The sequence below is a fragment of the Pseudomonas sp. BB438 genome, assembly GCF_057180225.1.
Genome location: NZ_CM170001.1, coordinates 1561541 through 1616603, shown reverse-complemented (window position 1 = coordinate 1616603; position 55063 = coordinate 1561541). Strand labels below are relative to the sequence as shown.

Below are 55063 nucleotides of genomic sequence, written 5' to 3'. Positions count from 1 at the left end.
CGCCAATGTGCAGCGCCCCCGCCATGGCGCTGAGCGCCGCCGCAATCATCAATGCCAGGTTGTAGTCCTGTCCCACGGTCGGCTCCCTCCTGGAGTTCGGCTCTTTGCAGTGGCTGCATCCTACCGTCGGCGCGAACGATTCACGACACTCGACCACCGGCTGCACGAATCTTCCAGACAGCCCGCCTGCGCACGGTATGCTGGCCGACCGGGCAAGCGGTACGGAGGCGGCCCATGCACAAAGACAACTGGATCGACCTGCTGCAGGATGCCGACACCGGCATCCAGAGCCTGCGCGCGCATTTCAAGGGCCACGCCTACGACCCGCATTGGCACGACAGCTACCTGATCGGCTTCACCGAGTCCGGCGTGCAGCAGTTCCGCAGCCGCAACCAGCGCCACGTCAGCACTGCCGGCAAGGTGTTCTTCCTCGAGCCCGGCGATATCCACGACGGCGACGCGCCCACCGCGGGCGGTTTCACCTACCGCACCCTGTATCTCGACGCGCCCTGGCTGGAGCGGGAAATCGCCACGCTGTTCGAAGAAGCGCCGGGTAATTGCCAACTGGCCGTACCCGAGCTGCTGATCGACGATCCGCAGTTGGCGCGGCGTATCGACAACGCCTTCCAGGCGATACACGGCCATGACCTGAAGATCGTCCGCCAGACTGTCATCGACGACCTGCTCGACGGCATGACCCGCCACCTGCACTGGCGCCAGCGCGGTGCCACAACGGCGCACCTGCCACTGGCGGCGCAGCGCGCGCGGGATTTCCTGCACGCCAACCTGACTGCCGACATCGGCCTCGACGACCTGGCCAAGGCCTGCGGCTGCGACCGCTTCCGCCTGACCCGCGCGTTCAAGCAGGCGTTCGGCCTGCCGCCCCACGCCTACCTGATCCAGTTGCGCCTGGCCCGTGCACGCCAGTTGCTGGGGCGCGGATTCGCACCGGCCGATATCGCCGCCGACCTCGGCTTCGCCGATCAGAGCCACCTCGGCCGCTGGTTCCGCCGCGCCTACGGCGTGACGCCCGCCTACTACCGCAAGCGCTGCTCAAAGCTTCCAGACTGAGCCCCTCGAGGTGGCGATGATGAGCTCCCATCGATTCACCGGAGTTCCCGCCATGCACCTCGCGCAGCTCGGCCAATGGCTGCCCTTCATCCTCTTCGCCTTCGTCGCCTCGATCACGCCGGGGCCGACCAACCTGCTGATCTTCAGCAACAGCGCCCGCTTCGGCTGGGGCGCCGCGCTGCCGATCATGTTCGGCGGCTGCGCGGCCGCGGCAGCCCTGGTGCTGGCCGTCGGCAGCGGCCTGGGCGAAGTGCTGGCCAGCCTGCCGCGCCTACAGCAGGCGATGAGCGCCGCCGGCGTGCTCTGGCTGAGCTGGCTGGCCTGGCAGATCTTCCGCAGCCCGCCGGCGAACCTTGCGCGCGATACCGACGGCGCGCGCCTGGGGGCGCTCGGCGCTGCCGTGCTGCAACTGGTCAACCCCAAGACCTGGATGATGGCGCTGGCGGTGATCAGCGTGTACGCCGGGCACGGTGTGGATCGGCTGGACCGCGTGCAGTTGCTGTCGCTGCTGTTCTTCCTCGTGTCGATCCCCTGCACGGCGGTCTGGGCCGGGCTGGGCATCGGCAGCCAGCGCCTGTTGTCGTCCCGGCAGATGCAGCGACTCAACCAGTTGATGGCGATCCTGCTGCTGGTATCGGCCTGGGCCGGAGCGCTGCTCTGAGCGACCACTGACAAACGACCCGTGGCACTGGCAGAATCCGCGGCAACCACACCAGGAGGCTGGCGCCGTGGACTCCCTGTATTTCTCGCCGATGTTGCTCGGCCTCAACCTGATGCTCGCCAGCGCCATCGCCTGTACCGGTCTCTGGTACTTCGCCCGCCCCTATCGCGGCCCCGGCCTCTGGATGGGCGGCGCCTGGACGCTGATCCTCGGCATCCTGCTGTTCATGGGCTTCATGGCCAGTGGCAGCAAGCTGCTGAACATCGCCGGCAATGCCACCCAACTGGCTGGCGAGGCGCTCCTGCTGCTGGGCATCCATCGCTTCCTCGGGCTGCCCCCGCCGTGGTGGACGGTCCCCGCCAGTGCGACCGCCATGACCCTGGCGCTCAGCTGGCACTGGTGGGTGGCGCCCATCAACTCCGAGTACCTGATCGCCATCTACGCCACGATTGGCGGTCTGCTGCCGGTTCAGGCCAGCCTGGTCCTGCTGAGGGCCACCGGTGAACGCGAGCTGCGTGGGGTACGCCGCTTTGTCGCCGCAGCACTCGGCGCATATGCCCTGGTCACCCTGGCGCGCGCCATCATCGGCCTTCACGACGGACTGAACGGTATCGAACACGCCGACGTCACCCGTTCCTTCAGCTACCTGCTGCCCTATAACTTCGGCGTGCCGCTGTGGGTCATCGCCCTGGTCGGCATGGCACTGATGACCATGCGCCGCATTCTCGCCGACAGCCAGCGCCACGCCATCGAGGCGGCGGCCAGCGCCGAACGCTTCGAGCGCCTGATGCAGGTCGCCAATGCCGGCATGCTGGTACTGCGGGACGGCAAGGTGATGGACGCCAATCCGATGCTCGAACGCATGCTGCACTGGCCCCGTGAGCGACTCCTCGGCCAGGATTTCAGCGAGCTCTTCGTCCGCGAGGCGCGGGCAGACCTGCATGACCTGCTCACGGACGCGGACGGCAAGCCCCACGACATCCTCGCCATGCGCGACGATGGCAGCACCTTCGCCGCCGAACTGAGCATCGAGCGCCTGGCCGGCGGCCAGCAAGTGGCGGAAATTCGCGATGTCAGCCACCACAAGGCACTGGAAAACCAGCTTCGCCAGTTGGCCACGCTCGATCCGCTGACCAGCGCGCTCAACCGTCGCGCCTTTCAGGCCCAGGCCGAGCGCGAGCTGGCCCGCAGCGCGCGCTACGGCTCGCCGCTGAGCCTGGCGGTGCTCGATCTCGACCACTTCAAGCGCATCAACGACCAGTACGGCCACGCCGCCGGTGACCGCGTGCTCTGCCAGTTCAGTGAACTCTGTCGGCGGCAGGCCCGCAGCACCGACCTGTTCGCGCGCTTCGGCGGCGAAGAGTTCGTGTTCCTGCTGCCCAGCACCGACGCCGAGGCCGCCCGGCACTTTCTCGATCGACTGCGTGAGAGCCTGCAGGACCTCCGTCTGGATATCGAAGGTGGCGAACTGCGGGTCAGCGTCAGCATCGGGCTGGTGTCGGGCGGCGGTACCTGGGAGCTCCAGACCTTGCTCGAGCGCGCCGACCAGGCGCTCTACCGGGCCAAGGCCAAGGGTCGCAATCGGCTGGAAAGTGCCGAGCTCTGATCAGCGCAGCAGGGTCACAGGAGCCGGGCTGTCGGAGCCAGGGCGTCAGAGAATGCCGTCGCGCCGCAGGTACTCGCGCAGGTGCTCGATGAACGCATGGATCTTGCGCGTCGCCCGACGGTTGCTCGGGTAGACCGCCAGGATCTGCGCGCCGAAGGTATCGGGTTCGAAGAAGTAGTCGTCCAGCACCGTCACCAGCCGTCCGCTGCGCAAGTGCTCCAGCACGCTCCAGTGCGGGCAGGGCAACAGGCCGTGGCCGGCGAGGCAGGCGGTGAGCAGCACGGCCTGGTTATCGCTGTTCAAGCGGCCGTTGCGCGGCGTGGAATAGCGCTCGCCCTCCACGTCGAACCACCAGCGATCATCCAGCGCCGGGTGGCGGTAGACCAGGCAATCATGCTCAATGATCTCGCGGGGATGCCGCGGGGTGCCGCGCCGCGCCAGATAGGCCGGGCTGGCGCACATGATCAGGCGGCTCTCGGCCAGCGGCTGGGCGATCAACCCCGGCAGGTCGCTGTTGCCCATGCGCAGGGCGAGGTCGTAGCGGCCGTCGAGCAGGTCGACATAGCTGTCGGAAAGGTCCACCTGCAGGCGCACGTCCGGGTGCAGGTCGAGGAATTCGGCGCAAGCCTGGTCGAGGAACACCGGGCCGACGATCAGCGGTCCGGTGACGCGCAGCACGCCGCGCAGGCTGTGCTGCAGCTGGGCGATTTCCTCGGTGGTCTCGCGTATCCGCGCCAGCACCTCGCGGGCACCGTCCAGATAGAGCTGGCCGGCTTCGGTGAGTGACATGCTGCGCGTGGTGCGCTCGAACAGGCGCGCGCCGACTTCGATTTCCAGCTGGCCGACAGCCTTGGTCACCGCCGAGGGCGTCTTGCCCAACTGCTCGGCGGCGCGGCTGAAACTGCCGGTCTCGGCACTGGCGACGAACATCGCCAGGCTGCTGAATCGGTCCATCGTCATTCGTGCCAATCCTTCACAAGTGTTATGCCTGACGGCGACTTCCGCGCGATCCGGTCCGCCAGTAGCCTGCGCCGCAGACCAACAATAATCCACCGAAAAGCAGAGGGAAGTCATGCACGGCATGCTCAAGGGCGCGCTGGCGCTCGCCATCGCACTGGGTACTTTTGAAGCTCAGGCACAGAACGCGGACCTGATCCTGTACAACGCCAAGGTCTTCACCGCCGAGCCTGGCCAACCGCTGCAGCAGGCCGTGGCGGTCGCTGGCGGCAAGGTGCTGCAGGTGGGCTCCAACGAGGACATCCGCAAGCTCGCCGGCACCGGCAGCAAGCAGGTGGACCTGGGCGGCAAGGTGCTGATGCCCGGCTTCATCGACAGCCACTCGCACTCCATCTTCGGCGGCCTGGAGCTGATCTCCGCCAGCCTGCTCGACGAGCAGATGGACCTCGATGCCTTCGAGAAACGCCTGAAGCAGGACCGCGACAGCGGCAAGGCCAAGGTGCACGACACCGTGGTCATGAACGGCATGAACTCGACCTACTGGTCCCAGGCCGACGGCCTGGCCAAACGCTTCAACCAGGGCGAGTGGAAGGACACGCCGGTGGTCCTGATCGGCAGCGACCACCACACCGCCTGGGCCAACGCCGCCATGCTCAAACGCGCTGGACTGGACGCCAGGCGCCTGCGCAGCCTGAGCTCGCTGGAGCAGCAGAACGTTGCGCACGACAAGGACTTCAATCCCACCGGTTTCCTGGTCGACTCCGGTTTCGACCTCGTGGCCGCCGCCATGCCGGTTCCGGACGCCGCCACCATGGACCGCGCCGGCGTGGCGGCGGTGACGTACAACAACAGCCTCGGCATCACCGCCTGGATGGACCCGGCCGCGAACGGCACACCCGGCGAGGCGCTGTTCGCCATCAAGCCGACCGAGAAGACCGTCGGCGTGCTGCCGGTCTACCGTGACCTGGCCCGCGATGGCCAGCTCAGCGCCCACGTCGCCGCGCTGCAGGTGGTCAACCCGAAAAGTACGCCGGCCGATCTGGACGTCATCGAGAAGGTCCGCCAGCAGTTCCAGGGCATCCCCAACCTGACGCTGCCAGGCATCAAGGTCTTCGCCGACGGCGTGATCGAGTTCCCGGCGCAGTCCGCCGCACTGCTGGAGGACTACAAGAACAGCCACAAGCCGGGCGAGCTGCTGATCGATCCGAAGCACTTCGGCGAGCTGGTCAGCGCCGCCGATGCCCGCGGCTGGCTGGTGCACGTGCACGCCATCGGTGACCGCGCCGTGCGCGAATCGCTCAACGGCTTTGCCCAGGCGCGCAAGGACCGGCAGAGCGGCGTGACCCACTCGATCACCCACCTGCAACTGGTCAACCCCAAGGACTTCCCGCGCTTCAAGGCACTCGACGTGATCGCCTCGATGCAGCTCGACTGGGCCACCGCCGAGCCCTACACCGTGGAACTGGTGAAGCCCTATATCGCCGACGAGGCCTACCGCTACATGTACCCGGCCAAGTCGCTGCTGGACAACGGCGCCACCATCGCCGGCGCCAGCGACTGGCCGGTGTCCACCCCCGACCCGCTGAAGGCCATCTACCAGGCCGTCACGCGCCAGGGCGAGGAAGGCGTGCTCAACGCCGCCGAGCGCGTGGATCGCCAGACCATGTTCTACGCCTACACCCGCAACGCTGCGCAGACCATCGGCCTGGGCGACAAGATCGGCACCCTGGCGCCCGGCAAGGTGGCCGACATGGTCGTGCTCGACCGTGACGTGTTCACCGTGCCCGACCAGCAACTGGACGAAGCCCGCGTGCTCCACACCCTGTTCGAAGGCCGCGAAGTCTACCGCGCCGAAGACCAGCCGGCTCTCTGAGCCGGGCTCCTGCGCCGGGGCCTGAACACTCCCGGCGCCTTGCCCGCCAGCGCTCCCCTTGCCGTCACTTCCCGGGTTGAACGGGAGGGTCGGCGCTGTGCGGGATTTTTCATCTGCCCACAGACAATCACAACAAAGGGAACCCCGTATGAACCGCCCGCAATGGCTTGTCGGCGCACTGCTCGCCTGTGCCCCGCTGACGTCCGCCCTGGCCATCGAGCTGAACCAGGACTTCGCCCTGCAGATCGACGCCAGCCTGCTCAGCGACTACCGCACCCGCGGCATCTCGCAAACCCAGAACGACCCCGCCGCCCAGCTCGGCCTGACCCTGCAGCACAGTTCCGGCGCCTACCTGGGCGTGTGGACCTCCAACGTCGACTTCGGCGGCGGCCTGAAGACCCGCCAGGAAACCGACTACTACGCCGGCTGGTACTGGCAGGCCAACGACGACATCGCCCTGGACGTGGGCTACATCAGGTACGCCTACCCCAAGGAAGCCCAGTTCAACCAGAGCGACACCTACGCCATCCTTCACGCCTATGGCTTCGAAGTCGGGGCCTACTACGGCAACGACTACCCGACCTACTTCGGCGAAGACCAGGCCAACCTCTACACCTACCTGGCCTACAACGCCGAGCTGCCGGCCGAGCTCAAGCTGCGCGTGCGCTACGGCCGCAACGACGCCAAGGACCCGCTCTACCTCTCCGGCAGCGGCGATACCCGCGATACCTACCATGAGTGGGAAGCCAAGCTCAGCCACGAACTGCTGGGGCTCGACTGGGCAGTGAGCTACATCGACACCGACCTGTCGCAGAACGAATGCCGTACGCAGTTCGGCTTCGGCGACGTCTGCACGGCGACCGTGGTCGCCAGCGTGAGCAAGACCTTCTAACGCGGACGGACGGGGCGCGGTTCGCGCGCGCCCCGCTCGCCCAGCAGGGCGATGGCGCACAGCGCCAGGGCGGCCACGTTGGTGGACACCGGATTGAAGGCCCCCCGCAGCAGCTCAGGGACGAAGAGCGCCACATCCACCAGCAGGGCCAGCAGGGAGAAGGCCGCCAGCCACAACGGCCAGCGGCTGCGGCGCAGCAGGAGGATGCACAGCGCCAGGACGATCTCGGCGGCACCGGCAACCTGGGCCACGCGCAGGGTCGACAGAGGCCAGTCGTGGGCCTCGATCATGCGGACTTCCTCAGGGCTGAGGAACAGCAGCTTGGGCACCAGCCCGTGGTAGAAGAACACCACTGCCAACCCCAGTCGCGCGATGGCCGCACTAGTCATTGCCAAGGAAGCGACCACGATACTGCGGGGACGGCACCAGGCAGATGTCCTCGCGACCGAACAGGCGATAGCGATTGAGTGCGACGCGGTCATAGAACCAGTCGCGCAACGGACGCGGAACCAGCCAGAGCACCCGCAGCCAGTTCCACGGCGCCGGCAACTGGCCGATCACCCGCAGAAACGCATCGCTGCGCTCGAAGCCTTCACGGCCATCGACGTAGAGCATGGTGTCGAAGTACTCGGTCGGCAGGCCGAACCAGTCGAGAATCGCCTGGCCCTCGGCCGATTGCACGCTGCACAGCTTCACCCGGCCCTCACGGTCATGCTGCAGGAGGAAGCGGCTCCAGCCATTGCACAGCCGGCAGGTACCGTCGAACAACACGACCTTGTCGTCTGGCTGCATGTGGGGGGGCAGAGCCATGGCGTCGTCTCCAGCAGCCTGGTGACGCAACTGTGCCCGCCGCTTGTGACAAGTCATCGACTCACCCATTGGCCAATGAAAACAACCGGTATTCCACCCAACCCGGCCCCAGCCGCCCCTCGCCCACCGCCAGTTGATGGTTGAGCCAGCGGTAGCGATCGTCACCGACCTCGAAGCGCGGCTGGATCATGAAGTAGGTATCGCCGAACTCGGTACTGTCCCCCCGCGAGACCGCATGGATGATCTTCGGGTTGGCCACGAGAAGACCGTTGTGTTGCATCAGGATACGCGCGCCGTCGTCGGTACGCAGCACCAGGCGTACATCCAGATGCCAACTGCCATCACTGTCCACCAGGATCCAGTCACCGCCACCGGGCAGCACCTCGCCGCTCAGACGCTGGCCCTTGAACGTCCCGCCACCCGCCGCCGAGATGAGCCGCTGCCCCTGCGGCACGCGGCCGATCTCCAGCGGTACGCTGGCTTTCACGTTCATCTCCATCAACGGCTCGAGCTTCATCGCAGCGCTCCTGCGCAAGGTCGTCGTAGACGCATCAGTAAAGCAGCCGCCTGCCGGCGCGGCCATTTTCCGCCTGGGTCTGCGGGCCGAAGCGATAGCGCAACAGTCGGCCCAGGCGGCGCATCGCCGGGATTGCCAGGGTGATCTCGTAGAGCAGGCGCATGCCCAGGGACAACCGGGCGATCTGCGCACGGTCATAGGCGGCGATCGCATCGATGAACTGCAGCGCCGGTACTCGCCGTTCCAGCACCTGCGGCTCGTCGATTCCCCAATGCAGCACGGCACCGGTGCGGCGGATCATCGGGTTCCACTGCAGCAGGCGGATGCCCAGGCGGCTGTAGCCGTCGAACACCAACTCGCCCTCGCCGAACCGCGCGGTCAGCGCTTCCAGCAGGCGGAATACGTCGCCGGTTTCCACGTAGGGCAGCACGCCTTCGGCGATCATCAACACCGGCCGACCGGTCGGCACGCTTCGCCACCAGCCCGGCGCCGTCAGAGAGCTGGCCAGCAGATGGCAGTTCTCGCGCGGTGGATAAAGGCGCTCGCGCAGCGCGATCACCTCCGGAAAATCCACCTCGAACCACTGCACGGTGGACGGCGGGTCGATGCGAAAGACCCGGCTGTCCAGCCCGCACCCCATCTGCAGGACCACGCAGGTCGGGTACCGAGCGAGGAAATCGCGCACCCACTCGTCGAACAACCAGGCGCGCAGGGCGAGTCCCACCTGCTCGGCGCGGCCGATGTGCAGGCGGGCGAAGTCATAGTCGATCTGCTCCACGGCCTGGCGCGAGAAACGGTCGCGCAACAGGCTGTCGGGTAGCTCGCTCTCCTTCGCCTTGGCGTAGAGGGTGATCAGCAGGGTTTCCGGCGTGCCCTTGAGCTCGACCTTGTGCATGGCGATCTCCCATGGCTGAAGCACTCCATGTAACGCCCGCTCCGGCTGTAACTCAAGCCTTACAAAAAAGCCGCCGACGGGAATACTTCAGGGCTGTCGGAGAACCACTCGTTCTAAGGGAAACGCCTGACGGCATGCCCATTGGACAGCCTTTCACCGAGCATCTAGCGTCAGTATCAGCCCCGCCAGAGCAGTTCCCCCGCAGTCTCATCCAGGGAAGGCAGACCCAGGGTCGGAACGCCTCCGATTGCAGCCGAGCACTGGCAATTCGCGCCCCCCGCGCACCGCAGTTCCTTTCCTCCCGTCGCCACGACTGTTCAGCATCGCCCGACGCACGCTGTGCTGCGCCTGGGCTGGATAGCGGCCGACCGGGGCGTCCGGCCGCCTCAGGCAAGACTGGAGGAATTCAGCATGGCAAGCGGACAGGAACTCTACGAGCTCGCCGCCAGCAAGAACGGCCAGAAGTACGTCAACCTGCTGGTACCCAAGGACAACCCCAACTGGAACGGCCCGTGGGACTGCGCGGAGTTCGTCTCCTGGGTCGTCTACCAGAAGACCGGCAAGCTCTACGGGTGTGTGAACGACCAGGGCAACCCGGCGACCACCGAGGCGTACTCCGGCGCCTGGGTCACCGACGCGAAGAACGGCACCCTGCTGCCCAGCGATGAACGCGATGCCATGGTCACTGCCGGGGTGATCCTCATCCGCAAGCCCCCCATGCCGGGCACCATGGGGCACGTGGCGATCAGCGACGGCGCCGGCAAGACCATGGAAGCCGCCGGCACCAACCTGGGCGTGCGCGCCGGCAACGTCAGCGGGCGGGTCTGGGACTATGTCTGCCGGATTCCCGGCATCACCTACTCCAGCAGCGCCGCCACGCCTCGGCTGAAGGCACAGCCCTTGGTCATCCGGCTGGAAGAGCCGAATGTGAAGAACGCCAAGGTCAAGGAAATCCAGAAGCGCCTGAAGGAACTCGGTATCGATCCCGGAAAGATCGATGGCGAATACGGCCCGCATACCGTGGCCGCCGTGATTGCGTTCCAGAGCACCCACCGCCTGGTAGCCGACGGCGTCGTCGGTCCTGCCACCGCACGCGCCCTGCAGATCGACTGGTCGTAAGGAGACCGCCATGGCCAAGATGAAAGCGCCGTTCTTCCCCATCATCTACGTTCGCGGTTACGCCATGACGCGCGGCGAAATGGACGAGACCACCGCCGATCCGTTCTGCGGCTTCAACCTGGGTTCCACGGTGATGCGTGCAGTCCCCGAACGCGACCGACCTCCCCGCAAGTTTGTCTTCGAGTCACCCGTGGTGCGCCTGGGCAGCGACTTCGGCTACAGCGACGTCTACGAAGATGGCTACGACATCCTCGACCCGGAGTGGAGCGATCTGGCGGCGGGCAATGCCCTGACGTCGACCTCGATCATCATCTACCGCTACTACGACCCGGCGTCCACCCTGCTGGGCATCGGCAAGACGCCGACCATGGAGCAGTTCGGCCAGGGCCTGAGCGACCTCATTCTGAAAGTGCGCGACCTGATCTGCGGCAACCTCGCCAACGGCGTGAAACCTGCGGACTTCCGCTGCTACCTGGTGGCCCACTCCATGGGCGGCCTGGTCTGCCGGACCTTCCTGCAAAACCCCACGTGCGGCTCGGATGACGCGCGCCGCGCCGTGGACAAGTTCTTCACCTATGCCACCCCGCACAACGGGATCGACGTGGCGGGGATCAACGTACCGTCGATCCTTTCGCTCAACGACATCGACAACTTCAACCGCAGCACCCGCATGCCGCAGTACCTGAACCTGCCCAAGAGCCTGGGGCGCGTCGACGTGTTGCAGGAATCCATCCTGTCCTCGCGCAAGGTCTTCTGCATGGTCGGCACCAATCGCAGCGACTACGAAGTCGCCGCGGGCCTGTCACGCACCTTCGTCGGCAACGGCAGCGATGGTCTGGTGCGCATCGAGAACGCCACCCTCAGCGGCCTGGAGGCCGGCAACAAAGTGGGTGCCGAGGCTGGCAAGGCCTTCGCCTACCGCTCGCACTCGGGGTTCTTCGGCATCGTCAACAGCGAAGAGGGATACCAGAACCTCACACGTTTCCTGTTCGGCGACGTGCGGGTCGACATCTGGCTGGACATCACCGACCTCCGCCTGCCCGGGACGGTGATCGATGCGGCCGGCGACAAGCCGGTCAACGCGCTGTACCAGATCGAACTGCTGGCCTCGCCACGCGGCAAGCTGTGGTACCTGTCGCGGCGAACCTGCGAGGAGGACTCCGCCGCGTGCGTCACCCACCAGGGCTGGAAAACGAACAACACGCTCTACCTGTCCAGCGTATTCCTCGCCAACTACGCGCGGGTCAACCCCAAGCGCCGCACCCTGGCCTACAGCATGACGCTGGGGGTACGCGTACCCGACTATGAGATCGAGAAGCGCCTGTGGCCCAACGAACACTACGAGGGCAGCTACCTGTTCCGCGATACCGTGATCATCGAGTTGCAGCCGCCGCGCACGCCAACTGAAAAGTGGAAGATCAGCTATGCCTGGCAGGCCACCGGCGTGAACACCAATGGCAGTGAACTGACCGCCGAGCAGATCGATGGCGGCAGCGTGGAGGTCACCCTCCCCATCGACAGCGACCTCAACCATAACCCGCGCAATGCGGCGATCACTGGCAACCTGCGCTTCGTCGTCAGCAGTTGGAACAAGGGCGCCGACTGGGGCTAGCGGCAGCGGCGCAACGGCGCTCAGTCGGACAGGGCGCCGCTGTGCAGGTAATACAGCTTGTTGACGATCTGCCACCCGTTGCCGAGGCGCAGCAGGGACAGGTAGTCGGTGAAGTGCATACCGAGGAACTCGTCGGTGACCTTGGCCACGGCGCTGTCGCCGGTGATGTCCAGGGATTTCAGTTCCCAGGACGGCGGCGCGCCATCGGAGGGCGGCGCCTCCGCCTTGATCGCACCGATGAACTCGTCCAGCGAGGCCCACTCCAGCGCGCCATGGTAATTGCCGATGATCTTGCAGGACGGGTGGAAGGCCAGGCGCAGACGCGACTCATCGCCGAAGGTCATGCCCTCGACGTAGTCCGTCAGCACACGGTTGATGGCGGCGCTGTCCGCCGTGTAGTTGCTCATCGCTGCAGCCCTCCCCGGTCGGTGACCAATGGGGCAAGGCTAGCACTGCGCCCCGGACGCGCTGCGGACGGCGACGACCGGGGCTCCGGCGTCAGACCACCGCCAGGTGCTGCTTGCGGGTGGGTGGCGGGAAGGCCGCATCGAGCGCTTCGAGATCCTCGGGGGTCAGGCGAAGTTGCAGGGCGGCGGCGTTGTCGCGCACGTGCAACGGCTCGACGGCCTTGGGGATGGCGATCACACCCGGTTGGTGGATCAGCCAGGCCAGGGCCACGCGCGCCGGCGTGGCGTCGTGGCGGCCGGCGATGTCCGCCAGCACTCGGTGGCGCAGCAACTTGCCGCCCTGCCCCACCGGGCAATAGGCCATCAGCGGCATGCGCTGTTCCTGGCACCAGGGCAGCAGGTCCCACTCGACGCCGCGTTCCTCCAGGCTGTATTGCACCTGGTTGGTGGCGCAGGCCGGCTCGCTCAGCTCCTGCATATCGTCCAGGTCGAAGTTGGACACGCCCCAGCGCTTGATCTTCCCCGCCTCGCGCAGGCGTTCGAAGGCGTCGACGGTTTCCTCCAGCGGATACTGGCCGCGCCAGTGCAGCAGGTAGAGGTCCAGGCAATCAGTGCGCAGGCGCTTCAGGCTGCGCTCGCAGGCGTCGGGAATGCCACGCCGGCTGGCGTTGTGCGGGTAGACCTTGCTGACCAGGAAGACCTGCTCGCGCAGCCCGGCCAACGCCTCGCCGACCACCGCTTCCGAGCCACCCTCGGCGTACATCTCGGCGGTGTCGATCAGGGTCAGGCCGCGCTCGATGCCTTCGCGCAAGGCGGCGATCTCGCGCCTGCGCTGGAAGCTGTCCTCGCCCATGCGCCAGGTGCCCTGGCCGATGGCGGGAACGGCGGTGCCGTCGGCGAATACCACAGTGTTCATCTCGTGCTCCTTGTTGCGCTTGTCATGGGGACACGGGGCCGGCCGCCGGAATTCGGCGGCGGGATGTCAGGGTAGCGCAGAAGGCGGGACCTGCGAGCGGCTCAGCGGTTGGTCTGCAGATTCCGGCGCGCGGTGTGGCGTTCGATGGCCAGGTCGATCAGGCGGCTGACCAGCTCGCTGTAGGTCATCCCGGCCGCCTGCCAGAGCTTGGGGTACATGCTGATGCGGGTGAAGCCGGGCAGCGAGTTCAGCTCGTTGATCAGCACCTCGCCGCTCTCGGTAAGGAACACGTCGACCCGCGCCAGACCGGAGCACTCCAGGGCGAGGAAGGCGTCAACGGCGAGTTGGCGGATACGCTCGCTGGCCTCGGCCGGAATATCGGCGGGCACCACGACCTTGGCCGCGTCCTCGTCGATGTACTTGCTGTCATAGGAGTAGAAACCGCTGCCCACGACGATCTCGCCGCAGCCGCTGGCGATCGGCTGCTCGTTGCCCAGCACTGCGCACTCGATCTCGCGCCCCTTCACGGCGGACTCCACCAGCACCTTGTCGTCGAAGGCCAGCGCGAGTCGCACGGCTTCGTCGTAGGCGGCCTCGTCCTCGACCTTGCTCACGCCCACCGAGGAGCCCATGTTCGCCGGCTTGATGAACAGTGGCAGGCCCAGCTTGCGCTGCGCCTCGGCGAACGACGTACGCGCGGCATTGGCGCGGGTCAGGGTGACGAAGGGAGTAATCGCGATGCCGGCGTCGCGCAGCAGGCGCTTGCTCACGTCCTTGTCCATGCAGATGGCCGAGCCCAGTACGTCAGAGCCGACGAAGGGAATGTCAGCCATGCGCAGCAGGCCCTGCAGGCAGCCGTCCTCACCCTGGGTGCCATGGACGATGGGGAAGATCACATCGACATGGTCGAGCAATTGGCGGCTGCCGGTCTCCACCAGTTGCTGCTCGGCCTTGCCCGGCACCACGGCCAGTTCGCGGTTGGAGCGGTTGAGGGCGATCAACGCCGGGTTTTCCTGGTTGAGCAGGTAGTCGGAGGCATCGTTGAGGTGCCAGCGGCCCTCCTTGTCGATGCCGATCAGCACGGGCTCGAAACGCTCGCGGTCCAGCGCATCGACGATGTTCTTCGCCGATTGCAGCGACACCTCGTGCTCCGCCGAACGCCCACCGAAAATCACCCCAACGCGCAACTTGCCCATGACAGCCTCCGCATGATCGATGGGCGCTTTCTAACATGGGCTCCGGCGCTTGGGTAGGAACAGTGGCCGGCGAACAGACCAGACGCGCTGTTCAGAACCGGCCCAGCGCCTGTGCCAGCTCGCGCGCGGCCTGTCCGCTGTGCACGCCGGGGAACAGGTGGGTGAAGGGCAAGGCCACGAAGCGCCCTTCGCGTACGGCGCGCAGGCGCGATAGCACCGGGTCCGCGCGCAGCGTTCGGATCTTCCGGTCGGCGGTGGACCACAACGCATCGGCCAGCAGGATCACGTCCGGGTCGCGCGCCAGCAACTGTTCGGCGTTGGCGGTGAAGCTGCCCAGATCGACGTCCTCGAACAGGTTGTGCGCACCGGCGGCGTGCAGCAACTGGGTGACTACGCCACGCCGCCCCTGGCTCTCCAGGCCGATGCTGGCGCTATCGAGGTAGAAGACTTCCAGCCGTTGGCGGCCGGTCGAAAGCTGGCGCGCTTCGGCCAGCTCCGCGCGTTGCTGGCGAATCAGCGTCTGGGCCCGCGCCGGCTCACCCAGCAGGTCGCCCAGCGTCGTCAGGTCCGTCTCGACACCCGCGAACAGATCGTCCTGCCACGCACCACAACCGGCATCCAGCAGGTAGCTGGCGATGCCATGAGCGGCCAGTTCCTCGCGGGACAGGTTGCCCAGGCGGAAGGCCGAGGCGAACCCGGCCACCACCAGGTCCGGTCGCTGCGCGTAGACCGCTTCCGCCGACGGATACTGGCGCGACAGCAGGGGTACGCCGCGATAACGGCCGCCAGCCACGTCCAGGTCGTCATCGATGTACGCCACGCCGATCAGCCGCGGTCCGGCGCCCAGCGCCAGCAGCAGGTCGGCGGCGTGCTGGTTGAGGGCGAGGATGCGTTGGGGCGGGTGGTCGATCTGCCAGGTCTGGACGCAGTTTCGGTAGTCCTGCGCTGACGCATTTGCTGCGCTCTGCATCAACGCGAGCAACAGCACCACCTGCAGGAGCGCGCGCGTCATGGCTCGTCCACTCGCAGCTCTGCCACCGGCACGCCGTCACGCAGATGCTCGGAGACCACCCGGCACACCTGCTCGTCGCTACGCAGGCCATACCAGACGCGTTCGGGATAGACCGTCAGCAGCGGCCCGCGGTTGCACGGGAACTGGCAGCCGGTGCGGGTCAGCAGAGCGCCCTCGGCGTTCTCGTAGCGATCGAGTCGAATCAGCTCGCGGCGCAGGGTTTTCCACAATGGCAGCGCACCGCGCCGCACGCAGCGCGGCCCGGTGCAGAGGAACAGGTGATGCCGGTGCGGCGGCGGCGCGGACCAGTCCGGCTGCGAAGGCACCTCACCGACACCCTGGCACTCCAGCTGTTGCGCCGGATCGCCAATCGCCGCCAGCACCGCCGCCACATCCAGCCCGCGCCGGCCGAGCGCCGACGCCGTGACCTTCGGCGGCGGCGCCAGCGGAGCGTCCTCGAGCAGCCCGGCCAACTCGGCGCGCAACCAGTCGAGGTAGGCGCCGTCAGCGGTGGGTTCCAGGTCCACCAGCAGCAGCTCGCGATCCTCGGCCAGAAGCTCACGCACCCGCGCCCACAACGCATCGAAACCTTCGCCGGTGTCGATGCATTCGACACCGGCGAAGCGCGCCGCCACCTCGCGGTGCAGGCGCTCGCCCTGGGCACCGGCCAGCGGGCCGACCAGCAGGATGGCCTTCATCAGAAGCTGAAGGTGTAGCGCAGTTCGGCGGTACGCGGCCGGCCGAGGTTGTCGACCTGGCGGATACCGTTGCTGGTGCGGCCGGTGGCGTAGTCGCGGTCCAGCAGGTTCTCCAGCAGGAGGCTCAGGCGGTGTGCGCGGGCGGCGTCGAGGTAGCGATAGGCATCGCCGTCAAGCACGGTGTAGTGGCCGTAGTCGTCGTCCTGCGCGCTGACGATGGAGCCGACGTAGCGCGTGGCCAGGCCGGCGCCCCAGAGGCTGTCGTCATAGCCCAGGCGCAGGCGGGCAAAGAAGTGCGGGATGTTGTTCACCGTCACGCCTTCGCGGCTGTCCACCCGATTGCGCGTGGCGTCGGCGGAGAGCTGCCAGTGCCGGCCAACCTGCCACTGGCCGTTGGCTTCCACGCCGCGCACGGTGATCTCGCCGTTGCCGTTCACCCACTGGTCGCCCGCCAGGGTGATGAGGTCGGTGATCTCGCGGCGGAACAGGGTGACGCTGCCGCTCCAGGGCTGCTCGAACAGCTCGCCGGTGTAGTCCAGGCCCAGCTCGGCGTTGCGGCTGCGTTCGGGCTTGAGGTCGCGGTTGCCGACTTCGTCGCCCGGCTCGTTGACGAACAGTTGCTCGGCGGTGGGCAGCTTGAAGGCCGTGCCGAACTGGCCGCGCAGCTTGAGCTGCTGCGTGAGGTCATAGAGCGAGGTGAGCATCCACACGGTGGCGCCTTCGCCGCCGGAAATTTCCTCGCGGCGCACACCCAGGCTCGGGTGCCAGTCAGGCAGCGCCTCGATGTTCGGCCGCAGCTGGGCGTAGAGCGCGTGGGATTCGGCCTTGTCGTTGTCGATGATCAGCACATCGTCCTGGCCCTTGTACCACTGGCTGTCATTGCCGAAGACCAGCTCGTGACCGCCCGCAAGCCTGGCCTTGCCTTCGAGCTGCGCCCCCCAGTCGGTGAAGCCCCAGTAGTCGTTGTGGTTGAGCACCTGGGTGCCGCCGCCCTGCAGGTTGTAGACGCGGTCGTAGCGGGTGTCCCAGTCGTTGATGTGGGTCTTGGCGAACCAGCTGAAGTCGTCGCTGACGCTCTGCTGGAAGGTGGCCGTGGCGATCTGCTGCACGCGGTTGTTGCTGGTGTGGTGGTTGGACGTCGGGCGGGCGAAATCCAGCTCGGCGTCGGCGTACTGGTAGAACAGCTCCAGGCGCGAGGCATCGCCGATGGCCTGGATAGCCTTGGCACCGAACACATTGACGTCATAGGAGCGGCGCTTGTCGCTCACCGTGTCGGTCATGTCGCGGTCGCGGAACGGCTGGTAGCCGTCGGAGCGGTTGTGGCTGACGTAGGCCATCAGGCCGAGGTCGCCCAGGCCGTTCTGCACGATCTTTTCGGCGCGGGCATCGCCGCTGCGCCCCTTGAAGGTGTCCAGGCCGAGGTTCGCCTCACCGGACGCTTCGCGGCTGCGGGCGCTGCGGGTGACGATGTTGATCACGCCGGACACCGCCTGGGTGCCGAACAGCAGGCCCTGGCCGCCCTTGAGCACTTCGATGCGCTCCACCGCGGTAGTCGGCAGGGTGTCGATGTAGATGCCGCCGTAGAGGCGGTTGTTCAGGCGCACGCCGTCCAGCAGGATCAGCGTGTCGTCGTTGCGTCCGCCCAGCAGCGAGTAGGTGCCGTAGTCGAACGGCCCGTTCTTCGGCGCGACGAACAGGCCGGGTACATACATCTGCAGCACGCGCGTGATGTCGGCGCTGGGGCCGGCGCGCTCGATCTGCTCGCGGTCGATGACCTCCAGCTTGCTGCCGTAGCGGGCCATGTCGGCGACAGTGTTGGATTCCACCGAAGGCGCGCTGACGACTTCGTCGGCCAGGTCGAGCGGCGCCGCGACCAGTTGCGCGCTGAGGGCGCACAGGGGGAGAACAGGCATCCAGCGCAGGGCACGCCGGTTCTGTAACGGGAGTTTGGGTGACAGGGAGAAATGCAAGGTGATCGCCTCGAAATCGGGATTTCGCAGGCGGCGCAGCGACACCCGGAACGAGCGCGCCCCGGGAACCGGCTCACGCCCGCCCACCGCGGGTTTGCCAAACAGGTTCCAGGCCGGTCTCCGGGCTTGCGAGGGTCCTGGGGCATCCGCCTTCCCATGCTGGTGCACAGTGGCCTACTGGATGCTCCGCTCGCTTACCGTTGCGGGGGCAGCGCCGGACTGATCGCACGAGGGCGACGCACCGGCTTCCCGTTTCACCCCACGCACGGCGGCGGGGGGCACCTGAAACGGGGCGCATCTGAACACCGAGCGCCCGAAAGCGTCAAGCGCGGGGCTTGGGCAGGATGTTGCGGAGGAGGCGCGAACGCGCGGCATCAGTGCCAGGGATCGTAGGTGCCGAAGCTCCAGATGTGCCCCTCCGGATCACGGCAGGTGAAGCCCTGGCCGCCGTAGTCCTCGTCCTTGATGTCGATGACGATCTGCGCCCCGGCGTCCACGGCCGCGCGGTACGGCACCTCGGCGTCCTTCACCACCAGGTAGATGCTCTGGGTACAGCCGCCGACCTCGTCGGGCTGGCGCATCAGCCGGCCGTATTCGTTGTCGTGCAGCGACCCGAGCATCACCAGCCCGCTGCCGTCGGCCAGCGCCAGTTGGGCGTGGGCGATGCCGCCGTGCTCGTCGGCGACCACCAGTTGCCGCTGAAAACCGAAGGTCGCGCACAGCCAGTCGATAGCCTGGGGCGCGTCGCGGTAACGCAGGCAGGGAATGACACTGGGGCGGGCGATGGGAGCGGGCGTGGACATGGCGATCTCCGGGCAAAACGAACGCAATGTTCTGAGCATAGTCACCCGCTTTTCACACCTCAGCGCTGCGCGGCGACCAACAGCAACATGGGACGCTCGCGCTCCTCGGCGAGTGCCGGATCGGCCTGCACCTGCCCGGCGCTGGGCCCCCAGTCCTCGACATGGCGCACGCTCAGCCCCGAGCCAATCACCGCATTGAGGACGCTGCCGAGGGTGCGGTGGTACTTGAGCACGCCCTTGGCCAGCCAGTCGGTGCGACGCTCGCCCTCGTCCTGGTAGTGGTCCACCGGCCAGCAGCGGCGACCGTTGGCATCGACGATCCAGCCAGGCGCCAGCGAGGCCATGTAGATCGGGTGCTCGATGGAGAACACCAGGCTGCCACCGGGGCGCAGCGCGTCGTGCACGTTGCGGAAGAAGTGCGGCAGGTCTTCGAGGTAATGCAGGACCAGCGAACTGTAGGCCAGGTCGAAGGCTGCGGTGGGCAGTTCGAGCTGGTCGAGGTCGGCGTGGAAGTAACTGACCTGCGCGGCCTCGGTGGTTTCCCGCGCGCGGTCGAGCATCTTCTGCGAGACGTCCAGCCCACTCACGGTGCGGGCGCCCTGCTCCGCCGCATAGCGGCAGAACCCGCCGTAACCGCAGCCGAGATCGACCACGTCGAGGCCCTCCAGCGGCGGCAACAGGGCACGCAGCGCGGCCCATTCCGGCGCGCCGTCCAGCCCGTGCTGCGAGCGTGGCAGCTGGGCGTAGGCCGCGAAGAATTCAGGGTTGTCGTAGATGTTCTGCGCCATGGATCGGCACCTCCTTTCTGACGGACCAAGGGCCGATTGTCTGCGTCAAGGACGGGGCCGGCAACCCGATGAGGTCAATGCGGCGGCAATCGAAGCGCAAATTCCTGCAAGACCGTCGGTCAGGTCAACCGTAGTGTCAGGACTCCATTTCCAAGGAGAAAGACACCGTGACCCAGCGCCAATCGATCAACCTGCAGGACAAGCTCGGCCGCATCACTGAGACCTGGCAACCGCGCGTGATCGCCGAGATGAACGACTACCAGTTCAAGGTGGTGAAACTGCTGGGCGATTTCGTCTGGCACAGCCACGCCGACACCGACGAGGCCTTCATCGTGCTGGACGGCGAGCTGCGCATCGACTTCCGCGACGGCCCGCTGACCCTGCGCGCCGGCGAGCTGTACGTGGTCCCCCGCGGCGTGGAGCACAAGCCGTATGCCGAACGGGAGGTGCAACTGATGCTGATCGAACCGCGCGGCGTGCTGAACACCGGCGATGAGGGCGGCGAGCGCACGGCGGAAAACGACCGCTGGATCTGATCAACCCCTGCCGGCAAGGTCGTTCGGCTTTGCCCCAAAGCGCTTGCGATAGTCGCTCGGCGCCATCCCGGTGATCTTGCGGAAGGTGCTGCGGAACGAGCCCGGATCGAGGTAGCCGACCGTGTAGGCGATGTGGTCCACCGTGCCATTGGTGAACTCCAGCAGCTCGCGCGCCTTGCCAACCCGCAGGTGCTGACAGTACTCGGTGGGCTTGAGCCCGGTGGCCGCGCGGAAGCGGCGCAGGAAGGTGCGCTCCTCCAGGCCGGCCTGGATGGCCATGGCGGTCAGGCTGACGTCCACCGCGCCGTTGCCCTGCAGCCAGTGCTGCACCTTGAGGATGGCGGCGTCGCCATGCCCCAGCAGCGGCGCGAAGTTGCTGCCGCATTGCTGCGCGCTGTCGCTGTGTTCCACCACCAGGAAACGCGCGGTGCGGTTGGCGACGCTCGGGCCGAGCAGGCGGTCGACGATGCGCAGGCCCAGCTCCGACCAGGCCATCAGCCCGGCGGAAGTGATCAGGTCGCCGTCGTCCACCATGGGCTTGTGCGCTTCCAGACGTACGCGCGGGAAGCGTTTGGCGAAGGCCTCGGCGCCGCTCCAGTGGGCGGTGGCACTGCGCCCGTCGAGCAGCCCGGCTTCGGCCACCAGCAGGCCGCCGATGCACACCGAACCGACGATGGCGCCCTCGCCATGGCGCGCCGCTAGCCAGTCGGTGAGGTTGCGCAACGGGGCGGCGTCGGGCAGCCCGAACAGCGACGGCGGGACAAGCACGGCGACCAGCCGGCTGTCGACGCCTGGATGCGTGTCGAACACGCGGCGGGGCTCGCCGCCGTCCTCACCGGACCAGTGGCTGACGCGCAGCGCCGGCAACTGCTGCGCGGCCTCTTCGCCGGCGACGCGCTCGGCCACGGCGAACAGATCGGTCAGCCCGTGCAGCGCCGCCGTCTGCACACCGGGATAGAGCAGCAACCCGATCTCGACGACGCTCCGTTCCACAGCCATTGTCAGTTTTCCCCCGGTTATTGTCGTTCCGCCTGATCCCCGCGCGGCGCGCGGCAAACCATACTGGTCGCACTTCCTCACCACTCAATAAGGAATTCGGAAATGGCCAAGCAAGCGCTCATCCTAGTGGATATCCAGAACGACTACTTCCCTTCCGGCAAGTGGCCGCTGGTCGGCATCGAAGCCGCCGCCGACCAGGCCGCCAAGGTGCTGGCCGCCTTCCGCGAACGCGGTGACCTGGTGGTGCACGTGCGCCACGAGTTCGACAGCGCCGACGCCCCGTTCTTCGCTCCCGGCAGCGACGGCGCGAAGATCCACGGCAAGGTCGCCAATCTGCCCGGCGAGCCGGTGGTGCTCAAGCACTTCGTCAACGCCTTCCGCGACACCGACCTGAAGGCCATCCTCGACCAGCACGGCGTGGAGTCGCTGGTGGTGGTCGGTCACATGAGCCACATGTGCGTGGATGGTGCGGTGCGCGCCGCTGCCGACTTCGGCTACCCGGTGACCGTGCTGCACGACGCCTGCGCCACCCTGGACCTGGAGTTCAACGGCGTGAAGGTACCGGCCGCCCAGGTGCACGCGGCCTACATGGCATCCCTGGCATTCGCCTACGCCGACCTGGTGTCCACCGCCGAGTACCTGAATCGCTGATTCATGTCGCCCCGGAAAAGGGTCTCCAGTGAGGCCCTTTTTCATGCAGAAACGCTCCGTAACACTGCCGACGAACCGGCGAAGCAAGACGTGAGAAGCTGCGCAACACTCGGCCGGCTTTCCGCTATCATCGGGCCACATTCGCCTGCCGATAAGGACATCCCATGAGCGTTTCCTCGATCATTACCCTTGCCATCATTGCTGGCGTCATCTTCCTGCTGATCAGCGTGTTCAACCGTCTGGTGGCGCTGCGCAACCGCTACCAGAACGCTTTCGCGCAGATCGAAGTGCAGCTCAAGCGCCGCTACGACCTGATCCCCAACCTGGTGGAAACCGCCAAGGCCTACCTCAAGCACGAGCGCGAGACCCTCGAAGCGGTCATCGCTGCGCGCAATGCTGCGGTCGCCGGTCTGAAGGCCGCGTCCGAACAACCCGGCGACGCCGGCCGCATGGCGCAACTGGCCGCCGCCGAGAACGCCCTGGGCAGTGCCATGGGTCGCCTGAACGTGACCCTGGAAGCCTACCCGGACCTCAAGGCCTCGCAGAACCTGCAGCAGGTCAGCGAGGAGCTGTCGAGCACCGAGAACAAGGTCGCCTTTGCCCGCCAGGCGTACAACGACGCGGTGATGGAGTACAACACCTATCGCCAGTCGTTCCCCGCCAACGTCCTGGCCACCACCTACGGTCACAGCAAGGACGCCAGCCTGCTGCAGTTCGAGGACAGCAAGGACATCCAGGCCGCGCCGAAAGTCGCCTTCTGACCTGAACGAAGATGAACTTCTTCGAACACCAGGACCGCGCCCGCAAGCAGACCGGGCGCCTGGTCCTGCTGCTGACCGTCGCCGTGGTCTGCCTGGTCACCATCACCAGCCTCGCGCTGGGCTGGCTCTGGCGTCACCTGGGCGAACCGGCGCTGCACGTCACCTCGCGCGCGTCGTTGCCCGATCCGGAGCTCTACCTGTCGGTGGCCGCCGTGATCATCGGCGTGGTCGTCCTCGGTGCGCTGTACAAGCAGGTGCAACTGAGCGCCGGCGGCAAGGTGGTCGCCGAGAGCCTGGGCGGCCGCCTGCTCAACCTCAGCGCCGGTAATGCCGACGAGCGCCGCCTGCTCAATGTCGTCGAGGAAATGGCCCTGGCGTCCGGCTCGCCGGTGCCGCCGGTGTACGTACTGGAAGATGGCTCGATCAACGCCTTTGCCGCCGGACTGACCCCACGCGACGCAGTGATCGGCATCACCCGTGGCGCCATCGAGCAGCTCGACCGCAACGAATTGCAGGGTGTGATCGCCCACGAATTCAGCCATATCCACCACGGCGACATGCGGCTCAATACGCGGCTGACCGCCCTGCTGCACGGCATGCTCCTGCTCGGGTTGATTGGCGGCATGCTGCTGCGCGGCTGGAGCGACACCAGCACCGGCATCCGTATCAGCAGCCGGAGCAGCAGCAACGACAAGAACGGTGGCGGCAGCGTGGTGCTGCTGGTGATCGGCGCAGGTTTGGTGCTCTATGTGCTGGGCTATGTCGGCACCTTCTTCGGCCAGTTGATCAAGGCGTCGGTGAGCCGCCAGCGCGAGTACCTGGCCGACGCCTCGGCGGTGCAGTTCACCCGCGATCCCTCGACCATCGCCGGCGCGCTCAAGAAGATCGGCGGCAATCCGCTGGGCGCCCTGCTCAGCGCGCCGCGCGCGGCCGAATTCAGCCACATGTACTTCGGCGACGGCGTGGGCAGCAGCTGGTTCGACACCCACCCACCGCTGAAGGACCGCATCCGCCGCGTCGATCCGGGCTGGGACGGCCGCTACCCGGCATTCGAACCACGCCTGGACGTGGCGCTGATGAACAAGGACGCCTGGAGCGCCGTCGTCACCGGCCAGCCTTACCAGCCCAGCGCCGTGGACGTCGCGGTGGCCGCCGTCGGTGCGCCGACCGTCGCCCATCTGCAGGAAGCCCGCAGCACCCTGCAGCGCCTGGACGAGCGCCTGCAACGCGCCGCCCACGACACCGAGGGCGCCGAGGCACTGATCTACGGCCTGCTGCTGGACAGCGAGCCCGGCCTGCGCGCGCGCCAGCTGGAAGCGGTCAAGCAGCGCCTGAACCTGAGCCTGGCGCTGCAACTGGACCTGCTCGAAGAATCGCTGCTGCGGCTCGACCCCGGCCAGCGCCTGCCGCTGCTGGACCTGGCGATGCCGGCGCTCAAGCAGCTGGACACCCAGGCCTTCCTCGCCCTGCGCGAGAACATGGCGCTGCTGATCAAGCTGGATGGCAAGGTGAAGCTGCTGGAATGGACCCTGCTGCGCATCGTCGAGCGCAACCTGCAGCCGGGCCGCGGAAAGATCGGCAACGTGGCGTTGGCCGAGCTTGCCGAAGCATCCGCGACATTGCTGGCCTTGCTCGCCCGCGTCGGCGAGGCCGGCGACATGGAGACCGAGCAGGCCTTCGCCGATGCCTGGAGCGGCCTGCCCTTCCCGCCTCGACCCTTGCCGGCGGAAGGCAGCCTGCGTGATCTGGAAGGCGCCCTGAAGAAGCTGGAGCAACTGCGCCCGCTGCAGAAGCCGCAACTGCTCAAGGCACTGGCGCGCTGCATCGAGCACGACGGTCGCATCAGCACCGGCGAGGCGGAGCTGATGCGCGCGGTGGCGGATATCCTGGATTGCCCGATGCCGCCGTTGCTGGCGGCCTGACGCTATATCTGGTAGGGCGCATAACCCGGAACGGGTTATCCGCCGATGCCACCGCGGCGGATAACGCTGGCGCGTTATGCGCCCTACGAAGCTGGCGGCGTAGGGGAGTTGATGGGTATCGCTTCGCTCCACACCATCCTACGTTCGTGCCTCGCCGTGATTTCAGTGGGGATAGAAACTCCGATCGCGGACAAGGTCCGCTCCTACAGGAGGGCTCCGTGCCATGCGGTTCGCGAGCAAGAACTAGGCGTCCCCCTCGATCCTACGAAGAGCCAATGCGCCGCTCTGGCTCTTAAGGTCTTCCAGAGAAATATCCGCACACTCCGAATGCCCCGTTCAGGAGGCCTCGTTGAAGCGGAGTTTCAGGGGTTGAGCGACATGGATGTCGCGAGAGCTGCGATGGGCTAGGGACGGCCCTTCGCAGCGTGCCCCTGAAACTTCGTTTCAACGAGGGAATTTTTCGCCTGGGCGAAAAACCGGATGTCCGGGGGCAAGCCTTTTGGTTACTTTTCGGCGTTTGGAAAAGTGACTCGCCCGAGGGGGCGAAACAGGAAGTCCGCGCGCACGCCGAAGCGGCGCTTAAATACCCAGGCTGAAGCAACACGTCGGCCCTGCCGACGGATCGCGGGCATGGGCTAGCCTCCCCGCCCGTCCCACAGTTCAGCGCCATCGAATACGTAGTCACCCGCATATCCCCAGCGAGCCCATCGCCCTAGGATGGCCGTCACCACTGACGCTGGACTGCGCCGCCATGCCCCACATCACCATCGACTACACCGCCAACCTCACCGACGACCTCGACCCACTCGACCTTCCCCGGAAACTCCACCAGGCAGCCCAAGCCATGGGCGTGTTCCCCATCAACGGCCTGCGCACCTTCGCCCGCGCCATCGGGGACTACCAGGTGGGTGCGAACAAGCACAACGAAGCCTTCATCAACATCCGGATCCGCATCGCCCCCGGCCGCCCGGAGGAGCTACGCCAGCGCATCGTCGACACCCTGTTCGCCACTGCCGAACAGACCCTCGCCACGCTCATCGAGAAACGCCCGCTCGGCCTGCAGCTGGAAATCACCGAGTTCGATCGCAGCCTGACCCGCATGGCCGGCAGCCTGCCCACCGCCTGACGCGGTACGAAAAGAAAAAGGGCCTCCGAAGAGGCCCTTTTCTCATTCACTCAACCGCCCATCAGGCGCGGCTGGCGGCACCACCCTGCTCGGCTTTGGGAGCAAGGTTCAGCGCGTAGTACAGCACCGTCAGCAGCACCAGGAACGCCGGGCCGATGTACAGCGCGATGCGGGTGTCCTCGAAGAAGGCCATCAACACCACCACCAGCACCAGGAACGCCATGGCGAGGTAGGAACTGAGCGGGTACAGCCACATCTTGAACTGCAGCGTGCCGGCTTCGGCGGCGGAGAGGCCACGGCGGAACTTCAGCTGCGCCAGCAAGATCATCGCCCAGGTCCAGATCGCACCGAAGGTGGCGATGGAGGTCACCCAGGTGAATACCTTCTCGGGCACCAGATAGTTCAGCAGCACGCCCAGCAGCAGCGCGAAGATCGACAGCAGCAGCGCATTGCGCGGCACGCCGCCCTTGGAGGTCTTGGCAAAGACGGCCGGTGCCTGGCCATGCTGCGCGAGGCTGTAGAGCATGCGACCGGTGCTGAAGATGCCGCCGTTGCAGGACGACAGCGCGGCGGTGATCACCACGAAGTTGATGATGCCGGCGGCGGTCTTGATGCCCATGCGCTCGAAGGTCATCACGAAGGGGCTGCCCTGGGTGCCGATCTCGTTCCACGGGTAGATCGACATGATCACGAACAGGGCGCCCACATAGAACAGCAGGATGCGCCAGAACACCGAGTTGATCGCCCCGGGAATGGTCTTCTGCGGGTTCTTCGCTTCACCGGCGGTGAGACCGATCATCTCCACGCCCAGGTACGCGAACATCACCATCTGCAGCGACATCAGCACGCCGGTGATGCCGTGGGGCATGAAGCCGCCGTTGCTCCAGAGATTGGAGATGCCGGTGGCGATGCCGCCGTTGCCCAGGCCGAAGAAGATCATGCCGGCGCCGGCCAGGATCATGGCGACGATGGTGACGATCTTGATCAGCGCGAACCAGAACTCGAACTCACCGAAGGCACGTACGGCGATCAGGTTGATGGTGCCCATGCTCGCCAGCGCGGCCAGCGCCCAGATCCAGCGCGGCACGTCGGGGAACCAGATGCCCATGTAGATCGCCACCGCGGTGATCTCCGCGACGCAGGTCACCAGCCAGAGGAACCAGTAGTTCCAGCCGGTCAGGTAGCCGGCCAGCGGGCCGAGGTAGTCCTGCGCGTAGCGGGCGAAGGAGCCGGCCACGGGATTGTGCACGGCCATCTCGCCGAGGGCGCGCATGATCACGAGGATGGCGAGACCGCCGATGATGTAGGACAGCATGATGGCCGGGCCGGCCATCTGGATCGCCTTGGCGGAGCCGAGGAACAGGCCGACGCCGATGCAGGCGCCGAGGGCCATGAGACGGATGTGCCGCTCGTTGAGATCCCTTTGGAGATCGTGGGACGACATGGTGATGCAACCTCATTTTGTTCTTGGGAGTAATCAGCTGCGGACTCTGAGTGCAGTCAGGGTGCGGAACCACCGGAACGGCTTCGCCACCGCGCCGGTCGGCACGGAGGGGCAGTGTCTGGCAGTTCCAGGACGGCACACCGGAAGAGGCTGCCCGCTCTTGTGAAGCGGACGTGGGCATTGCGGGAGGACCACGGCTGAGGTCGCGGGCGAGTGTTACACAGTGCGTGGGAAACGTCTGCACCACCAAGGTGCAATGTGACCAAAGGAATAGCGGCGTATCGCCACATCCGCAGGCGTCGCCAGGGCCGGTGCAGAGCGGCTCAGCCCGGCAGCGGCTGTACCTCCAGCAACAGCGAGCAGGGCTTGCCGGTGGCCGGGTGACACGGCTCGCGCAGTTGCCGCAGCCACCAGCCACTGGTGGCCAGCAGCGCCAGCCAGGACTCCAGGGTGCGGAAGAACCAGGGCATCGGCGCGCTGAACTCGCCACCGAAGGCGGCGAAGGTTTCCAGGCGCCAGCCATTCACATAGGGCTCGTCTGCGCAGGCGGCCCACGGATGCACGGTCTGGATCAGCAGCCGCCCGCCGGGAGCGAGGCGCTCGCGGAGTGCGCACAGCAGCGGCGCGATGTCCTCGTCGAGCAGCGCGAAATTGCAGACCAGCGCATCGAACTGCCCAAGGCTGCTACCCGACGCGGTCAGCGCGGCGTAGTCCATCACCTCGAAGCGTCCGCCACCCGCCGCTCGTGCCGCGTCGACCAGAGGCGCCGAGGCATCCACGCCAACGCATTCACTGCCCGGCCCGACCAACGCGCGACATAGCCAGCCTTCACCGCAACCGATATCGAGTACACGCCGGGCCGGGCCATCGGCGAGGGCGCTCAGGATCGCCGCGTCGGTCACCAGCCGCCGACTTTCGATGCGCTGCTCGCGCACGGCGCAGGTCCAGGCATCGGCGTTGGCCTGCCAGCTCTGGCGGATTCGGGCGTTCTGGTCGGTCATGACACGCTCCGTGCGTAGCGTGAGGCGATCGCGGACTACTGTCCCTTCAGCACCTTGGGCACCGCCAACCCCTTGGGCGGCGGAGTCTGCGGCAACGCTTCGCGGCAGCCGGCGTCGCGGAACGGTCCGCCGATCTTCTGCCAACCATTGCCCGGCGACGTCTGCTGGCAGGTGTAGGCACCATCGAGCTTGCTCTGCCAGCGGTAGAACGGCATGGGCGCCGCCTGGGCGCTGAGGGACACCAGCAGCAGCGCAGCCAGGGGCAGCACACGGGGCAGGCTACAAGGCAGAAAAGGCGAACGCATGGGCAAGGGTTCCTGTCGAAGTCAGTGCATTGCACCTGCTGGCCGTCGGCAAATCAATCCGCATGGCCATGAACGGTGCCAGCCGGTGCGCAGTTTTTTTGCCGCCGACTACGCTGGAAGTTAGGAAAGCCGCGGGGGAAGCGGCTTTCGCGGCGCCAGGATGGCGCCGGCCATCACGTGGGCGGAGTCCGCTACCTGGGCTGTCGTACAAGCAAGGGCGGGGCGTGAAGATGGGCAACTCGAAGCATTCCGGTACGCAAGTGGCAGGTCAACCGGGAAGTCTGGGGCCCGGCCTTTCCCCACAGAAAGTACATCACCATCGTTTCCTCATCCTCTTCCTCTTTCTCCTGCCGTTGCTGGCCGCCATGGGCGCCGCCCTGCTCTATGAAGCCCGCACGTCCAAGCTGCAGGCCCGCGAGCTCGCGCGCTACGCCAGCGGGCTGACGTGGAGCCTGGAACAGGGCGGCACCGGCAGCGTGGTTTATCCACAGGGCGGTCCCTTCGACCGGCGCCTGGGCTATCAGCAACTGCCGAGCTTCCTGGGCCGCCTGCACGAGCGCAACTTCGTCACCCTCAGCCAGGCACGCTTCTCCGAGCCGCTGATGCAGTACACCAGCCACGGCATGTTCCCGCCCTACCCGGAAAAGGCCCAGGCTGGCGTCGACATCGCCGACTGCCGCGGCCTGCCGATCTACAACTTCCGCTACCCGCAGCGGCTGTACGCCAGCTTCGAGAGCATCTCCCCGGCCATCGTCAACAGCCTGCTGTTCATCGAGAACCGCGACCTCCTCGACCCCGATCGCCCCTACCTGAACCCGGCCATCGACTGGAGCCGCTTCACCCAGGCCTCGGTGGCGCAGGTGGGCAAGCTGGTCGGCCTGGGCAACCACGCGCCCGGCGGCAGCACCCTCGCCACACAGATCGAGAAGTACCGCCACTCCGAGGACGGCCGCACCAACTCCATCACCGACAAGTTGCGGCAGATGGCGTCGGCCAGCGTGCGCACCTACCAGAATGGCGCGCAGAACCTGGCCGCCCGACGCACCGTCGCCCTCACCTACCTGAATTCGGTGCCGCTCTCGGCGCAGCCCGGTTACGGCGAAGTGAGCGGCCTGCCGGACGGCCTGTGGATCTGGTACGGCGCGGACTACCAGCAGGTCAACAAGCTGCTCAATGCCCCGCCCGGCTCTGGCGAGGAGCTCGCCGCCCAGGGCAAGGCGCTGCGCCAGGTGGTGTCGCTGATGATCGCCCACCGCCGGCCCTCCTGGTACCTGGCGCGCGGCCGCGACCAGCTGGCCGTGCTGACCGACAGCTACCTGCGCCTGCTCGCGCAGAACAACGTGATCGCCCCCGAACTGCGCGATGCCGCGCTCCGGCAGACGCTGGTATTTCGTGATCCACGCAACGAGCCCAGCTTCACGCCGCTGGAGAACAACAAGGGCATCGGCCTGGCGCGCACCCGCCTGGCCGGCATGCTCGACGTGCCGTTGTACGACCTCGACCGCTTCGACATGAGTTTCACCACCACCCTGCAGCATGAGCTGCAGGAGCAGGTCACCGGCTACCTGCGCCAGCTCTCCGACCCGGCCTTCGCCGAGCAGATCGGCCTGTTCGGCGAACACCTGCTGTCCAAGGACAAGACCAAAGACGTGCGCTACAGCTTCACCCTGTTCGAACGCACCCCCAGCGGCAACCGCGTGCGCGTGCAGACCGACAGCACCGAGCAGCCCTTCGACATCAACGAGGGCAGCAAGCTGGAGCTGGGTTCCACCGCCAAGCTGCGTGTGCTCTCCACCTACCTGGAAACCATCGCCGACCTGCACGACCAGTACGCGCCGATGAGCGTCGCCGAGCTCAAGAAGGTGGACATCGAGCCGCTGGATATCCTCAGTCGCTGGTCCATCGACTACCTGGTCACCGCCAGGGACCGCAACCTGCCGGACATGCTCGCCGCCGCCCTGCAGCGCAAGTACTCCGCCAGTCCCTACGAGAGCTTCTTCACCGGCGGTGGCGTCCACACCTTCAGCAACTTCCGCAAGGAAGACAACAACCGTATCCCGACCCTGCAGGACGCCCTGCGCGAGTCGATCAACCTGCCCTTCGTGCGCCTGCTGCGCGACCTGGTGCGCCACGACATCTACGCCAACGAGGGCAGCAAGGTCGCCGTGCTGGCCGACGACAAGGACCCACGCCGCCAGGACTACCTCGACCGTTTCGTCGACAAGGAAAGCCAGGTCTACCTGCTGCGCTTCTGGCAGAAGTACAAGGGCAAGGACAACGACGAGCGCCTCAACACCTTCCTCGACGGCCTGCGCGCCTGGCCGGTGCGGCTGGCGGCAATCCACCGTTACCTGCAACCGCAGGCGGATGTCCCGACCTTTGCCGCCTTCCTCAAGGACCGCCTGAAGCAGGGCAAGTACGTCGGCGACACGCTCACCGACAAGCGCATCGAGGACCTCTACACCCGCTACGGCCCCGGCGCCTTCGACCTCAACGACCAGGGCTACGTCGCCCGCGTGCACCCGCTGGAGCTGTGGCTGCTGGGCTACCTGCAACGCCAGCCGGCGGCGACCTTCGCCGACGCCGTGGCCGCCAGCAGTGCCGAGCGCAAGCAAGTCTACGGCTGGCTGTTCAAGTCGCGGCACAAGTACGCCCGCGACAAGCGCATCCGCATCATGCTGGAGGTGGAAGCCTTCCTCGACCTGCATGAACAGTGGAAACGCCTGGGTTACCCGTTCGACCACCTGGTGCCGTCACTGGCCACCGCGCTGGGCAGCTCGGGCGATCGCCCGGCGGCGCTGGCGGAACTGATGGGCATCATCCTCAACGACGGCGTGCGCCTGCCGACCCTGCGCATCGACAGCCTGCACTTCGCCGCCGCCACGCCGTATGAGGTCACCCTCGGCCCGGAAGCCAACAATGGCCGCCAGGTGATGCGCTCGGAAGTCGCCCAGGCATTGCGTACGGCGCTATCCCAGGTGGTGGATGCCGGCACCGCGCGGCGCCTCTCGGGTACCTTCAAGACAGCCGACGGCAGCGCCCTGATCATGGGCGGCAAGACCGGCACCGGCGACAACCGCATCGAAAGCGTGACCCGCAGCGGCTGGGTGAAGAGCTCGAAGGCGATGAACCGCACGGCGACCTTCGTCTTCTACATCGGCCCGCGCCACTTCGGTACGCTGACTGCCTACGTGGCTGGCAGCGAATCGGACAACTTCAAGTTCACCTCGGCGCTGCCGGTGCAGGTGCTCAAGGGCATGGCACCGATGCTGTCGAGCTACCTGGAGCCGGGCATCAGCACCGGATGCCAGGAGCGGCTGGACAATCTGCGGGTGAGCTGGCGCTGAGCCCGCGATTGCTGGGCTGGGAACGCTGCGCTTCCTGTGGCAGCGGGCCACGCCCGCGATCGCGCGCATGGCGAGCGCCTGCAGGGGCGAAGGCGTCCGGGAAAGTGTCGTGACGGAATACCGGTCCTATTTGGCCTGCACGCTCTTCACGTACAACGCCTCGACCTGCTCCCGCGCCCACGCTGTGCGGCGCAGGAAAGTCAGGCTGGACTTGATGCTCGGGTCGTTCTTGAAGCAGCGCACGTCGATGCGCTTGGCCAGACCATCCCAGCCGTACTGCGCCACCAACTGGTTGAGGATGGCTTCCAGGGTCACGCCATGCAGCGGGTTCTTCGGTTTGTCATTCATGTTCGGTGCCGTCGCGCGGAGAATGCGCGGCACCTTACCATCAGGCCCGCAGGCCGGCCACGCCCGCCACGATCAGGGCGACCGATGCCAGCTTGGTCAGGGTCAGTGCCTCGCCCAGCAGCAGGAAGCCGAAGAACACCGTGCCCAGCGTGCCGATGGCCGTCCAGACCGGATAGGCGATGCTCACCGGCAACTGGCGCATCGCCAGGGTGAGGAAGAAGATCCCGCCGATCACCGCAACCACCGTGACCACGGTCGGCAGCGGCCGCGTGAAGCCCTCGGCGTACTTCATCGACACCGCGAACATCACCTCGAACACCGCGGCCACCATCAGCATTGCCCAGGCCATCACACACGCGCCCACTCGCCCTCGGCGAGGTCGGCCAGCGCCTGTTCGGCCTGTTGGTACGACGCGCGAAAGGCATCGGGATTGCCCTCCTCGCCCTCGGCAGCGATCACCTGTACGTCTTCGATGCCGAGGAAGCCCAGCGCCACGCGCAGCCAGGCGTCGGCGTGGTTCATCCACTCCAGCTCACCGCCCGGGCCCATGCCGGCGCCACCTCGGCTGGTAATGATCAGTGCCTTGCGCCCCTTGAGCAGCGGCTCGTACTCGGCCTCGCCGTCCTTGACGTGCAGGTCGAAGGTGCGGCCGAGACGGACGACCTGGTCGACCCAGGCCTTCAAACCGCTGGGCACGCTGAAGTTGTACATGGGCGTGGAGATCACCAGCAGGTCGTGGGCGAGCAATTCGTCCACCAGCGTTTCGCTCAGCGCCAGCTCGGCCTGCAGCTCGGCCGGGCGATTGTCCGGCTGCGGGTGGAAGGCGGCGGCGATGAAACCTTCGCTGACGTGGGGCAGATCGGCGCGCCCCACTTCGCGGCGGGTGATCGGTGCCTGCGGCAGCGCGGCGAGAAAGCCTTCGGCCAGGCGGCGGGAATGCGAGCGGTCGGCGCGGGGGCTGGCGTGAATCGCGAGAATCCTGTTCATCTGTCTTTCCTTGTTCAAGGTGTACACTGCGGAGGTCTGGATTGGCCTTCAGTTGCTGCCTAAGCTATTTACAGCCCGGAATCGGGACAACTGAGGGGATTTCCTTCCAGATGAATCCATCTCATCCATGGAGCACTGCATGTTCGCCAGCCTGCCGCTTCCCGCCCTGCGCACCTTCGAATCCGCCGCGCGCCAGCTGAGCTTCAAGGCCGCCGCCCAGGAGCTCGCCGTCACCCCCACGGCGGTGTCCCACCAGGTGCGCGCGCTGGAGGAATGGCTGGGCTTGCCCCTGTTCGAGCGCCTGCCGCGCCAGGTGCGCCTGACCGAAGCCGGCGAGCGGCTGTTCCGCAGCCTGCATGGCGCGCTGCTGGAAGTGTCGCAATCGGTGGACAGCCTGCGCCCGCAGCGCAGCGCCAGCAGCCTGACGATCTCCACCACGCCGGCCTTTGCCGCGCTGTGGCTGGTGCCGCGCCTGGGCCGTTTCTATGCGCGCCACCCGCATATCCGCCTGCGCCTGGACAGCCAGTGCGAGCTGCTCGACCTGCAACAGGACGCCAGTGTCGACCTGGCGATTCGCTACGGCTTCGGTGACTACCCACGCATGCACAGCCAGTTCCTGCTGGCGGAACGCTTCGCCGTCTATGGCGCGCCGGCACGGGTGGCCACCGCCGACGTGGAGGTGCCGGAGATGATCAGCGTGCGCTGGCACAACTCCGAGCTCTACGAGCGCGGCTGGAAGGCCTGGTGCCAGGCGGCTGGCGAGGAGTGCCTGCTGGCCCAGGCGGTGCAGCGCGAATACGACGAGGAGTTCTACGCCCTGCAGGCGGCCATCGCCGGCCAGGGACTGGTGCTGGCCAGCTCGCTGCTGGTGTCGGAAAGCGTGGAGAAGGGTCTGCTGGTGCCCTACCGCCCGGAAATAAACGTACCCGGCGCCCGCTACACCGCGCTCTGCGTACCGGGCCGCGAGCGCCATCCGCCGGTGCGCGCCTTCCTCGACTGGCTGTCCGAAGAAGCCGCGCAAGCCGCCGATCCGCTGATCGACAGCGCCGCCTGAGCCTGCCGCTGCACCCGCGCAGGGCGGCATTCGCCGTGCGCGATGGCCAACCCGTGGGTAGAATCAAGCCTGCCGCAACAACAATTCTTCTTTGCCAGGGACACGCCTCCTGCGTGATTCCACGGCACGGCCTGAGCCCCACTTCACCTCAGGATTCCCATGACCACCGCGCAAGAAACCCGCTCCGGCAGTTGGCTGAACGTCATCGCCCTGGCCATCGCCGCCTTCATCTTCAACACCACCGAGTTCGTCCCGGTGGGCCTGCTCAGCGACATCGGCGCGAGCTTCGACATGCGTCCGGAGCAGACCGGGCTGATGCTCACGCTCTACGCCTGGGTCGTCTCGCTGGCCTCGCTGCCGCTGATGCAGCTGACCCGCAACATGGAACGCCGCCGCCTGCTGGTGGTGATCTTCTGCCTGTTCATCGTCAGTCACGTGCTCTCCGGCTTTGCCTGGAATTTCACGGTGCTGATGATCAGCCGCTTCGGCATCGCCTTCGCCCACGCCGTGTTCTGGTCGATCACCGCGTCGCTCGCGGTGCGTGTGGCGCCGCCGGGCCAGCAGGCGAAAGCACTCGGCCTGCTGGCCACCGGGACCATCCTGGCGATGGTCCTGGGCATCCCGCTGGGACGCATGCTCGGCGAGGCACTGGGCTGGCGCACGACCTTCCTCACCATCGCCGGCGTCTCGGTGGTCGTGGTGCTCTGGCTGGCCCGCGCGCTGCCGCCGTTGCCGAGCCAGAACTCCGGCTCCCTGCGCAGCCTGCCGCTGCTGTTCCGGCGCCCGGCCCTGGTGTCGATGTACGTGCTCACCGTGCTGGTGATCACCGCGCAGTTCACCGCCTACAGCTACATCGAGCCGTTCGCACGCGAGGTCGCCGCGCTGGACAGCCAGAAGACCACCCTGCTCCTGCTGCTGTTCGGCGGCGCCGGGATGTTCGGTTCGATCCTCTTCAGCCGCTATAGCGAGCGCATCCCGCGCGCCTTCCCGTGCCTGGCCATCGCCGTGCTCGGCGGCACGCTCCTGTTGCTGATGCCGCTGGCCCACTCGCCCACGGCGCTGCTGGTGCTGAGCCTGTTCTGGGGCGCGGCGATCCTCTGCTTCGGCCTGGCGCTGCAGGCCAAGGTGCTGCAACTCGCGCATGACGCCACCGACGTCGCCATGGCGATGTTCTCCGGCCTGTACAACGTCGGCATCGGCGGCGGCGCGCTGTTGGGCAGCCGCGTGGCGGTGGGCATGGGGCTGGAATGGATCGGCTACGTCGGCGGCGCACTGGCGGTAGTCGGCCTGCTGCTCTGCCTGTTCGCCTGCTGGCGGTATGCGGCAGCGCTCAGTGGCGGACACGCCTCGCCCTGACACATCGACTCCCCCTGCGAAACGAAAAAGGCCGCGCCCCTCACGGAGCGCGGCCTTTTACATTCAGCGCAGGATCAGCGGCTGGTCACGGCAGTGCCGGTCGACTGGGTGGCTTCGGCGTACTCCGCCTCGGCTTCCTCGAAACGCTGGATCATCGCCTTGGACGGCGCGGAACCGAACAGGCTGAAGACCACGATGGAAACGCTGGAGAGGATGAAGCCCGGGATGATCTCGTACAGGCCGAGCCAGCCGAACTGCTTCCAGACGATCACGGTGACTGCACCGACGATGATGCCGGCCAGCGCGCCATTGCGGGTCATGCCCTTCCACAGCACGGAGAACAGCACCAGCGGACCGAAGGCGGCACCGAAACCGGCCCAGGCGTAGGACACCAGGCCCAGGACGCGGTTGTCCGGGTTGGCGGCCAGGGCGATGGCGATGAGCGCGACCAGCAGCACCATGGCACGACCGACCCAGACCAGCTCCAGCTGGCTGGCATTCTTGCGCAGGAAGGCCTTGTAGAAGTCTTCGGTCAGCGCCGAGGAGCACACCAGCAGCTGGCAGCTCAGGGTGCTCATTACCGCCGCGAGAATGGCGGACAGCAGCACGCCGGCAACCCACGGGTTGAACAGGATCTTCGCCAGTTCGATGAAGATGCGCTCGTGGTTCTCGCCCACGGCGCCAGCCTGCTCCGGGTGCGCCTGGAAGTAGGCGATGCCGAAGAAGCCGACGGCGACGGCGCCGCCCAGGCAGAGGATCATCCAGGTCATGGAGATGCGGCGGGCAGCCGGGATCGACTTCACCGAATCGGCGGCCATGAAGCGCGCCAGGATGTGCGGCTGGCCAAAGTAGCCCAGCCCCCAGGCCATCAGCGACAGCACGCCTACGAAGGAGGCGCCCTTGAACATGTCGAAGTTGGCCGCATCCTTCAGTTCGATCGCAGCGAAGGTCGGCTCCACGCCGCCGGTGGCGAACAGCACGATCACCGGGGTGAGGATCAACGCGAAGATCATCAGCGAGGCCTGCACGGTGTCGGTCCAGCTCACCGCCAGGAAACCACCGACGAAGGTGTAGGCGATGGTCGCGGCGGCACCGGCCCACAGCGCGGTCTCGTAGGACATGCCGAAGGTGCTTTCGAACAGGCGGGCGCCGGCGACAATGCCGGAGGCGCAGTAGATGGTGAAGAACACCAGGATCACCAGCGCAGAGATCACGCGCAGCAGGCGGCTGTTGTCCTCGAAGCGGGTGCTGAAGTAGTCCGGCAGGGTCAGGGCGTTGCCGTTGTGCTCGGTGTGCACGCGCAGGCGGCCGGCGACGAACAGCCAGTTCAGGTAGGCGCCGCAGATCAGGCCGATGGCGATCCAGCTCTCCGAGATACCCGACAGGAAGATGGCGCCCGGCAGGCCCATCAGCAGCCAGCCGCTCATGTCCGAAGCACCGGCCGACAGCGCGGTGACGAAGCTGCCGAGGCTGCGACCACCGAGGATGTAGTCGGAGAAGTTGTTGGTCGAACGATAGGCGGCCAAGCCGATCAGAACCATGGCCGCGATGTAGATCACGAAAGTGATCAGTGTTGGCGTGTTGACGCTCATGGGGACTCCCCTACAGCTTGTTTTTATCCGGGACCGCGGGGTATCGCGGGCCCTTGACTGGCGGCCGGCATGGTTGACGCCGACCCGTTAGCGCTTGCTCACAGGCAAACCGGGTTGCGCGTGATGCCAAACAGGCACCGAACCGCTACGCATCCCGACGCAGGCACGCCTCGTCCTTGCTGGCGCCTTCCTGCAGCCACCGTCTCACCACGGCGACCTCCGTCCCGCCCCCGCCGGTAAGCGTGGTGCGGAGCGTTTCCCGGGCTGAGCCCGGTGATCCTTCAGGCGCCGGAATGGGCGCCAGCGCTCCGGCAATGCAGGGCACGCCGACCCGAGGACGGGCAGCACTGCTTGTCGGAGCGATTCGAAACTGTGTTCACGCGCGCATGGAGATGCGGCAGGGGGCGGCCGACGCGCGAGGGCGCGGATTGTACCGAAAGCATCGAGGCGAATGGCGCCACTGGTCCGAGGGCGGACGGCGCAAGGCCACGGGCGGGCGCTACGGGCCGGGCCGTGGAGGACGTGGCGCCGCCAGGTGCAGGCGCGCTACAGACGAAGACAGAACCGGTGATGGGCATGCTGCCCCTCCCGCGTATCGAGCTGGCTGTTGTTCTTGGCTTGACCGGGTTGCACCTTGGAACACCAGCAACGCGGTGGGCGGACTCTATGGGTTGCACCCAACAGAATTCTTGCTGAAAGCTCTGGAGTTCTTGCAGAAGACTCCGGCACCCGGAGGCCGGCAATTGACCGGTCGATCAACATCCAGGGCCAGGCAGGCCAGCGGATTCAGCAGCGGCGCAGGCTGCCCGGGGTCAATCCGAGGTAACGGCGCATCGCAGTGGTCAGCGCACTCTGGCTGGAGAAACCGCATTCTCCGGCCACGTTCACCAGGGGCAGGTCGGTTTCCCGCAGCAGCCGCGCGGCTCGATCCAAACGCTGACGCAGCAGGTACTGGTGCGGCGTGAGGCCGACACGGTCCTTGAACTGCGCGTGGAAGTGACTGGGGCTCAGGCAGGCGACCTGTGCCAGCTCGGCCACGGTGATGCGCCGGGACAGGTGCTCGGCGATGTAGCCGTCCAGCCGCTCCAGGTCCAGCGGCCCGCTGCGCGGCGCGCGGTCCTCGCTGAACAGACGCAGGTGCAAGGCCCGCAGCAGCACACCGCCCAGGGCACGGGCGAGCAAGGGATCATCACCATAGCGGGCGATTTCGGCACCGGCGTAGCTGAGCAGATGTTGGAAATCCGCATCCAGGGTCGGGTAGCGCGGCACCTCGAACAGCCGCGCCAGCAGCTCGCGATCCTGCTCGCCCGTTCCGGCCTCGCTCAGATCGAGGATCAACATCCGGTTGTCACCGAGCCCGGCGAACGCGTGCCCCACATCCCCCGGCACCAGGCAGGCGCGCATCCGGCACACCTCGCCGCCTGCACCGTCAATCTCGAATGCCGCGCGGCCGCTCAGGGACATCACCAACTGGTGATGGTCATGGGCGTGCTGATCGGTCTGGTCGGACAGCGTGGCGAGGCGAGTATCGAACATGGCGCTGGGTGATCAAATTTTGAGCATGGTACGGGATTCGGCCAGGCCTGCCCAGACAGCAGGTGCAACCTGGCGCAACTCACCTGTCCGCTTCGCACTAAATCATCTAAGCCTGCAAAGCTTGCTAACTGATAGATATGTTATGTTATAACAAATAACGCATTCCCACCTCCCCTTCCCCGCCGCTCGGCGCATTCCTGTTCTCGAGGGAGGGGTTCGCTTTGCCAGAAGAAAAACCAGGAGTTCGTCATGTCCCCATCCCTTCCCCGTCCCAGCTGGCGTCTAGCCCCGCTGAGCCTGGCCCTGTGCGCCGCCATGCCGGCGCTGGCCGCGACCGCCCCCACCGAGCTGGAACCCCAGGTGATCACCGCCAATCCGCTGGGCGACGCCACGCCCGCCGCGCCCAGCAGCGTCCTGCAGGGCGACGAGCTGACCCTGCGACAGAAAGGCAGCCTGGGTGAAACCCTCAACGGCACGCCAGGCGTTTCCTCCACCTGGTTCGGCCCCGGCGCCAGCCGCCCGGTAATCCGTGGCATGGACGGCGACCGTATCCGCATCCTGCGCAACGGCGTAGGCGCGCTGGACGCGTCCTCGCTGTCCTACGACCACGCCGTGCCGGAAGATCCCAACGTGGTCGAGCGCATCGAAGTCGTGCGCGGCCCGGCCGCCCTGCTCTACGGCGGCAGCGCCATCGGCGGCGTGGTCAACAGCTTCGACAACCGCATCCCCAGCGAACCGGTGGACGGCATCCACGGCCAGGGCGAGCTGCGCTACGGCGGCTCGGACACCACCCGCAGCGCTGCCGGCGCGCTGGAAGCCGGCGACGGCACCTTCGCCCTGCACCTGGACGCCGGCTCCCGCGAGTTCAACGACCTGCGCATCCCCGGCTATGCCCACTCGGCGCGTCAACGCCAGACCGATAGCGATGACGCCAAGCACCGCGTGAACAACAGCGACGGTCGCCAGGACAGCGGCGCCATCGGCGGTAGTTACCACTGGGATCACGGCTATGCCGGCCTGTCCTACAGCGGCTACGACAGCAACTATGGCTCGCCCGCCGAAGAGGACGTACGCCTGAAGATGCAGCAGGACCGCTACGCCTTCGCTTCGGAAATCCGCGACCTCGACGGCCCCTTCAGCTCGGTGAAGCTGGACGCCGCCTACACCGAGTACCAGCACAAGGAAATCGAGGACGGCGAAACCGGCACCACCTTCAAGAACGATGGCTACGAGGCGCGCATAGAGGCGCGGCACAAGCCTATCGGCCCGCTGGACGGCGTGATCGGCGCGCAGGTCGCCAACAGCCGCTTCTCTGCGCTGGGCGAAGAGGCCTTCGTGCCCCACACCGAGACCGACAGCGCCGCGCTGTTCTTCCTGGAAAACTGGCAGGCCAGCGAACGCCTGGCACTGAACCTGGGCGGCCGCGTCGAGCACACGCGCATCGAGCCCAACGCCAAGGACAACGAGCGCTTCGCCGAGAATGACGGTTCGCGCAGCTTCACCGCGGGCAGCCTGTCCACGGGCGCGGTGTACACGCTGACCTCGATCTGGTCGCTGGCAGGCACCCTGGCCTACACCGAGCGGGCACCGACCTTCTACGAGCTGTATGCCAACGGTGCCCACGCGGCGACCGGCACCTATGAAGTGGGCGATGCCGACGCAAGCAAGGAAAAAGCCGTCTCCACCGACCTCGCCCTGCGCTTCGACAACGGCCGCCACAAGGGCAGCGTCGGCGTGTTCTACAGCCGCTTCTCCAACTACATCGGCCTGCTGGCCAGCGGGCGCTACCGCGACGAGGAAGGCGCAGTGGTCGACGCCGGCGACGACGAAGCGCTGCCCGAATACCTCTACAGTGGCGTGAAGGCAGACTTCTATGGCGTCGAGGCGCAGGACCGCATCCACCTGCTGGACAGTCCCTACGGTCGCTTCGACCTGGAGCTCTCCGGCGACTACACCCGCGCGAAGAACAAGGACACCGGCGAAGCCCTGCCGCGCATCGCCCCGCTGCGCCTGAACAGCGCACTGCTGTGGGAACTTCAGCAATGGCAGGCGCGGGTCGACGTGGAGTACGCCGCCGACCAGAACCGCGTGCCGGAGAACGAACTGCGCACCGACGGCTACACCACCCTGGGCGCCAGTGTCGGCTACCGCTTCGACCTGGGCGACAGCCGCTGGTTGGCCTTCGTCAAGGGCGAGAACCTGACCAACCAGACCGTGCGCTACGCCAGCTCCATCCTGCGCGACAGCGTGCCGGCCGGTGGGCGTGGCATCCAGGCCGGCGTGAAGGTGGCGTTCTGATGCTCTAGAGCTGACGCCCGGCGTAATCCCGGGCGAACTGCGCGGCGATCCGCCCGGACCGTGACCCGCGATGGGTTGCCCAGCGGATCGCCGCCTGCTCCCACTCCTCCTGCCGAACGCCACCCAGTCCATGGGACTCCAGCCAGCGCCCGACCGCCTCCAGGTACTGCTCCTGGCTGAAGGCATAAAAAGATATCCACAGGCCGAAGCGCTCGGAGAGCGAGATCTTCTCCTCCACCGCCTCGCCGGGGTGCAACTCGCCGCTCTCGCTGCGCTGGAAGGACAGGTTGTCCTCGGCGCGCTCGGCCAGCAGGTGGCGGCGATTGGACGTCGCGTAGATCAGCACGTTGCCGGACTGTCCGGCCACCGAGCCGTCGAGCACGGTCTTCAGCCCCTTGTAGCCGGTCTCGCCATCCTCGAAGGACAGGTCGTCGCAGAACAGGATGAAGCGCTCCCGGCGGTGACGCAGCAGGTCGATGATCTGCGGCAGGTCGGCCAGGTGCTCCTTGTCCACCTCGATCAGGCGCAATCCTTCCGTGTGGAAGGCATGCAGGCAGGCCTTCACCAGCGAACTCTTGCCGGTGCCGCGCGCGCCGGTCAGCAGCACGTTGTTGGCCGGGCGGCCGGACACAAACTGGCGGGTGTTCTGCTCGATCAGCGCCTTCTGGCGGTCGACGTTACGCAGGTCGTCGAAGGCGATCAACGCCGGCTCGGTCACCGCTGTCAGGCGTGGCTGGCCCTGGCGGTACTCCCAGAGGTGAGCGATGGCGCCCTCTTCCAGCGCCAGCTCGGCGCGGGTCGGCAGGGATTGTTCGAGCAACCGGGCGATACGCGCCAGTTGGTCGGTGATGGAGGCCAGGGCATTGATGGAAAGCTCGGTCATGGCGGGATCATCGAAGCAGATGGGGACTGTTCAGCAGACTAACGATGGAGGAAAGTGGCCGTCTAACGACAAACAGGCATTCAGATGCGCAAAAAGGATATTTCAGCCCAGCCACTGGACAACCATGGCGACGAACGGGCGGCCAGCCCGGTAGCCGCGATTGCCCTGGACTTTCCCGACGGTCACCAGGTGCCTGCCCACAGCCACCACCGTGCGCAACTGCTTTACGCCGTGCGCGGCGTGCTGGTAGTGGGCAGTGCCAGCGGCCAGTGGGTGGTGCCGGACAACCGTGGCCTGTGGATACCTGGCGGCGTGGAGCACTGGACGCGCATGGTCGGCGACGTGCAGGTGCGTACCCTTTATGTCGAGCCGGGCAGCGCCCCGCACCTGCCGCCGGACTGCTGCGTGCTGGCGGTCTCGCCGCTGCTGCGGGAGCTGATCCTCGCGGCGCTGTCGATCAGCGGCGAAGTCACCCCGGATTCCCGCGACGGCCGCGTCCTCGGCCTGATGCTGGATGAACTGCGCGAAGACCCCATGCTGCCGCTGCACCTGCCGCTGCCCGCCCATCCACGCCTGCGTGCGCTGTGCCAGGCCATCCAGGCGCAGCCCGGGGACACCGCCAGCCTTGGCGACTGGGCCGCCCGGCTGAGCGTCGACAGCAAGACGGTACAGCGCTGGTTCTTCGCCGAAACCGGGCTGACCTTCGGCCAATGGCGGCAACAGGCACGGCTTCTGGCTGCGCTGGAGCGCTTGGCCCTGGGCGAAAGCGTGCTGAGCGTGGCGCTGGAAGTCGGCTACAGCACGCCCAGCGCCTTCAGCGCCATGTTCAGCCGCCAGTTCGGCCGGCCGCCCAGCGATTTCCTGCGCCCGCGCCCGCTAATCCGCTCGTAAGCTCCGCTGGCACACAATCGGCAGGAACATCTTCGGACACATCCTTCCATGCGATGGGATTGAAACCCCGAGCCGGTTTCCCCATCTAGACTGTCATGTTCAATCAGTCAGGTGCCTCATGAGCGACCACGACGAGATTCACGATATCCATAGCGCCGAAGAGGTCAGCAACACCGGGCTGGTGTTGCCGGGACAGAACCTGCCGACCACGGTCTACGTCATCCCGATCCACAATCGCCCGTTCTTCCCGGCGCAGGTGCTGCCGGTGATCGTCAACGAGGAGCCGTGGGCCGAGACGCTGGAACTGGTCGCCAAGACCGAGCACCACAGCCTGGCGCTGTTCTTCATGGAGAACCCGCCGGAAGACCCGCGCCACTTCGACCCGGAGAGCCTGCCCGAGCACGGCACCCTGGTGCGCGTGCACCACGCCAGCCGCGAGGGCGGCAAGCTGCAGTTCGTCGCCCAGGGGCTGTCGCGCGTGCGCATCCGCGGCTGGATCAAGCGCCATCGCCCACCCTTCCTGGTGGAGGTGGAATATCCGCACACCCCCAGCGACCCGAGCGACGAGGTGAAGGCCTATGGCATGGCCCTGATCAACGCGATCAAGGAACTGCTGCCGCTCAACCCGCTGTACAGCGAAGAGCTGAAGAACTACCTCAACCGCTTCAACCCCAACGATCCGTCGCCGCTGACCGACTTCGCCGCCGCACTCACCACTGCGCCCGGCGCCGAGCTGCAGGGCGTGCTGGATACCGTGCCGATGCTCAAGCGCATGGAGAAGGTGCTGCCGCTGCTGCGCAAGGAAGTGGAAGTGGCGCGCCTGCAGAAGGAGCTGTCCGCCGAGGTCAATCGCAAGATCGGCGAGCGCCAGCGGGAGTTCTTCCTGCAGGAACAGCTGAAGATCATCCAGCAGGAGCTGGGCATCACCAAGGACGACAAGAGCGCCGACTCCGATGAATTCCGCGCACGCCTGGACGGCAAGACCCTGCCCGACCAGGCGAAGAAGCGCATCGACGAAGAGCTGAACAAGCTGTCGATCCTCGAGACCGGCTCCCCGGAATACGCCGTCACGCGCAACTACCTCGACTGGGCGACGTCCGTCCCGTGGGGCCTGATGGGTGTCGACAAGCTCGACCTCAAGCACGCCCGCAAGGTCCTCGACCGCCACCACTCCGGTCTGGAAGACGTGAAGGACCGTATCCTCGAATTCCTTGCGGTCGGCACCTTCAAGGGCGAGATCGCCGGCTCCATCGTGCTATTGGTCGGCCCGCCGGGCGTAGGCAAGACCAGCATCGGCAAGTCCATCGCCGAAAGCCTGGGGCGGCCGTTCTACCGCTTCAGCGTCGGCGGCATGCGTGACGAGGCCGAGATCAAGGGCCACCGCCGCACCTACATCGGCGCCCTGCCCGGCAAACTGGTGCAGGCGCTGAAGGACGTGGAGGTGATGAACCCGGTGATCATGCTCGACGAGATCGACAAGCTCGGCAGCAGCTACCAGGGCGATCCCGCCTCGGCGCTGCTGGAGACGCTCGATCCCGAGCAGAACGTGGAGTTCCTCGACCACTACCTGGACCTGCGCCTGGACCTGTCCAAGGTGCTGTTCGTGTGTACCGCCAACACCCTGGACTCCATCCCCGGCCCGCTGCTGGACCGCATGGAAGTCATCCGCCTGTCCGGCTACATCGCCGAGGAGAAGCTGGCCATCGCCAAGCGTCACCTGTGGCCCAAGCAGTTGGAAAAGGCCGGCGTGCCGAAGCATCGCCTGTCGATCAACGACGCCGCCCTGCGCGCGGTGATCGAGGGCTACGCCCGCGAGGCCGGCGTGCGCCAGCTGGAGAAAGTGCTCGGCAAGCTGGTGCGCAAGTCGGTGATGAAGCTGCTGGAAGACCCGGAGTCGGTGGTGAAGATCGGCGCCAAGGACCTGGAGGAATACCTCGGCATGCCGGTGTTCCGCACCGAGCAGGTGCTCTCCGGCGTCGGCGTGATCACCGGCCTGGCCTGGACCAGCATGGGCGGCGCGACCCTGCCCATCGAGGCAACGCGGATCCATACGCTGAACCGGGGCTTCAAGCTCACCGGACAACTGGGCGACGTGATGAAGGAGTCGGCGGAGATCGCCTACAGCTACATCAGTTCGCACCTGAAGAAGTATGGCGGCGAGTCGACCTTCTTCGACCAGGCCTTCGTCCACCTGCACGTCCCCGAGGGCGCCACGCCCAAGGACGGCCCCAGCGCCGGTGTCACCATGGCCAGCGCCCTGCTGTCCCTGGCGCGCAACCAGGCACCGAAGAAAGGCGTGGCCATGACCGGCGAGCTGACCCTGACCGGCCAGGTGCTGCCCATTGGTGGCGTGCGCGAGAAGGTCATCGCGGCGCGCCGGCAGAAGATCTTCGAGCTGATCCTGCCCGAGCCCAACCGCGGCGACTTCGAGGAGCTGCCGGAGTACCTGAAGGAAGGCCTGACGGTGCATTTCGCGAAACGCTTCGGGGATGTGGCGAAGGTGCTGTTCCCGGCCTGATGCCCTGAACACACCTGTAGGAGCGCGCCAATGGGGCGCTCCTACAGGTCAGCTCCATCGCACGTACGGAACGCATCCCGTCCCCCTTCGAAGCATCTCCTTCCCACACGATTGCGTTATCCTGCGGCCCAACCTGTCCCCTTCCAGGAGCCGTCATGCCGTCGTATCGCTCGTTGCTGCCTCTCACCCTGGCCCTACTCGCCGGTTGCGCCGGGCAAACCAAGCCCGTGGTCACCCTGGAAGACGCCAGCGACTGCAAGCCGTTGAAACTGCATGCCGGCCAGGAGCTGGTGCTGATCCTGCCGAGCAACCCCACCACCGGTTTCCGCTGGGAAATGCGCAACGCCGCCAACGGCCTGCTGCGCGCCCTCGGCCCCGAGGTCTACAGCAACCCGGAAGACGCCGGTCTGGTCGGCAGCGCCGGCGAATCCACCTGGCGCTTCCGCGTGACCGCCGCTGGCGAGGACACACTGGAACTGGCCTACCGCCGCCCCTGGGAAGCGGAAGTGCCGCCGGCAAAGACCTTCGTCTGCCCCATCGCGGTGAAATAAGGCGCCATAAGCCCCTCGCGCTGACGCCTTCGGCCTGTGGGCCGGGTGCGGCGCTGCGGCACAGTGAGCGCTCAATTCTTCGGGAGGGAACCCCATGCGCTGGGCACTATTGGCACTGATCGGCGGTGCCGCCTACCTGTTCGCCGTCACCTTCGATCTGCCCGCCGTGCGCATGCTGTGCAAGCCGCTGCCGGTACTGGCCATGCTGTTCTGGATACTGGGCACACCCGCTGATGGCTATCGTCGCTGGGTCGCCATCGGCCTGGTGCTGTCGATGCTCGGCGACATCCTGCTGGAATGGCCGATCAACGCCTTCGTGCCCGGACTCGCCGCTTTCCTGCTGGCACACCTCGCCTACCTCGTCGCCTACCTGGGCGACACCCGCCGCGTCGCGCCACTCGGACTGCTGGTTGCCGGCGTACTGGGGGGCAGCCTGTTCGCCCTGCTCTACAGTCGCGGACTCGGCCCGCTACTGCTGCCCATCGCGCTCTACAGCCTCACCATCAGCAGCATGCTCTGGCGTGCCATCGCCCGCCTGGGCGTGCCTTCCGTCGCCCATGCCAGCCGGGTCTACGCCGCGCTGGGCGCACTGCTGTTCGTCAGCTCCGACGCGATGATCGGCATCAGCCGTTTCGTCGCCGCCTTCGACGGCTCCTCCTACGCCATCATGCTCACCTACTGGCTTGGCCAGTTCGGTATTGCCGCCTCCGTCACATCCCGTCATATCGCTCTGCCATACTCGGAAGGACACGTCACTACCCGAGCCTGACATGCTGCGAATCGCGTCACCGCTGCTGCTCCTCTGTTCGGCGCTGGCCGGCGCCGAACCCCTGCGCCTGGCCGGCGACGACTGGTGTCCCTACCTCTGCCCGAACGATTCGGAAAAACCCGGCTACCTGCTCGAGGCCCTCGGCCATGTACTGCCACAACCGCCACAGTTCGAACCCCTGCCCTGGCCGCGGGCCCTGCAAATGGCCCGGGAGGGCCTGGTGGACGGGGTGGTCGGCGCCTATAGCGAAGAGTCCGAGGAGCTGCTGATCGGCGAGGAACCCATCGGCTGGGTGACCATGCGTTTCTATGTACGCAGCGACAATCCCTGGACCTGGAAGGGCTCGGCCTCGCTGAGCAGCCAGTCCATCGGACTCGCCCAGGGATATTCCTACGGCCAGGAAATGGACACCTGGCGCGATCAGCACCTGGACAATCATGAGCAGGTGCAGGTGCTCAGCGGCGAGAAAGTCCTCGAACGCAACATCCAGAAGCTGCTGCTCGGGCGCATCACGGTGCTGCTCGAAGACAGCCAGATCGTCGAGCACTACCTGAACCGCCACGGCCTGGCAGAACGCATCCAACCCGCCGGCGAACTCGCCGACAAACGCCCGATGTACGTCGCGCTCAATCCGCACCTGGACGGTGTGCAGGAGCGCCTCGCGGACCTCGATGAAGGACTGCGCGAACTACGCCGCAACGACCAGTGGAAAACCCTGATGCAGGGTTATGGAATCGCCGTTGACTAGTCCGGCGAAGGCGTGAGAAAAGTCCGGCAGAGCCCTCTGTCATCGGCTATAGATCAATCATAAGAGACTGGGAATAAGGGGAGCTCCATGCGTGCAGTAGTTCGCTCGATGTTGTTGCTGGGAGCCTGCCTGACACTCTCGGCCTGTGGCAGTTTACTGCCCAGCGAACGCGCGGAAGTGCAATCGCCATTCCTGGATTACCAGGATGCACAGAGCCGCTACAACCAGGTCGATCCTGGCAAGACCACCAAGTCGCAACTCTACGCACTGGGCTTCGATCCGCTGTCCCAGGGCAACGCCAAGATGCTGTCGTTCATCGACGTGCGCCTGCTCTTCGTGCAACCCAACATACCCATCGACTACCTGCCCGACGGCCTGGTGACCTGCCTGCAGGCCAAGGATCGCTGCGTCGGCTACGCCTTCGACTTCAACAAGACCGACAGCCAGCGCGTAGGCAGCTTCTGGGCCGACATCTTCAACTTCCGCAAGCGCCGCCAGGTGCAGGGCTGGTCGTTCCGCCCGGTGTTCGTGCTGATCGACGACGTGGTGGTGCACAAGACCAGCAACGGCGAGCCGAACATCCGCCGCATGGAAGACAAGAAGAACCCGCTCGGGCCACTGCAGGGCGCCGGCGAGTACTTCTCCGACCAACTCAAGTGACCCTTATCGCCTGAAGCTTGGGCGCACCCGGCGCCTCGGCTACAATGCGCGCCCCGGCAAACCGGGCGCGCCGCGCCCCGTTGCCTGTTCAGCGTAGCGAGGCCCCATCCAGCGTGAGCGAATCCGACCGCATCTTCGCCCAGCCGCAAAGCCAGGTTCCCGACTTCACCTTCAACGAGGACGTGGTGCGCGTCTTCCCGGACATGATCAAGCGATCGGTACCGGGCTACCCCACCATCGTCGAGAACATCGGTGTGCTTGGCGCGCGCTTCGCAGCCCCAGGCAGCGTGCTGTACGACCTCGGCTGCTCGCTGGGCGCCGTGACCCAGGCACTGCGGCGCCACGTGAAGACCGAAGGCTGCCGCGTCATCGGCGTCGACAATTCCGCCCCGATGATCGAGCGCTGCGGCGAGTACCTGCGCGCGCAGGACGCCATGCACCAGGAACTGCTGCCGGTCGAGTTGATCGAGGCGGACATCCTTTCCCTGGACCTCAAACCCTGCTCGCTGATCGCACTGAACTTCACCCTGCAGTTCATCGCCCCCGAACAACGCCTGGACCTGCTCACCCGCCTGCACGGCGCCCTGCTGCCCGGCGGCGCGCTTATCCTCTCGGAAAAGCTGCGCTTCGCCGATGAGCAGGAGCACGAGTTGCTCACCGACCTGCACATCGACTTCAAGCGCGCCAACGGCTACAGCGAACTGGAAATCGCCCAGAAGCGCACGGCCATCGAGAACGTCATGCGCCCCGATACCCTGGAGACCCACCGTGAACGCCTGCTGGCGGCCGGTTTCTCCAAGGTCGTGCCCTGGTTCCAGTGCCTCAATTTCGCTTCCCTGATTGCCCTGCCATGATCGAACGCTTCGACCTCGACCGCCTGCGCCTTGAACTGGCCGGCACGCCGCTGGAATCCTGGGCCGCCTCGCTGCCCGCGCAACTGGCCGCCAAGGTCGACGATGGCCACGGCGACCTGGAGCGCTGGCTGGCCGCGGTGGATCGCCTGCCGGAACTGCAAGCGGCCGCCATCGAGTTGCGCGAGCGCTTCAATCTCGAGGGTGACTGCAACGAGGACACCCGCACGCAACTCACGCTTGCGCTGCAGGGGTTGATCCCATGGCGCAAGGGGCCATTCAACCTGTTCGGCGTGCACATCGACACCGAATGGCGCTCGGACTGGAAATGGGCGCGCGTCTCGCCGCACATCGACCTGGCGGGCAAGCGCGTCCTCGACGTCGGCTGCGGCAACGGCTACTACCAGTGGCGCATGCTCGGCGCCGGCGCGCGTAGCGTGGTGGGCGTAGACCCGAATTGGCTGTTCTTCTGCCAGTTCCTCGCGATGAAACGCTACCTGCCGGACCTGCCGGCCTGGCACCTGCCCTTCGCCCTGGAAGACCTGCCCGAGAAGCTGGAAGGCTTCGATACCGTGTTCTCCATGGGCGTGCTCTACCACCGCCGCTCGCCCATCGACCACCTGCTGGCGCTCAAGGACTGCCTGCGCCGTGGCGGCGAGCTGGTGCTGGAAACCCTGGTGGTAGAAGGCGACGTGAACACCGTGCTGGTGCCCGAGGACCGTTACGCGCAGATGCGCAACGTGTGGTTCCTGCCGTCGGTGCCGGCACTGGAGCTGTGGCTGCGTCGTGCGGGCTTCACCGACGTACGCAGCGTGGACATCAGCCTCACCTCGGTGGAAGAACAGCGTGCCACCGACTGGATGCGCTATCAGTCACTGCCGGACTTCCTCGATCCGAACGATCACCGCCGCACCATCGAGGGCCTGCCGGCGCCGCTGCGCGCCACCCTGGTCGCGCGCAAGCCTTGATCTGCCTGTAATGCGAGGGGCATAGCTCGCTTGCATCAAGCGCTGTGCAGTTGCCTGCCCTCTCCCGCAAGGGAGAGGGCGCCCTGGCCAGCTCGGTGCCTCGCTTGATGCCGAACAGTCCCCTCTCCCTTCAGAGAGAGGGTTAGGGAGCGGGGAATTCTCTGGCACGAATGTCCAGATGAAACCCTTCGCCCATCAGCGGTTGGCGGCCGCCACGATCAGCGCCTTCATCTCGGCAACCGCCTGCTTGAAGCCCACGAACAGCGCATGGGCGACGATGGCGTGGCCGATGTTCAGTTCGTTGATCCCGGCGATGGCGGCGACCGGCTCGGCGTTGTGGTAATGCAGGCCGTGGCCGGCATTGACGATCAGGCCGTGGGACAAACCGAACTCCACGCCATCACGGATACGCGCCAGCTCATGGGCGGCTTCGGCCGGATTGTGGGCGTCGGCATAGCGGCCGGTGTGCAGCTCCACAGCCGGTGCGCCGATACGGGCGGAAGCCTCGATCTGACGCTGGTCCGGATCGATGAACAGCGACACCTCGCAGCCGGCAGCGGCCAGGCGCTGCACCGCGTCGCGAATCCGTGCCTCCTGGCCGGCGATGTCCAGGCCACCTTCGGTGGTGAGCTCCTGGCGAGTCTCCGGGACCAGGCAGACATGAGCCGGGCGGATGATCTCGGCGAACTTCATCATCTCCTCGGTGACGCCCATCTCGAAGTTCATGCGGGTCTGCAGGACTTCGGCCAGTACGCGCACATCACGGTCCTGGATGTGACGACGGTCTTCGCGCAGGTGCACGGTGATGCCGTCGGCGCCGGCTTCCTCGGCGTCCAGCGCGGCTTTCACCGGGTCGGGATAACGGGTGCCGCGGGCCTGGCGCAGGGTGGCGACGTGGTCGATGTTCACGCCGAGCAGGATACGGTTGGCTTCAGTCACGGGAGTTGTCCTTGCGATTCATGAAGAGCTCGCGGCTGACCAGGGGTCGGCCGCCAAGATGAGGTGCCAGGGCCTGGCGCATGAGGCGCTTGGCTGCCGCCAGGGCACCGGGTGCGCTCCAGTCGGCTTCGGCCATGGCCAGCAGGTCGGCACCGTGAAACAGCCCCGGCTGCAGGCTGCCGACCGGCTCGAGGCCCGCGTCGGGCAGCAGGCGGTAGAGACCGTCCGGCGCCACGCTCTGGCCGACGATATCGGTGTCCAGGGAAAAACCATAGCCCAGGTCGTCCAGCAGTCGCCATTCGAACGAGCGCAGCAGTGGTTCCAGCGGACTGCCGGCGGCCAGTAGCGGCAGCGTTGCACGGTAGTGCTCGAACAGCGCGGGATGCGGGTCTTCCGCCGGCAACAGGCGAATCATCAGCTCGTTCAGGTACAGGCCGCTGAACAGCGCCTCGCCACTGAGCAGATTGGGGATGCCGTTGGGCTCCAGGCGAACGACGTTCTTCAGGTCGCTGCGCCCGCGGAACTCGGCCTCCAGCGGCACGAACGGCCGCGCCAGCGCTCCCGCCTTGCCCCGCGCGCCACGCAGGACGGCACGCAGACGCCCCTGCGGCGTGAAGAAATCCACCAGCGCGCTGGTTTCCTTGTAGGGACGGCTGTGCAGGACGAAGGCGGCTTGGGCAGTAGAAGCGAGGCTCATGGCGCTGCGCCTGGAGTGAGAGTCGGGGAGGACGCACGCAGGCGCCCGAAGGGTGCGCCCCGCGATTGCTCGCGGGGCGTCAGGGGTCAGAGGTCGCCGTAGCCCAGCGAACGCAGAGCGCGCTCGTCGTCGGACCAGCCGCCCTTCACTTTCACCCAGAGGTTGAGCATGACCTTGGAGTCGAACAGCACTTCCATGTCCTTGCGGGCGTTCTGGCCGATGCTTTTGATGCGCTCGCCCTTCTCGCCGATGATGATCTTCTTCTGGCCATCGCGTTCGACCAGGATCAGCGCATGGATGTGCAGGATCGGACCGTCCTGCTTGAACTCCTCGATTTCCACGGTGACCTGGTACGGCAGCTCGGCACCCAGCTGGCGCATGATCTTCTCGCGTACCAGTTCGGCGGCGAGGAAGCGGCTGCTGCGATCGGTGATCTGGTCTTCCGGGAAGAAGTGCTCGCTCTCCGGCAGGCGCTCGGCCACCAGGCCTTCCAGTACATCGAGGTTCTGCCCGTGCTGGGCGGAAATCGGCACGACTTCGGCATTGGGCAACTGTTCGGCCAGCCACTGCAGGTGCGGCAGCAGATCGCCCTTGTCTTCCATGCGGTCGACCTTGTTCACCGCCAGCAGGACCGGGCAGCTCACATACTTGACCTTGTCATAGACCATCTGGTCTTCGTCGGTCCAGCGGTTACGGTCGACGACGAAGATCACCACGTCGACGTCCTTCAGCGCGGCGCTGGCCGAGCGATTCATGTAACGGTTCAGCGCCTTGTCGTTGTCCTTGTGCAGGCCAGGAGTGTCGACGTAGACCGCCTGCACATCACCCTCGGTCTTGATGCCCAGCAGGGTATGGCGAGTGGTCTGCGGCTTGCGCGAGGTGATCGCCAGCTTCTGCCCGAGGATATGGTTGAGCAGGGTCGACTTGCCCACATTGGGGCGGCCGACGATGGCGACGTAACCGCAACGTACGGCTCCTGCTTCATCGTGCCCGGATTGATCGTGCTGGTCTTGCTCGTGCTCACTCATGGCCATTCTCCACGCCCAGGGCTGCCAGCGCGGCGGCGGCGGCCACCTGCTCGGCAATGCGGCGGCTGCCGCCGTGACCGTGGGTCTTGTCGTTCAGCAGGGCAACCTCGCACTCGACGAAGAAAGTGCGGCAATGCGGCTCGCCCTGGATATCCACCACATCGTAACGCGGCAGTTCGCACCCACGGGACTGCAGGAACTCCTGCAGGCGGGTCTTGGGATCCTTGTTGGTATCCACCGGGGTCAGCTCGCGCAGCTGCGGGCCCAGCCAGGCCATGATCCGCTCGCGGGCGGAGTCCATGCCGGTGTCCAGATAGATGGCGCCGATCAGCGCTTCCATGGCGTCAGCCAGGATCGACTCGCGGCGATAACCGCCGCTCTTCAGCTCGCCCGAGCCCAGTCGCAGGTAATCCCCGATTTCGAATCCACGGGCCAGCAGGGCCAAGGTCTCGCCTTTCACCAGTCGCGCACGCAGGCGCGACAGCTGGCCTTCGCGGGCCTGGGGAAAGTGGGTGAACAGGGCTTCACCAATGACGAAGTTGAGGATGGCGTCGCCGAGGAATTCCAGGCGCTCGTTATTGCGCCCGGCAAAACTGCGATGGGTCAGCGCCAGGACCATCAGGTCCTGGTCGCGGAAGGTGTAGCCAAGCTTGCGCTCGAGTCGATCCAGACTGTTGTTACTCACGGCATTCGTACACGGAATTCTTTGTCAAATTTGACCACCAGGTCGATGTTCTGTACCAGTGGCTCGCGTTTTTCGTATTTCAGGTGGGCACGGAACTCGTTGTTCTCGAGCTTCACGTCCAGCGCATCGTCCAGCTTGAGATCACGGATGTTGTTGAGCATCAGCGCCTTGTCGACATAGGAGTAGAACTCCGGAACGGTGCGTACTTCGGCCGCCTTGTCGGTCTCAACCGAAGTAATGGCCTTTTCGATCGCGTAGTAGTCCAGGTAATGCGGGATGATCTTGAACGCGGCGCTGGCCAGGAACGCCACGACGGCGAGCACCACCAGCCAACCCAGCAACGACATTCCCTTCTGCGAACGTGCGTACGTCATATCGACCTCATGTCGGTATCTTTCTTATTCGCCCACCAGTCGTGGCGGGTCCAAGTGAAGCGGGGCTGCCTCGCTCCCCGCGTGCAGCCCCGCCCTTTTTCTAGCACCGATCCAGCCTTGTCGGCCTGGAGCGTCTCACAAGTTTAGTGAATCACACCGACTCGCGAGAAATTCGGCAGATTGCGCATCTTCGGATCCGGCCAGCTCATCCAGACCGCAAACGCCTTGCCGACGATATTGTGGTCCGGAACCATGCCCAGCAGCTCCTTCGGGATCTTCGGATCGTTCCAGTAGCGGCTGTCGTTGGAGTTGTCCCGGTTGTCGCCCATCATGAAGTAGTGGCCGGCCGGGACCTTCCACTGCTTACCCGGCTCGATGCGGAAGCGGGTCATTTCCTTGCGGATCATGTGCTCCACGGCGCCCAGCTTCTCCTGATACAGGGTCACGCTGCCCAGGGTGCCGGGCTCCTCGCCCACCAGCGACTCGGCCACGGCCTGGTCGTTGATGTAGAGGCGCTTGTCGCTGGTGTAGCGGATGGTGTCACCCGGTACGCCGATGACGCGTTTGATGTAGTTGATGTTCGGGTCGCTGGGATAGCGGAACACCATGACATCACCGCGCTGCGGATCCCCCACCGGGATCACCTTGGTGTCGAGCACCGGCAGGCGGATACCGTAGGCGAACTTGTTCACCAGGATGAAATCGCCCACTTCCAGGGTCGGCTTCATCGAGCCGGACGGGATCTGGAAGGGCTCGACCAGGAACGAACGCAGCACCAGCACGATGAACAGCACCGGGAAGAACGACTTGCCGTATTCGACCAGCACCGGTTCCTTGTTCAGCTTCTCCAGCACTTCCGGGTCGGCATCGCTGACCGAACCTTGGTAAGCCGAAATGGCCGCCCGACGGCGCGGTGCGAACAGCACCAGGTCAATCAGGGCGAGAACGCCGCATACCGCAACGGCAATCACCAGCAACAGCGGGAAATTCAGGGTCATAGGGTTCAACTGTCCACTTTGAGCACAGCGAGGAAGGCTTCCTGCGGAATCTCCACGCTACCGACCTGCTTCATCCTTTTCTTACCGGCCTTCTGCTTCTCCAGCAGCTTGCGCTTACGGCTCACGTCACCACCGTAGCACTTGGCCAGCACGTTCTTCCTGAGCGCCTTGACCGTCGAACGGGCGATGATCTGCCCACCGATGGCCGCCTGAATCGCGACATCGAACATCTGCCGCGGAATCAATTCCTTCATCTTCTCCACCAGCTGACGGCCCTTGTACGGGGCGTTGTCGCGGTGGACGATCAGGGCGAGGGCGTCGACCTTCTCACCATTGATCAGCACATCGAGACGAACCAGGTTTGCCGGTTCGAAGCGATCGAAGCTGTAGTCCAGCGAAGCATAGCCGCGGCTGGTGGACTTCAGGCGGTCGAAGAA

At 66.2% G+C, this 55063-nt stretch carries 55 protein-coding genes and 1 riboswitch (2 of these 56 cut by a window edge); of the genes, 24 read left to right on the top strand and 31 right to left on the bottom strand.

Annotation, left to right across the window (positions count from 1 at the left end; translation table 11 throughout):
• Positions 1 to 49 carry the 5' end (the start) of a hypothetical protein gene (locus AC1ZV1_RS07540; protein WP_484297521.1) on the bottom strand. The gene continues 356 nt to the left of window position 1, outside the view, so only the first 49 of its 405 coding nucleotides appear in the window; the start codon lies at positions 47 to 49; its stop codon lies beyond the left edge, outside the window.
• A gap of 185 nt (positions 50 to 234) precedes the next feature.
• Here AC1ZV1_RS07540 and AC1ZV1_RS07535 point away from each other — a divergent pair, with 185 nt between their 5' ends.
• The 3 genes from AC1ZV1_RS07535 to AC1ZV1_RS07525 all read left to right on the top strand — a co-directional run bounded on the left by AC1ZV1_RS07535 (position 235) and on the right by AC1ZV1_RS07525 (position 3338).
• Positions 235 to 1071 (top strand): AraC family transcriptional regulator, encoded by an 837-nt coding sequence (locus AC1ZV1_RS07535; RefSeq protein ID WP_484296156.1) that lies wholly within the window; start codon positions 235 to 237, stop codon positions 1069 to 1071.
• Positions 1072 to 1123: 52 nt separating this feature from the next.
• Positions 1124 to 1732 (top strand): LysE family translocator, encoded by a 609-nt coding sequence (locus AC1ZV1_RS07530; RefSeq protein ID WP_484296155.1) that lies wholly within the window; start codon positions 1124 to 1126, stop codon positions 1730 to 1732.
• Positions 1733 to 1799: 67 nt separating this feature from the next.
• Positions 1800 to 3338, top strand: a complete 1539-nt coding sequence (locus AC1ZV1_RS07525; RefSeq protein WP_484296154.1) for a GGDEF domain-containing protein — start codon at positions 1800 to 1802, stop codon at positions 3336 to 3338.
• 45 nt (positions 3339 to 3383) lie between these two features.
• Here AC1ZV1_RS07525 and AC1ZV1_RS07520 read toward each other — a convergent pair whose 3' ends face one another.
• A complete protein-coding gene (locus tag AC1ZV1_RS07520; protein ID WP_484297520.1) occupies positions 3384 to 4292 on the bottom strand; it encodes a LysR family transcriptional regulator in 909 nt (302 codons plus the stop codon).
• A 118-nt stretch (positions 4293 to 4410) separates the two neighbouring features.
• Here AC1ZV1_RS07520 and AC1ZV1_RS07515 point away from each other — a divergent pair, with 118 nt between their 5' ends.
• Complete coding sequence (locus AC1ZV1_RS07515; protein WP_484296153.1) at positions 4411 to 6168, top strand: amidohydrolase; 1758 nt, start codon at positions 4411 to 4413, stop codon at positions 6166 to 6168.
• Positions 6169 to 6316: 148 nt separating this feature from the next.
• On the top strand, positions 6317 to 7060 hold the full coding sequence (locus AC1ZV1_RS07510) for a TorF family putative porin (protein ID WP_484296152.1): 744 nt from the start codon (positions 6317 to 6319) through the stop codon (positions 7058 to 7060).
• Here AC1ZV1_RS07510 and AC1ZV1_RS07505 read toward each other — a convergent pair.
• The 4 genes from AC1ZV1_RS07505 to AC1ZV1_RS07490 all read right to left on the bottom strand — a co-directional run bounded on the left by AC1ZV1_RS07505 (position 7057) and on the right by AC1ZV1_RS07490 (position 9282).
• Entirely contained in the window at positions 7057 to 7449 is a 393-nt protein-coding gene (locus AC1ZV1_RS07505) for a DoxX-like family protein (RefSeq protein WP_484297519.1), read from the bottom strand. The two genes, AC1ZV1_RS07510 and AC1ZV1_RS07505, sit on opposite strands and share 4 nt — an antisense overlap.
• Complete coding sequence (locus AC1ZV1_RS07500; protein WP_484296151.1) at positions 7442 to 7870, bottom strand: thiol-disulfide oxidoreductase DCC family protein; 429 nt, start codon at positions 7868 to 7870, stop codon at positions 7442 to 7444. The genes AC1ZV1_RS07505 and AC1ZV1_RS07500 overlap by 8 nt, the downstream gene beginning before the upstream one ends.
• Positions 7871 to 7931: 61 nt before the next feature.
• Positions 7932 to 8387 (bottom strand): DUF3237 domain-containing protein, encoded by a 456-nt coding sequence (locus tag AC1ZV1_RS07495; protein ID WP_484296150.1) that lies wholly within the window; start codon positions 8385 to 8387, stop codon positions 7932 to 7934.
• A 34-nt stretch (positions 8388 to 8421) separates the two neighbouring features.
• Positions 8422 to 9282: a class I SAM-dependent methyltransferase gene (locus AC1ZV1_RS07490; protein WP_484296149.1), complete on the bottom strand. Its 861-nt coding sequence runs from the start codon at positions 9280 to 9282 to the stop codon at positions 8422 to 8424.
• A 411-nt stretch (positions 9283 to 9693) separates the two neighbouring features.
• Here AC1ZV1_RS07490 and AC1ZV1_RS07485 point away from each other — a divergent pair, with 411 nt between their 5' ends.
• The gene (locus AC1ZV1_RS07485) at positions 9694 to 10401 is read left to right on the top strand and encodes a peptidoglycan-binding domain-containing protein (protein WP_484296148.1); all 708 of its coding nucleotides are present in this window, start codon (positions 9694 to 9696) and stop codon (positions 10399 to 10401) included.
• Positions 10402 to 10411: 10 nt separating this feature from the next.
• The gene (locus AC1ZV1_RS07480; RefSeq protein ID WP_484296147.1) at positions 10412 to 12013 is read left to right on the top strand and encodes an esterase/lipase family protein; all 1602 of its coding nucleotides are present in this window, start codon (positions 10412 to 10414) and stop codon (positions 12011 to 12013) included.
• 20 nt (positions 12014 to 12033) lie between these two features.
• Here the strand turns inward: AC1ZV1_RS07480 and AC1ZV1_RS07475 are convergent, their stop codons facing one another.
• The 8 genes from AC1ZV1_RS07475 to AC1ZV1_RS07440 form a co-directional block, all read right to left on the bottom strand.
• Positions 12034 to 12420, bottom strand: a complete 387-nt coding sequence (locus AC1ZV1_RS07475; protein ID WP_484296146.1) for a nuclear transport factor 2 family protein — start codon at positions 12418 to 12420, stop codon at positions 12034 to 12036.
• A gap of 91 nt (positions 12421 to 12511) precedes the next feature.
• Positions 12512 to 13336, bottom strand: a complete 825-nt coding sequence (locus AC1ZV1_RS07470) for an aldo/keto reductase (protein ID WP_484296145.1) — start codon at positions 13334 to 13336, stop codon at positions 12512 to 12514.
• Positions 13337 to 13437: 101 nt separating this feature from the next.
• On the bottom strand, positions 13438 to 14532 hold the full coding sequence (gene ddlA / locus AC1ZV1_RS07465) for a D-alanine--D-alanine ligase (protein WP_484296144.1): 1095 nt from the start codon (positions 14530 to 14532) through the stop codon (positions 13438 to 13440).
• Between the two features lie 91 nt (positions 14533 to 14623).
• Positions 14624 to 15544, bottom strand: a complete 921-nt coding sequence (locus tag AC1ZV1_RS07460) for an ABC transporter substrate-binding protein (RefSeq protein WP_484296143.1) — start codon at positions 15542 to 15544, stop codon at positions 14624 to 14626.
• Positions 15541 to 16242, bottom strand: a complete 702-nt coding sequence (locus AC1ZV1_RS07455) for a (2Fe-2S) ferredoxin domain-containing protein (RefSeq protein WP_484296142.1) — start codon at positions 16240 to 16242, stop codon at positions 15541 to 15543. Before AC1ZV1_RS07455 ends, AC1ZV1_RS07460 begins: the two co-directional genes overlap by 4 nt.
• The gene (locus AC1ZV1_RS07450; protein ID WP_484296141.1) at positions 16242 to 18155 is read right to left on the bottom strand and encodes a TonB-dependent receptor plug domain-containing protein; all 1914 of its coding nucleotides are present in this window, start codon (positions 18153 to 18155) and stop codon (positions 16242 to 16244) included. Before AC1ZV1_RS07450 ends, AC1ZV1_RS07455 begins: the two co-directional genes overlap by 1 nt.
• 151 nt (positions 18156 to 18306) lie before the next feature.
• A riboswitch (cobalamin riboswitch) is annotated at positions 18307 to 18513 on the bottom strand.
• A gap of 73 nt (positions 18514 to 18586) precedes the next feature.
• Positions 18587 to 19015 (bottom strand): VOC family protein, encoded by a 429-nt coding sequence (locus AC1ZV1_RS07445; protein ID WP_484296140.1) that lies wholly within the window; start codon positions 19013 to 19015, stop codon positions 18587 to 18589.
• Between the two features lie 59 nt (positions 19016 to 19074).
• A complete protein-coding gene (locus AC1ZV1_RS07440; RefSeq protein WP_484296139.1) occupies positions 19075 to 19803 on the bottom strand; it encodes a class I SAM-dependent methyltransferase in 729 nt (242 codons plus the stop codon).
• A gap of 167 nt (positions 19804 to 19970) precedes the next feature.
• On the opposite strand from AC1ZV1_RS07440, the gene AC1ZV1_RS07435 reads away from it, so the two are divergent.
• The gene (locus AC1ZV1_RS07435; protein ID WP_484296138.1) at positions 19971 to 20339 is read left to right on the top strand and encodes a cupin domain-containing protein; all 369 of its coding nucleotides are present in this window, start codon (positions 19971 to 19973) and stop codon (positions 20337 to 20339) included.
• Here AC1ZV1_RS07435 and AC1ZV1_RS07430 read toward each other — a convergent pair whose 3' ends face one another.
• The gene (locus AC1ZV1_RS07430; RefSeq protein WP_484296137.1) at positions 20340 to 21338 is read right to left on the bottom strand and encodes a GlxA family transcriptional regulator; all 999 of its coding nucleotides are present in this window, start codon (positions 21336 to 21338) and stop codon (positions 20340 to 20342) included.
• Between the two features lie 102 nt (positions 21339 to 21440).
• Between AC1ZV1_RS07430 and AC1ZV1_RS07425 the strand changes: the two genes are divergently transcribed.
• The 4 genes from AC1ZV1_RS07425 (at position 21441) to AC1ZV1_RS07410 (ending at position 25798) form a co-directional block, all read left to right on the top strand.
• A complete protein-coding gene (locus AC1ZV1_RS07425) occupies positions 21441 to 21989 on the top strand; it encodes a cysteine hydrolase family protein (RefSeq protein ID WP_484296136.1) in 549 nt (182 codons plus the stop codon).
• Between the two features lie 164 nt (positions 21990 to 22153).
• Positions 22154 to 22750, top strand: a complete 597-nt coding sequence (locus AC1ZV1_RS07420; RefSeq protein WP_484296135.1) for a LemA family protein — start codon at positions 22154 to 22156, stop codon at positions 22748 to 22750.
• Between the two features lie 11 nt (positions 22751 to 22761).
• Entirely contained in the window at positions 22762 to 24672 is a 1911-nt protein-coding gene (locus AC1ZV1_RS07415) for a M48 family metallopeptidase (RefSeq protein WP_484296134.1), read from the top strand.
• A 751-nt stretch (positions 24673 to 25423) separates the two neighbouring features.
• Entirely contained in the window at positions 25424 to 25798 is a 375-nt protein-coding gene (locus AC1ZV1_RS07410; RefSeq protein ID WP_484296133.1) for a hypothetical protein, read from the top strand.
• 61 nt (positions 25799 to 25859) lie between these two features.
• On the opposite strand, the gene AC1ZV1_RS07405 is transcribed toward AC1ZV1_RS07410, so the two are convergent.
• The 3 genes from AC1ZV1_RS07405 to AC1ZV1_RS07395 all read right to left on the bottom strand — a co-directional run bounded on the left by AC1ZV1_RS07405 (position 25860) and on the right by AC1ZV1_RS07395 (position 28548).
• Positions 25860 to 27242, bottom strand: a complete 1383-nt coding sequence (locus AC1ZV1_RS07405; RefSeq protein ID WP_484296132.1) for an amino acid permease — start codon at positions 27240 to 27242, stop codon at positions 25860 to 25862.
• A gap of 323 nt (positions 27243 to 27565) precedes the next feature.
• A complete protein-coding gene (locus AC1ZV1_RS07400) occupies positions 27566 to 28243 on the bottom strand; it encodes a class I SAM-dependent methyltransferase (protein WP_484296131.1) in 678 nt (225 codons plus the stop codon).
• A gap of 35 nt (positions 28244 to 28278) precedes the next feature.
• On the bottom strand, positions 28279 to 28548 hold the full coding sequence (locus AC1ZV1_RS07395) for a hypothetical protein (RefSeq protein WP_484296130.1): 270 nt from the start codon (positions 28546 to 28548) through the stop codon (positions 28279 to 28281).
• Between the two features lie 230 nt (positions 28549 to 28778).
• On the opposite strand from AC1ZV1_RS07395, the gene AC1ZV1_RS07390 reads away from it, so the two are divergent.
• Complete coding sequence (locus AC1ZV1_RS07390) at positions 28779 to 31895, top strand: transglycosylase domain-containing protein (protein WP_484296129.1); 3117 nt, start codon at positions 28779 to 28781, stop codon at positions 31893 to 31895.
• 126 nt (positions 31896 to 32021) lie between these two features.
• On the opposite strand, the gene AC1ZV1_RS07385 is transcribed toward AC1ZV1_RS07390, so the two are convergent.
• The 3 genes from AC1ZV1_RS07385 to AC1ZV1_RS07375 are packed head-to-tail and all read right to left on the bottom strand — an operon-like array spanning position 32022 to position 33230.
• Positions 32022 to 32243 (bottom strand): VF530 family protein, encoded by a 222-nt coding sequence (locus AC1ZV1_RS07385; RefSeq protein WP_484296128.1) that lies wholly within the window; start codon positions 32241 to 32243, stop codon positions 32022 to 32024.
• 40 nt (positions 32244 to 32283) lie between these two features.
• Positions 32284 to 32592, bottom strand: a complete 309-nt coding sequence (locus tag AC1ZV1_RS07380) for a DMT family transporter (protein WP_484296127.1) — start codon at positions 32590 to 32592, stop codon at positions 32284 to 32286.
• Complete coding sequence (locus AC1ZV1_RS07375) at positions 32592 to 33230, bottom strand: FMN-dependent NADH-azoreductase (protein ID WP_484296126.1); 639 nt, start codon at positions 33228 to 33230, stop codon at positions 32592 to 32594. Before AC1ZV1_RS07375 ends, AC1ZV1_RS07380 begins: the two co-directional genes overlap by 1 nt.
• 139 nt (positions 33231 to 33369) lie before the next feature.
• On the opposite strand from AC1ZV1_RS07375, the gene AC1ZV1_RS07370 reads away from it, so the two are divergent.
• A complete protein-coding gene (locus AC1ZV1_RS07370) occupies positions 33370 to 34284 on the top strand; it encodes a LysR substrate-binding domain-containing protein (RefSeq protein WP_484296125.1) in 915 nt (304 codons plus the stop codon).
• A gap of 159 nt (positions 34285 to 34443) precedes the next feature.
• The gene (locus AC1ZV1_RS07365) at positions 34444 to 35640 is read left to right on the top strand and encodes a sugar transporter (protein ID WP_484296124.1); all 1197 of its coding nucleotides are present in this window, start codon (positions 34444 to 34446) and stop codon (positions 35638 to 35640) included.
• Between the two features lie 74 nt (positions 35641 to 35714).
• Here the strand turns inward: AC1ZV1_RS07365 and putP are convergent, their stop codons facing one another.
• Together putP and AC1ZV1_RS07355 are read right to left on the bottom strand one after the other, a co-directional pair.
• Positions 35715 to 37232 carry a sodium/proline symporter PutP gene (putP, locus tag AC1ZV1_RS07360; RefSeq protein WP_484296123.1) on the bottom strand — a complete coding sequence of 506 codons (1518 nt, stop codon included), beginning with the start codon at positions 37230 to 37232 and terminating at the stop codon, positions 35715 to 35717.
• A 786-nt stretch (positions 37233 to 38018) separates the two neighbouring features.
• A complete protein-coding gene (locus AC1ZV1_RS07355) occupies positions 38019 to 38768 on the bottom strand; it encodes a helix-turn-helix domain-containing protein (protein WP_484296122.1) in 750 nt (249 codons plus the stop codon).
• Positions 38769 to 39017: 249 nt separating this feature from the next.
• Between AC1ZV1_RS07355 and AC1ZV1_RS07350 the strand changes: the two genes are divergently transcribed.
• Entirely contained in the window at positions 39018 to 41066 is a 2049-nt protein-coding gene (locus tag AC1ZV1_RS07350; protein ID WP_484296121.1) for a TonB-dependent receptor, read from the top strand.
• A 4-nt stretch (positions 41067 to 41070) separates the two neighbouring features.
• Here the strand turns inward: AC1ZV1_RS07350 and AC1ZV1_RS07345 are convergent, their stop codons facing one another.
• Positions 41071 to 41949, bottom strand: a complete 879-nt coding sequence (locus tag AC1ZV1_RS07345) for an ATP-binding protein (RefSeq protein ID WP_484296120.1) — start codon at positions 41947 to 41949, stop codon at positions 41071 to 41073.
• Between the two features lie 84 nt (positions 41950 to 42033).
• Here AC1ZV1_RS07345 and AC1ZV1_RS07340 point away from each other — a divergent pair, with 84 nt between their 5' ends.
• The 8 genes from AC1ZV1_RS07340 (at position 42034) to cmoB (ending at position 49905) form a co-directional block, all read left to right on the top strand.
• Positions 42034 to 42840: an AraC family transcriptional regulator gene (locus AC1ZV1_RS07340; protein ID WP_484296119.1), complete on the top strand. Its 807-nt coding sequence runs from the start codon at positions 42034 to 42036 to the stop codon at positions 42838 to 42840.
• Between the two features lie 118 nt (positions 42841 to 42958).
• Positions 42959 to 45358, top strand: coding sequence for an endopeptidase La (lon, locus tag AC1ZV1_RS07335; RefSeq protein ID WP_484296118.1), 2400 nt, complete (start codon positions 42959 to 42961; stop codon positions 45356 to 45358).
• Between the two features lie 155 nt (positions 45359 to 45513).
• The gene (locus AC1ZV1_RS07330; protein WP_484296117.1) at positions 45514 to 45909 is read left to right on the top strand and encodes a protease inhibitor I42 family protein; all 396 of its coding nucleotides are present in this window, start codon (positions 45514 to 45516) and stop codon (positions 45907 to 45909) included.
• Between the two features lie 94 nt (positions 45910 to 46003).
• Positions 46004 to 46678, top strand: a complete 675-nt coding sequence (locus AC1ZV1_RS07325; protein WP_484296116.1) for a lysoplasmalogenase — start codon at positions 46004 to 46006, stop codon at positions 46676 to 46678.
• Position 46679: 1 nt separating this feature from the next.
• The gene (locus tag AC1ZV1_RS07320) at positions 46680 to 47426 is read left to right on the top strand and encodes a substrate-binding periplasmic protein (RefSeq protein ID WP_484296115.1); all 747 of its coding nucleotides are present in this window, start codon (positions 46680 to 46682) and stop codon (positions 47424 to 47426) included.
• An 87-nt stretch (positions 47427 to 47513) separates the two neighbouring features.
• A complete protein-coding gene (locus AC1ZV1_RS07315) occupies positions 47514 to 48086 on the top strand; it encodes a hypothetical protein (protein WP_081517641.1) in 573 nt (190 codons plus the stop codon).
• A 113-nt stretch (positions 48087 to 48199) separates the two neighbouring features.
• Positions 48200 to 48940: a carboxy-S-adenosyl-L-methionine synthase CmoA gene (gene cmoA / locus AC1ZV1_RS07310; protein WP_484296114.1), complete on the top strand. Its 741-nt coding sequence runs from the start codon at positions 48200 to 48202 to the stop codon at positions 48938 to 48940.
• The gene (gene cmoB, locus AC1ZV1_RS07305) at positions 48937 to 49905 is read left to right on the top strand and encodes a tRNA 5-methoxyuridine(34)/uridine 5-oxyacetic acid(34) synthase CmoB (RefSeq protein WP_484296113.1); all 969 of its coding nucleotides are present in this window, start codon (positions 48937 to 48939) and stop codon (positions 49903 to 49905) included. Before cmoA ends, cmoB begins: the two co-directional genes overlap by 4 nt.
• Before the next feature lie 195 nt (positions 49906 to 50100).
• Here the strand turns inward: cmoB and pdxJ are convergent, their stop codons facing one another.
• From pdxJ to lepA, 7 genes are all read right to left on the bottom strand, one after another.
• Complete coding sequence (gene pdxJ, locus AC1ZV1_RS07300; protein WP_484296112.1) at positions 50101 to 50844, bottom strand: pyridoxine 5'-phosphate synthase; 744 nt, start codon at positions 50842 to 50844, stop codon at positions 50101 to 50103.
• A complete protein-coding gene (gene recO, locus AC1ZV1_RS07295) occupies positions 50837 to 51541 on the bottom strand; it encodes a DNA repair protein RecO (RefSeq protein ID WP_484296111.1) in 705 nt (234 codons plus the stop codon). Before recO ends, pdxJ begins: the two co-directional genes overlap by 8 nt.
• Positions 51542 to 51627: 86 nt before the next feature.
• A complete protein-coding gene (gene era / locus AC1ZV1_RS07290; RefSeq protein WP_484296110.1) occupies positions 51628 to 52569 on the bottom strand; it encodes a GTPase Era in 942 nt (313 codons plus the stop codon).
• Positions 52562 to 53188, bottom strand: a complete 627-nt coding sequence (gene rnc, locus AC1ZV1_RS07285) for a ribonuclease III (RefSeq protein WP_231387805.1) — start codon at positions 53186 to 53188, stop codon at positions 52562 to 52564. Before rnc ends, era begins: the two co-directional genes overlap by 8 nt.
• A gap of 62 nt (positions 53189 to 53250) precedes the next feature.
• Positions 53251 to 53628: a DUF4845 domain-containing protein gene (locus AC1ZV1_RS07280; RefSeq protein ID WP_081517635.1), complete on the bottom strand. Its 378-nt coding sequence runs from the start codon at positions 53626 to 53628 to the stop codon at positions 53251 to 53253.
• Positions 53629 to 53771: 143 nt separating this feature from the next.
• Positions 53772 to 54626, bottom strand: a complete 855-nt coding sequence (lepB, locus tag AC1ZV1_RS07275) for a signal peptidase I (protein ID WP_484296109.1) — start codon at positions 54624 to 54626, stop codon at positions 53772 to 53774.
• 5 nt (positions 54627 to 54631) lie between these two features.
• Positions 54632 to 55063 carry the 3' end of a translation elongation factor 4 gene (gene lepA, locus AC1ZV1_RS07270; RefSeq protein WP_484296108.1) on the bottom strand. The gene runs 1368 nt beyond the window's last position, so the window shows 432 of its 1800 coding nt (coding positions 1369-1800); its start codon lies off the right edge, out of view; the stop codon is at positions 54632 to 54634.

Excerpts from the sequence above, each read along its gene's own strand:
- AC1ZV1_RS07415 (WP_484296134.1), top strand. The coding sequence starts at position 22,762 with ATGAACTTCTTCGAACACCAGGACCGCGCCCGCAAGCAGACCGGGCGC.
- AC1ZV1_RS07450 (WP_484296141.1), bottom strand. The coding sequence starts at position 18,155 with ATGCCTGTTCTCCCCCTGTGCGCCCTCAGCGCGCAACTGGTCGCGGCG.
- AC1ZV1_RS07365 (WP_484296124.1), top strand. The coding sequence starts at position 34,444 with ATGACCACCGCGCAAGAAACCCGCTCCGGCAGTTGGCTGAACGTCATC.
- AC1ZV1_RS07485 (WP_484296148.1), top strand. The coding sequence starts at position 9,694 with ATGGCAAGCGGACAGGAACTCTACGAGCTCGCCGCCAGCAAGAACGGC.
- AC1ZV1_RS07385 (WP_484296128.1), bottom strand. The coding sequence starts at position 32,243 with ATGAATGACAAACCGAAGAACCCGCTGCATGGCGTGACCCTGGAAGCC.
- lepB (WP_484296109.1), bottom strand. The coding sequence starts at position 54,626 with ATGACCCTGAATTTCCCGCTGTTGCTGGTGATTGCCGTTGCGGTATGC.
- AC1ZV1_RS07425 (WP_484296136.1), top strand. The coding sequence starts at position 21,441 with ATGGCCAAGCAAGCGCTCATCCTAGTGGATATCCAGAACGACTACTTC.
- AC1ZV1_RS07460 (WP_484296143.1), bottom strand. The coding sequence starts at position 15,544 with ATGACGCGCGCGCTCCTGCAGGTGGTGCTGTTGCTCGCGTTGATGCAG.
- AC1ZV1_RS07475 (WP_484296146.1), bottom strand. The coding sequence starts at position 12,420 with ATGAGCAACTACACGGCGGACAGCGCCGCCATCAACCGTGTGCTGACG.
- era (WP_484296110.1), bottom strand. The coding sequence starts at position 52,569 with ATGAGTGAGCACGAGCAAGACCAGCACGATCAATCCGGGCACGATGAA.
- AC1ZV1_RS07280 (WP_081517635.1), bottom strand. The coding sequence starts at position 53,628 with ATGACGTACGCACGTTCGCAGAAGGGAATGTCGTTGCTGGGTTGGCTG.
- cmoB (WP_484296113.1), top strand. The coding sequence starts at position 48,937 with ATGATCGAACGCTTCGACCTCGACCGCCTGCGCCTTGAACTGGCCGGC.
- AC1ZV1_RS07490 (WP_484296149.1), bottom strand. The coding sequence starts at position 9,282 with ATGCACAAGGTCGAGCTCAAGGGCACGCCGGAAACCCTGCTGATCACC.
- ddlA (WP_484296144.1), bottom strand. The coding sequence starts at position 14,532 with ATGGGCAAGTTGCGCGTTGGGGTGATTTTCGGTGGGCGTTCGGCGGAG.
- AC1ZV1_RS07520 (WP_484297520.1), bottom strand. The coding sequence starts at position 4,292 with ATGGACCGATTCAGCAGCCTGGCGATGTTCGTCGCCAGTGCCGAGACC.
- AC1ZV1_RS07500 (WP_484296151.1), bottom strand. The coding sequence starts at position 7,870 with ATGGCTCTGCCCCCCCACATGCAGCCAGACGACAAGGTCGTGTTGTTC.
- AC1ZV1_RS07375 (WP_484296126.1), bottom strand. The coding sequence starts at position 33,230 with ATGAACAGGATTCTCGCGATTCACGCCAGCCCCCGCGCCGACCGCTCG.
- rnc (WP_231387805.1), bottom strand. The coding sequence starts at position 53,188 with ATGGTCCTGGCGCTGACCCATCGCAGTTTTGCCGGGCGCAATAACGAG.
- AC1ZV1_RS07505 (WP_484297519.1), bottom strand. The coding sequence starts at position 7,449 with ATGACTAGTGCGGCCATCGCGCGACTGGGGTTGGCAGTGGTGTTCTTC.
- AC1ZV1_RS07515 (WP_484296153.1), top strand. The coding sequence starts at position 4,411 with ATGCACGGCATGCTCAAGGGCGCGCTGGCGCTCGCCATCGCACTGGGT.
- AC1ZV1_RS07530 (WP_484296155.1), top strand. The coding sequence starts at position 1,124 with ATGCACCTCGCGCAGCTCGGCCAATGGCTGCCCTTCATCCTCTTCGCC.
- AC1ZV1_RS07380 (WP_484296127.1), bottom strand. The coding sequence starts at position 32,592 with ATGGCCTGGGCAATGCTGATGGTGGCCGCGGTGTTCGAGGTGATGTTC.
- AC1ZV1_RS07325 (WP_484296116.1), top strand. The coding sequence starts at position 46,004 with ATGCGCTGGGCACTATTGGCACTGATCGGCGGTGCCGCCTACCTGTTC.
- AC1ZV1_RS07390 (WP_484296129.1), top strand. The coding sequence starts at position 28,779 with ATGGGCAACTCGAAGCATTCCGGTACGCAAGTGGCAGGTCAACCGGGA.
- AC1ZV1_RS07395 (WP_484296130.1), bottom strand. The coding sequence starts at position 28,548 with ATGCGTTCGCCTTTTCTGCCTTGTAGCCTGCCCCGTGTGCTGCCCCTG.
- AC1ZV1_RS07510 (WP_484296152.1), top strand. The coding sequence starts at position 6,317 with ATGAACCGCCCGCAATGGCTTGTCGGCGCACTGCTCGCCTGTGCCCCG.
- AC1ZV1_RS07330 (WP_484296117.1), top strand. The coding sequence starts at position 45,514 with ATGCCGTCGTATCGCTCGTTGCTGCCTCTCACCCTGGCCCTACTCGCC.
- AC1ZV1_RS07350 (WP_484296121.1), top strand. The coding sequence starts at position 39,018 with ATGTCCCCATCCCTTCCCCGTCCCAGCTGGCGTCTAGCCCCGCTGAGC.
- AC1ZV1_RS07370 (WP_484296125.1), top strand. The coding sequence starts at position 33,370 with ATGTTCGCCAGCCTGCCGCTTCCCGCCCTGCGCACCTTCGAATCCGCC.
- AC1ZV1_RS07495 (WP_484296150.1), bottom strand. The coding sequence starts at position 8,387 with ATGAAGCTCGAGCCGTTGATGGAGATGAACGTGAAAGCCAGCGTACCG.
- AC1ZV1_RS07315 (WP_081517641.1), top strand. The coding sequence starts at position 47,514 with ATGCGTGCAGTAGTTCGCTCGATGTTGTTGCTGGGAGCCTGCCTGACA.
- AC1ZV1_RS07340 (WP_484296119.1), top strand. The coding sequence starts at position 42,034 with ATGCGCAAAAAGGATATTTCAGCCCAGCCACTGGACAACCATGGCGAC.
- recO (WP_484296111.1), bottom strand. The coding sequence starts at position 51,541 with ATGAGCCTCGCTTCTACTGCCCAAGCCGCCTTCGTCCTGCACAGCCGT.
- AC1ZV1_RS07405 (WP_484296132.1), bottom strand. The coding sequence starts at position 27,242 with ATGTCGTCCCACGATCTCCAAAGGGATCTCAACGAGCGGCACATCCGT.
- AC1ZV1_RS07470 (WP_484296145.1), bottom strand. The coding sequence starts at position 13,336 with ATGAACACTGTGGTATTCGCCGACGGCACCGCCGTTCCCGCCATCGGC.
- AC1ZV1_RS07480 (WP_484296147.1), top strand. The coding sequence starts at position 10,412 with ATGGCCAAGATGAAAGCGCCGTTCTTCCCCATCATCTACGTTCGCGGT.
- putP (WP_484296123.1), bottom strand. The coding sequence starts at position 37,232 with ATGAGCGTCAACACGCCAACACTGATCACTTTCGTGATCTACATCGCG.
- AC1ZV1_RS07320 (WP_484296115.1), top strand. The coding sequence starts at position 46,680 with ATGCTGCGAATCGCGTCACCGCTGCTGCTCCTCTGTTCGGCGCTGGCC.
- AC1ZV1_RS07445 (WP_484296140.1), bottom strand. The coding sequence starts at position 19,015 with ATGTCCACGCCCGCTCCCATCGCCCGCCCCAGTGTCATTCCCTGCCTG.
- AC1ZV1_RS07345 (WP_484296120.1), bottom strand. The coding sequence starts at position 41,949 with ATGACCGAGCTTTCCATCAATGCCCTGGCCTCCATCACCGACCAACTG.
- AC1ZV1_RS07410 (WP_484296133.1), top strand. The coding sequence starts at position 25,424 with ATGCCCCACATCACCATCGACTACACCGCCAACCTCACCGACGACCTC.
- AC1ZV1_RS07420 (WP_484296135.1), top strand. The coding sequence starts at position 22,154 with ATGAGCGTTTCCTCGATCATTACCCTTGCCATCATTGCTGGCGTCATC.
- AC1ZV1_RS07440 (WP_484296139.1), bottom strand. The coding sequence starts at position 19,803 with ATGGCGCAGAACATCTACGACAACCCTGAATTCTTCGCGGCCTACGCC.
- AC1ZV1_RS07455 (WP_484296142.1), bottom strand. The coding sequence starts at position 16,242 with ATGAAGGCCATCCTGCTGGTCGGCCCGCTGGCCGGTGCCCAGGGCGAG.
- lon (WP_484296118.1), top strand. The coding sequence starts at position 42,959 with ATGAGCGACCACGACGAGATTCACGATATCCATAGCGCCGAAGAGGTC.
- AC1ZV1_RS07535 (WP_484296156.1), top strand. The coding sequence starts at position 235 with ATGCACAAAGACAACTGGATCGACCTGCTGCAGGATGCCGACACCGGC.
- AC1ZV1_RS07355 (WP_484296122.1), bottom strand. The coding sequence starts at position 38,768 with ATGTTCGATACTCGCCTCGCCACGCTGTCCGACCAGACCGATCAGCAC.
- AC1ZV1_RS07430 (WP_484296137.1), bottom strand. The coding sequence starts at position 21,338 with ATGGCTGTGGAACGGAGCGTCGTCGAGATCGGGTTGCTGCTCTATCCC.
- AC1ZV1_RS07400 (WP_484296131.1), bottom strand. The coding sequence starts at position 28,243 with ATGACCGACCAGAACGCCCGAATCCGCCAGAGCTGGCAGGCCAACGCC.